Here is a 57671-nt window from a genome sequence, read left to right as displayed (position 1 = left end):
CTGCTGCTGTCGGAGCAACACCATCCTGCTTGTAAGCATATGTATAACCCGGAGTTCCTCCTGTAGCCGTTACGGTAACTTTAGAGGTAGCAACATTACAGTTCGCATTTACCGTTGAAGCTGTAGCTCCTAATAAACTTGGCTCGGTTATAGTCACAGAAGTAGGGAATGTACATCCTGTAGTCTCATCTGTGAAAACAACATCATAAGTACCTACACCAAGATTTGGCAAAGTAAACGAAGCTCCACTCTGAGCCGTAACTGCAGCATTTGTGTTGACTTTATAACTGTAACTAGAACTAAACTGGCTTACATCATATCGGATAGAACCTGTAGAACCTCCATTACAATAGACATCGTTTAGCTTAGTGGCAATCGCTGCAATCTTAGTAGCAACAGGAACCGTATGTGAGCCTGTAGCATAACAACCGCTAGCATCGGTCACTTTGAAGCTATAAGTAACCCCTCCGGCCAATCCGGTGAAAACTCCTGTAGTATTTGATGTCGCTGCTGCTGCTGGTGACGTAATGGCATAAGTAATCGTACCAACTCCTGTACCTGATGCCAAAGCAACTGTAACGGTACTGGTAGTACGAGAAGCCGGGCTGCAATAAATATCGGTATGGGTAATACCTGAAATTACAGGTGCATTCAATCTGTTGATAGTAACTGAACCGGTGAAAGTACAGCCATTATTGTCTTTTACGATATAATCTATAGTCTGGTCTGAACCGTTATCATTAACTGTGAAAGTTCTTGTACCTGTAAAAGCACTTCCCTCAAAACTATACGTATAGGGAGCAGTACCTGTCGTTGGTACATTGATCGTAACAACTGCAGACTGCTTAACGTTTGTAGCATTACAGCTAAAGGCTGTCGCTGTAGCTGTAGTAGTAAGGGCTGTTGGCTGGGTAATGGTAACAGTAACTGAACCTGGACATCCTTTACTGTCTTTAACATAAAAAGTATAAGTGCCTGCTGCCAATCCTGTAAAGGTAGACGTTGCAGTAAATCCGCTGGTAGCATTGTTACTGTAAGTATAACCACCTGAACCGCCAGCACCTGTCAAGGTAACCGAACCATTGGCTGCACCTCCGTTACAGCTAACATTTACCTGCGTAGCTGTTACGGTAGGGTTTGAAATCGCATTGACTGTAGCTGTAGTGGTGACTGTACAGCCTGGTGTATTGGAATCTGTAACTCTAAAAATATAAGTCCCTGCACTAGCTGCTGTATAAACATTACTAGCCATTGGTGCGTATGTAGAACCGCCGTTGTCAGAAACCTCATAAGTATAAGTCGATTTACCTCCTGATACTGTAACGGTAATCTGAGCCTCTGGAGTCGTTGGTGAACAACTAAGCTCTCTGGTTACTGCTGATGTAGCAGTCAACTGTGGATAAACCGTAATTGGTGTGGCAGAAGCTGTACAGCCATTGCCATCTTTTACCCAAACAGTATAAGTACCTGCCGAAACTGTAAAAGTATTTCCTGACTGGAATGTTCCAGTAGATCCGCCAATTCCATATGTCAAACTTCCTGTTCCTCCTGTACCGGTAGCCGCAATCGTAAAACTACTGCCTGATCCTGTACATTGGTTACTCACCGATGCCGTAACTGATGGGGTATTGTCTGTTGTAATGGTAACATCCACTTTAACGGTACATCCGTTTAGGTCTTTCACCCAAACATCCCATTGCGTATTTGTAGTAGGATTCAAATCTGCACTGTTGCTGGCAACGTAATCTGCTGCTGTCGGAGCAACACCATCCTGCTTGTAAGCATATGTATAACCCGGAGTTCCTCCTGTAGCCGTTACGGTAACTTTAGAGGTAGCAACATTACAGTTCGCATTTACCGTTGAAGCTGTAGCTCCTAATAAACTTGGCTCGGTTATAGTCACAGAAGTAGGGAATGTACATCCTGTAGTCTCATCTGTGAAAACAACATCATAAGTACCTACACCAAGATTTGGCAAAGTAAACGAAGCTCCACTCTGAGCCGTAACTGCAGCATTTGTGTTGACTTTATAACTGTAACTAGAACTAAACTGGCTTACATCATATCGGATAGAACCTGTAGAACCTCCATTACAATAGACATCGTTTAGCTTAGTGGCAATCGCTGCAATCTTAGTAGCAACAGGAACCGTATGTGAGCCTGTAGCATAACAACCGCTAGCATCGGTCACTTTGAAGCTATAAGTAACCCCTCCGGCCAATCCGGTGAAAACTCCTGTAGTATTTGATGTCGCTGCTGCTGCTGGTGACGTAATGGCATAAGTAATCGTACCAACTCCTGTACCTGATGCCAAAGCAACTGTAACGGTACTGGTAGTACGAGAAGCCGGGCTGCAATAAATATCGGTATGGGTAATACCTGAAATTACAGGTGCATTCAATCTGTTGATAGTAACTGAACCGGTGAAAGTACAGCCATTATTGTCTTTTACGATATAATCTATAGTCTGGTCTGAACCGTTATCATTAACTGTGAAAGTTCTTGTACCTGTAAAAGCACTTCCCTCAAAACTATACGTATAGGGAGCAGTACCTGTCGTTGGTACATTGATCGTAACAACTGCAGACTGCTTAACGTTTGTAGCATTACAGCTAAAGGCTGTCGCTGTAGCTGTAGTAGTAAGGGCTGTTGGCTGGGTAATGGTAACAGTAACTGAACCTGGACATCCTTTACTGTCTTTAACATAAAAAGTATAAGTGCCTGCTGCCAATCCTGTAAAGGTAGACGTTGCAGTAAATCCGCTGGTAGCATTGTTACTGTAAGTATAACCACCTGAACCGCCAGCACCTGTCAAGGTAACCGAACCATTGGCTGCACCTCCGTTACAGCTAACATTTACCTGCGTAGCTGTTACGGTAGGGTTTGAAATCGCATTGACTGTAGCTGTAGTGGTGACTGTACAGCCTGGTGTATTGGAATCTGTAACTCTAAAAATATAAGTCCCTGCACTAGCTGCTGTATAAACATTACTAGCCATTGGTGCGTATGTAGAACCGCCGTTGTCAGAAACCTCATAAGTATAAGTCGATTTACCTCCTGATACTGTAACGGTAATCTGAGCCTCTGGAGTCGTTGGTGAACAACTAAGCTCTCTGGTTACTGCTGATGTAGCAGTCAACTGTGGATAAACCGTAATTGGTGTGGCAGAAGCTGTACAGCCATTGCCATCTTTTACCCAAACAGTATAAGTACCTGCCGAAACTGTAAAAGTATTTCCTGACTGGAATGTTCCAGTAGATCCGCCAATTCCATATGTCAAACTTCCTGTTCCTCCTGTACCGGTAGCCGCAATCGTAAAACTACTGCCTGATCCTGTACATTGGTTACTCACCGATGCCGTAACTGATGGGGTATTGTCTGTTGTAATGGTAACATCCACTTTAACGGTACATCCGTTTAGGTCTTTCACCCAAACATCCCATTGCGTATTTGTAGTAGGATTCAAATCTGCACTGTTGCTGGCAACGTAATCTGCTGCTGTCGGAGCAACACCATCCTGCTTGTAAGCATATGTATAACCCGGAGTTCCTCCTGTAGCCGTTACGGTAACTTTAGAGGTAGCAACATTACAGTTCGCATTTACCGTTGAAGCTGTAGCTCCTAATAAACTTGGCTCGGTTATAGTCACAGAAGTAGGGAATGTACATCCTGTAGTCTCATCTGTGAAAACAACATCATAAGTACCTACACCAAGATTTGGCAAAGTAAACGAAGCTCCACTCTGAGCCGTAACTGCAGCATTTGTGTTGACTTTATAACTGTAACTAGAACTAAACTGGCTTACATCATATCGGATAGAACCTGTAGAACCTCCATTACAATAGACATCGTTTAGCTTAGTGGCAATCGCTGCAATCTTAGTAGCAACAGGAACCGTATGTGAGCCTGTAGCATAACAACCGCTAGCATCGGTCACTTTGAAGCTATAAGTAACCCCTCCGGCCAATCCGGTGAAAACTCCTGTAGTATTTGATGTCGCTGCTGCTGCTGGTGACGTAATGGCATAAGTAATCGTACCAACTCCTGTACCTGATGCCAAAGCAACTGTAACGGTACTGGTAGTACGAGAAGCCGGGCTGCAATAAATATCGGTATGGGTAATACCTGAAATTACAGGTGCATTCAATCTGTTGATAGTAACTGAACCGGTGAAAGTACAGCCATTATTGTCTTTTACGATATAATCTATAGTCTGGTCTGAACCGTTATCATTAACTGTGAAAGTTCTTGTACCTGTAAAAGCACTTCCCTCAAAACTATACGTATAGGGAGCAGTACCTGTCGTTGGTACATTGATCGTAACAACTGCAGACTGCTTAACGTTTGTAGCATTACAGCTAAAGGCTGTCGCTGTAGCTGTAGTAGTAAGGGCTGTTGGCTGGGTAATGGTAACAGTAACTGAACCTGGACATCCTTTACTGTCTTTAACATAAAAAGTATAAGTGCCTGCTGCCAATCCTGTAAAGGTAGACGTTGCAGTAAATCCGCTGGTAGCATTGTTACTGTAAGTATAACCACCTGAACCGCCAGCACCTGTCAAGGTAACCGAACCATTGGCTGCACCTCCGTTACAGCTAACATTTACCTGCGTAGCTGTTACGGTAGGGTTTGAAATCGCATTGACTGTAGCTGTAGTGGTGACTGTACAGCCTGGTGTATTGGAATCTGTAACTCTAAAAATATAAGTCCCTGCACTAGCTGCTGTATAAACATTACTAGCCATTGGTGCGTATGTAGAACCGCCGTTGTCAGAAACCTCATAAGTATAAGTCGATTTACCTCCTGATACTGTAACGGTAATCTGAGCCTCTGGAGTCGTTGGTGAACAACTAAGCTCTCTGGTTACTGCTGATGTAGCAGTCAACTGTGGATAAACCGTAATTGGTGTGGCAGAAGCTGTACAGCCATTGCCATCTTTTACCCAAACAGTATAAGTACCTGCCGAAACTGTAAAAGTATTTCCTGACTGGAATGTTCCAGTAGATCCGCCAATTCCATATGTCAAACTTCCTGTTCCTCCTGTACCGGTAGCCGCAATCGTAAAACTACTGCCTGATCCTGTACATTGGTTACTCACCGATGCCGTAACTGATGGGGTATTGTCTGTTGTAATGGTAACATCCACTTTAACGGTACATCCGTTTAGGTCTTTCACCCAAACATCCCATTGCGTATTTGTAGTAGGATTCAAATCTGCACTGTTGCTGGCAACGTAATCTGCTGCTGTCGGAGCAACACCATCCTGCTTGTAAGCATATGTATAACCCGGAGTTCCTCCTGTAGCCGTTACGGTAACTTTAGAGGTAGCAACATTACAGTTCGCATTTACCGTTGAAGCTGTAGCTCCTAATAAACTTGGCTCGGTTATAGTCACAGAAGTAGGGAATGTACATCCTGTAGTCTCATCTGTGAAAACAACATCATAAGTACCTACACCAAGATTTGGCAAAGTAAACGAAGCTCCACTCTGAGCCGTAACTGCAGCATTTGTGTTGACTTTATAACTGTAACTAGAACTAAACTGGCTTACATCATATCGGATAGAACCTGTAGAACCTCCATTACAATAGACATCGTTTAGCTTAGTAGCAATCGCTGCAATCTTAGTAGCAACAGGAACCGTATGTGAGCCTGTAGCATAACAACCGCTAGCATCGGTCACTTTGAAGCTATAAGTAACCCCTCCGGCCAATCCGGTGAAAACTCCTGTAGTATTTGATGTCGCTGCTGCTGCTGGTGAGGTAATGGCATAAGTAATCGTACCAACTCCTGTACCTGATGCCAAAGCAACTGTAACGGTACTGGTCGTACGAGAAGCCGGGCTGCAATAAATATCGGTATGGGTAATACCTGAAATTACAGGTGCATTCAATCTGTTGATAGTAACTGAACCGGTGAAAGTACAGCCATTATTGTCTTTTACGATATAATCTATAGTCTGGTCTGAACCGTTATCATTAACTGTGAAAGTTCTTGTACCTGTAAAAGCACTTCCCTCAAAACTATACGTATAGGGAGCAGTACCTGTCGTTGGTACATTGATCGTAACAACTGCAGACTGCTTAACGTTTGTAGTATTACAGCTAAAGGCTGTCGCTGTAGCTGTAGTAGTAAGGGCTGTTGGCTGGGTAATGGTAACAGTAACTGAACCTGGACATCCTTTACTGTCTTTAACATAAAAAGTATAAGTGCCTGCTGCCAATCCTGTAAAGGTAGACGTTGCAGTAAATCCGCTGGTAGCATTGTTACTGTAAGTATAACCGCCTGAACCGCCAGCACCTGTCAAGGTAACCGAACCATTGGCTGCACCTCCGTTACAGCTAACATTTACCTGCGTAGCTGTTACGGTAGGGTTTGAAATCGCATTGACTGTAGCTGTAGTGGTGACTGTACAGCCTGGTGTATTGGAATCTGTAACTCTAAAAATATAAGTCCCTGCACTAGCTGCTGTATAAACATTACTAGCCATTGGTGCGTATGTAGAACCGCCGTTGTCAGAAACCTCATAAGTATAAGTCGATTTACCTCCTGATACTGTAACGGTAATCTGAGCCTCTGGAGTCGTTGGTGAACAGCTAAGCTCTCTGGTTACTGCTGATGTAGCAGTCAACTGTGGATAAACCGTAATTGGTGTGGCAGAAGCTGTACAGCCATTGCCATCTTTTACCCAAACAGTATAAGTACCTGCCGAAACTGTAAAAGTATTTCCTGACTGGAATGTTCCAGTAGATCCGCCAATTCCATATGTCAAACTTCCTGTTCCTCCTGTACCGGTAGCCGCAATCGTAAAACTACTGCCTGATCCTGTACATTGGTTACTCACCGATGCCGTAACTGATGGGGTATTGTCTGTGGCTATGTCAACTCTTCTTTTTGCAATACATCCATTGGCATCTTTCACATAAATATCCCAAGCCATATTTGCTCCTGAATTTGTATCAATCGTGAAAACTGAACCTGAAGTATACGTTGAAGTAGGTACTGTAGAAGGGCTTATCGCATAAGCATATGTATATGAAGGTGTACCACCTGTAGCTGTAACCGTAATCTGTGAATTGTCATTGTTGCAGTTTACATTCGTTCCTACTGCACTGGTAATAGATAATGCCGATGATGGCTGTGTAAGTGTAACGCTATAAGTAGCCGGACAACTCGTTTTTCTATCATTTATTGTAATAGTATAAACACCAGCAGGTTGTGGAGCAGTTACATTAATAGTGGTTATAGTCTCACTTATGTTATTAGCACTTTGAATAACTGTATTAGCAGCGTTTCTAATTACATAATCATATCCTCTATCTTTAACTCCACTTACAGTGAACTGAATAGTACCTGTTTCACCAAAACATTTAATTGGTGTTAACACAGAACCACCTGCAACAATATCCGGAGAACTTTTTATATGATAATTCAAATCGAAACTACATCCGTTTTTATCTGTAGCCCTAAAAATATAATCCCCTGGTTTAAGATTTTTAAATTCACCATCTGATACAATAGCAGAACTATATCCTGCAGGACCAGAAATAATTTGATATTTAATAGGTGTTATCCCGCCTTTTGCCTGAAATTTAACGTGAGCTTCGTAGGCCGGACACTCTAAACCTGTATCAAACATTACATCGATACCAGTAATAGATGACTTAGGATTAATTACTACTGGTATTGGTCCATATTGACACCCTTTACTGTCCTTAATATATGCGTTTACAGTCCCGGCAGAACTAGTAGAATACGTATTGCTTGAAGTAAAATTGGTAGTTCCATTGAAACTATACTGGTATGACCCTGAACCACCTGAAGCCATAACTGTTACGACGGCTGGTACAGTACCTGTGCTGCTACAACCTAAATCTGTAGTACTAATTGTTCCTCCAACAGCTGTTGGGTTTATAATGGTAACATTACTTACAGCAGATTCACAACCTTTACTGTCGATTACTTTAATATTATAAGTACCTGCTGCTAAACCAGTAAACTGGTTTGTTGACTGAGTCGTGTAGGTAGTCGCAGAACTTAATTTAATCGCATAAGTATAAACAGTGGTAGCACCATTCGAAGCCGTAACCGTAATAGTACCATCATTAGCATTATTACAGGTAATGTCGGTTTTATTAAATGTTAAAGTTGGTGTTGTTTTTGGAGAAACTATTATAGTATTACTTGTTGCAGTACAACCTTTGCTGTCTGTAACTGTAAATACATAATTACCTGCCTGACTAGCTGCGTAAGGGAAGGAATTAACTACTGTATATGCACCTCCGTTATAAGATACGCTATAAGTATAATTTGGACCATACCCACCCGATACAGCAGTTGTAATAGAGCCATCTGCCAAACACGTTAAATCCTGAGCCAAAGTTGCATTTAATTGCAATTGTGTTTCAATAATAATATTTGGAATTGTTGCTGTACAATTATTGCTGTCAGTTACTACAATAGTATGGGTTCCAGGTGCAACATTACTAAAAGTATTAGTTGTAATTGGAGTATTATTATCTAATTTATAAGTATAAGGACCTACTCCTCCACTAGCAGTAACAACCAAAGTTGCAGGATTAGACGGCGTGTAACACCAGTCTGTTGCTCCAGCCAGAATTGCAGTTGGAGAGGTTGGGTTTGTAATTGTTATTGGTGCAGATGCAGGTGACAAACAATCATTTGCATCTTTTACCTGAATCGTATAAGTTCCCTGAGCTACATTAGAGAACGTTTTATTCGTCTGAAATGGCGCAACAATACCTGAAGAATTACTCAATTGATATTGATAACTTCCTGTACCTCCTGTAACTGTAGTAACCGTAATAGTTCCTGCTGCTGTACAAGTTGGATTTGTTTTATCTACCTGAACAATCAATATTGCCTGTGGAGCTTTAATTTCTGAATCAAATGAAAATGAGCAAGCCTGTGGAGTAGTATTGTTTTTTACAATTACTTTATAAACTCCTACTCCTAATCCAGAAATTGTTACAGGTGAAGTCTTAGAATTAATAAACGATGCTCCATTATCTATTGAATAATAAAATCCTGCAGCCGTATCAAAATTGGTTGCAGTAATGGTAATACTGCCATCATTTGAACTACTACATTTTGCATCCTGAATACCTGGTGTAGGTGCATTAAATGCTCCGTTTGTATTAATAACAACCGGAATTTCTATTTCGTTTCCACAAGCTTTTGGAATCTGACGCACCCAGATATCATCAATTAGTACATCATTCCCATTAAATTCATTACTATATGAACGTATAACAAAACTTAAATTATTGTATGCACCTGGATTTAATGATAACTCTTTAAATTCCCATTTTTCTGATTTTGGTACTCTCCATGGATTTGCAGTATCAGTAGTTGCAACAATCGTTTCTGTTCCACCAACATTATTCAAGTTACTAATTAATTGTATAGTTAGTTTTGGATCATCATGTCCTGTATAAGCTGCCCTCATTAAATTTTCAGCCCATAATGAAATAATTACCGGTTGGTTGGGTATAACATCATAAATAGGTTTACTATATAAAATACCTCCGATACCTGCTGAACCTCCAACATTCACACATAAAAATCTACTTGTATTATCAGCTGGATTTGTATGATCTCTTGGATCACTTAACCAAGAACCACTAAAAGTAGTTCTAATTTTACTTGCTACTGCATATTCCCCATCATTAATCCATTCGTCCTTATTACATTTATAATTTGGATCTAGATGTGTCGTTGCTTCATCTTCAAAACAATAAGCAGGATTAATACCCGGAGTAGTTGTAAATCCTCCTCTTCCAAAGTTTTCCTGCAATAAATTACTATAAGTAGAAACAGTTTGTACATTATATTTTACAATAACAGTATGATTTCCAACAGGAACATTTGTAAATACATTGCTTGTTATTGGAGTATTTGGAACAGCAGTTGCTGAACCATTCTTTTTAATATAATATTCATAAGTATAGGTAGTTCCATTACTTGTCGTAGGAGTATTTACCACAACAGTAGCAGTAGCAGAACCATCACAATTGTATATAGGAGTAATATTATTGTCAATTGACGGATCCTGTGGTTTAGGATCTAAGATAACATTATAAGGTATTTTATAAATACAACCGTTATTATCTCTTACACGCAGATCATAAGGAACTGTTGAAGATACAACATACTTCTGAGGAGAAGTTTGCCATGTTGCACCACCATCAAAACTATATTGGTAAGGTGCTAAACCTCCCTCTACATTTGTAAATCTTATCAATCCAGTTGGCTGCCCTGCCTGTAAAGTTCCACAACCTGCCAATTCAGCAACACCTGCAGATGCAGTTACTGCCGAGGTTGGTCCTGATATAATAACTTGTTGAGCAGGATCGGTACAGAATTTGGTTTGTTGTCCATTCCATTCAGAGGTAAAAGTGATACCGTATCTTACTACCACATTATAAGTACCTGGTGCTAAATTTAAAAATGTAGGGCTTGACTGGAACGTACCACCATTATTGATACTATATTCTATTGAATATCCATTACCTCCGGAAGTTAAATTTACATCTATACGAGCTGGATCGTCATAACAATTACTATTTGTATGCGAAATAGTGTAAATTGGTTTAGTATTATCAGGAACATTTACAGTAATTGTTTTTGTACAAAGTTTTGAATCACGTACCAAAACAGTGTAATCTCCTGGTGTTGAAGCTAAAATTATAATAGCATTTGGATCGGTATTATCATTTAATGAAGATGCCTGAGGCTCTGTTGATCCGTTTACAAAAAAAGAAAATCCCCAATTACCATCCTGAGCAGAAACTTTAATTTTTCCCGGACCACAACTGGTCAAAGGTTCTATAATACGTCCTGTCACTCGTATGTCAGAAGCTGTTCCGTTAATGTATTTGCCAACACGCTGTCTACATTGGACATTATTACTGGCATCCCTTGTAGTTACTTCAACTTCATAATATTTACCTGGAGTCAAATTCGAAAACTCATGAACTCGGCTTGATAGCGGACCTACCTGTTGTACAAGTGTTCCTCCATCATATAATGCAAAGTAGTATCCTGAAAGACCATCACTGGCACTTACCTGAATACTTCCTTTTTCTCCATAACAAAGTGGCTGTACATTAGGATTATCAACTGTGGCATTTAAATCAATTCTACGTATTTCAATAGTATGTGTTTTATATTCACAGGTTCTCGCAACACCTTTAAGTCTATACTTAACAATATAAGTACCTGCATTCCAAATATCAAATACGTTGCTATCCTGATAACCAGTAATATTTGTTCCACTGGCGTTAGCTAAAACATATTCATATCCTGTTAACTTATCAACAGTTATATTACCTTTATTATTACAAATAATGTCTTTATGAGTTTCATTTATCGTTAATTCATTTTTGTAAACATTAAAATAATAACGGTTAAAACAAATTCCAGAGTTAATTGTAACTCGATACTGTCCTGCCGCATTCGCCAAAAAAGTAGGTCCATTAGGCCCTGCAGATACCCATTGATTTTCGCAAGCAGAACCTTCATTTGCACATAAATCTGATAAGGCAGCCGGAGGAAGACAAGTTGTCTTTTCCCAAACTATACTAGTCGCTCCTGTAATTTTTGTATCTAATAACCTTGAATCGTTTGCACCACAAAGAAAAATTTTAGGAAGTGGTTTTCCATTATCCGGACAAACAATAATACTTCCATTAGATTCTTTGTTGTCAGCATATTCAATTATCGGATTTGTTTTAAACTGATTAAAAGGTTCTACTGTTATAATTTCCTGCAAATCGACGCATGGAGGATTCGCTGTATTATAAACATAATAAGTTCCCGGTTGTGTTACTGTTAATGTCTGTGAAGTTCCAATAACCGGTGATCCTGTAGGACTGGTAGACCAAGAATAGGATTTATAACCGCCAGATGCGGAAATTGTCATATTTGCACCACACAATTCCTGCCTCCTGTTTTTACAGGCATCCACACCAACCAAGAAATTGGTAGACTGAGGTATAATAGTACAACCTGCAACTGAAGTATAACTTTGATCGTTAAATGTTCCAGTATTATCAGTTCCTAAATAATTTGAATAAGCCGTATTTTTTATCAAATTCGAACAAGCATTTGTTAGCTTAGAACAATCATCTACTACTTTAACTTTAAAACGAATTTGTGATTTTGGATCGTTTATTTTTAATAAATTATTAGGAACATTAAAAGTTAATACTCTAGTAGTAGCATTATATTGTACAAACTGATTACCGGCAGCAGTAGTTGGCATTGTCATCCCAGTTGGCAATGTAAGAATATCTGCTGGAAAATTAAATTCTGTATTAATTGGTAATTCGTCTGTTATTACATAGGATCTTGCATTATCATTTCCTTCATTCTCGAAACCTAATTCATATGTTAAGACATCACCTAAATGAACATCTGCGTTACTGGCGTCATTATTACTGGCATCTTTAACTGCTTTAGTCAAAATAACTTTAGGGGCAATAATGTCTACAGAAAATGCTGTAAAATAATAAATAAAAATATCACTACTCGTACCTAAAGTTATTGTCGCAGATGTATCGTTATTTTTAATAATATTAGATGAAGGGTCTATATCAATAACACCGGTGTCAAAACCTAAAGTATTAGTACTATTTGGAACTCTATCTGTAAAAGATGTATTTAGAGAATTTATCGAACTGTTAAAAAAATTATTTTGACCATTTTGTAAAGGTCTTCTTGCTGGTGTGATCGTAGTTCCGTTTATCTGAAGATAATCTCCTGTGTAACCATAATCTCCTTCAAGAGCAGCAAATGCGAATCTTGCCTTAACAGGACCAGTAGGTATAGTAGTAAAACCACTAATCACAGTATTGTTTGGTCCGCCTCCTTGTGCCCTTGCAGTAAATCCATTAAATGTAGAAATTGCTTTTGATGGTAAACTGGAATCTTCATAAACAATAAAAAGAGACCAACCCGCAGAATTACCTGTCCCACCATTGAACCCCTGACTTGCAACTACATTGGCAACGGTATATGTTCCATTAGGATTTGTAGGACTTAGCAAACTTGTTATTTCGGCAAAGCAAGCATATGCCTGAGTATTATCCGGGTTAATACCACCAGCACTAGTTGTGATATCGTGAATAATTGTACCTGTTATATCCTGATAAGAATTATTTGAAGTGTTAGGTACCTTGATTTTTACCTTATTAATATTCGATCTGTCTGCAGGTGATTTTAAAGTACCTGACCAATATAAAGCTGCATATGCAATTCTATAACATGGATCTGCAGGAGCCTGATTATTTGGTACAGTAAGATTAGCACTACTAGAACTAAAAATTCCAGAAGTAGCACCATTGTCGATATTAATATAGCGCATATCAAAATCACCATTGAAACCCGTCCCATTATAAGCAGTGTTAGGGCTTGTAACATTACCATTGTTGCTTACAGAACGTCTGTTAAGTATATTATTCCCAATTACAAGGAAATCTCCTTTCAACTGTTGATTAAACTGCCTAACAAAAGGTTTTAAATTCTGGGAAGAACCAATATTGCTTAGTAAAATGAACAAAAACAATAATGCAATTTTTAGAATCGTAGGTTTTTTCATGGTATTTACTTTTTTTGGGGCTTCATTTTATTCTTAAGGGGCGTTAAAAACAAAATTTTGGCACTTTAAAAATATTTATTTTGTTAGTATTTCTCTCAATATTATAAGTAATACTAGTTTTTATTGCTATTCTATTAATTTTCAACTTTTACAATAACCATTTTGCTATTATAAGGTTTGTTTCCTTTTGCTTCCAATGCCTTAGTTGCTCCGGATAAATCTTCGTATTTTTCGTAATAAATATAATATTTACTTGTCGTCACATTATAAAAGAAATTAATATCAGAGCGTCCTGCAGCTACGGCTTTGGTCAAAAATTCATCTCTCTTTTCAACGCTGTTATGAACGGCAATAATTAGATAATATCCACTTTCAGAATTTTTAATATTCTTAATAATCTGCATGTTTGACTGATCTTCGCCAAAATCAAAATCGCTTTCTGTCAATGGCGTACTGCTTATTTTTGTTGTCTCTTTTATACGTTTAAGAGCAGCCAGATCCTGAGCATATCTTCCTTCATCATTTTCATAAGCTGCACGTTTAATTCTACGTTTTTTCTCTATTTCTGTCTCCGTTTTAATACGCTCTAAATTTGCAATCAAGGCTGTATTATCTTGTTCTGCTTTTATTTGAGCCGCCTTTAATTCATTAATCTTTTCTAAATACGCTCTGTTTAAAGCATCATTTTTATTAGGAACTTTTTTGAGCCTTTCGTTATATAAATTTGTCAAATTAGCTATCGCATCTTTTTGAGCTCTGTTTGCATCAGCTATCTGACTTCTTAAAGATTCTATCTGAGCATTTTCAGCGCTAACGCTCTTAAATGGTTTAGGTTCTTTATAAATTCCTTTTTCACTCAAGTCATTTTCTTCCTTCATATCATTCAGATCTTTTTGCTTGTTAGCAACAGTAACGTTAAACTGAGCAATTAAATCTGATTGAGCTTTACCTGAACTTTCAACTAATTGAGTTAAATTATCAAGCTCTTTTGCAGTTTCGTCTTTTTGAGCTGCGGCTGCTAATGCTTCTGCGTCAGCTTTAGCTTTAGCCTCGGCCGCTAGTTTTGCCTGTAACGCTTCTGCGTCAGCTTTAGCTTTAGCTTCGGCCGCTAGTTTTGCCTGAAGGGCTTCTGCATCGGCTTTCGCTTTAGCTTCGGCCGCTAGTTTTGCCTGTAGCGCTTCTGCGTCAGCTTTAGCTTTGGCTTCGGCCGCTAATTTTGCCTGTAACGCTTCTGCGTCAGCTTTAGCTTTGGCTTCGGCCGCTAATTTTGCCTGTAACGCTTCTGCGTCAGCTTTTGCTTTAGCTTCGGCCGCTAGTTTTGCCTGTAACGCTTCTGCGTCAGCTTTAGCTTTGGCTTCGGCCGCTAATTTTGCCTGTAACGCTTCTGCGTCAGCTTTAGCTTTAGCTTCGGCCGCTAGTTTTGCCTGTAACGCTTCTGCGTCAGCTTTTGCTTTAGCTTCGGCGGCTAGTTTTGCCTGTAACGCTTCGGCATCAGCTTTAGCTTTGGCTTCGGCGGCTAGTTTTGCCTGTAACGCTTCGGCATCAGCTTTAGCTTTGGCTTCGGCGGCTAGTTTTGCCTGTAACGCTTCGGCTTCTGCTTTTGCTTTAGCTTCGGCGGCTAGTTTTGCCTGTAACGCCTCTGCGTCGGCTTTCGCTTTGGCTTCGGCGGCTAGTTTTGCCTGTAACGCTTCTGCGTCAGCTTTTGCTTTAGCTTCGGCCGCTAATTTTGCCTGTAACGCTTCTGCGTCGGCTTTTGCTTTAGCTTCAGCGGCTAGTTTTGCCTGTAACGCTTCGGCTTCTGCTTTTGCTTTAGCTTCGGCCGCTAATTTTGCCTGTAACGCCTCTGCGTCAGCTTTTGCTTTAGCTTCGGCCGCTAGTTTTGCCTGTAACGCTTCTGCGTCGGCTTTTGCTTTGGCTTCGGCGGCTAGTTTTGCCTGTAACGCTTCTGCGTCAGCTTTTGCTTTAGCTTCGGCGGCTAGTTTTGCCTGTAACGCCTCTGCGTCAGCTTTTGCTTTGGCTTCGGCGGCTAGTTTTGCCTGTAACGCCTCTGCGTCGGCTTTCGCTTTGGCTTCGGCGGCTAGTTTTGCCTGTAACGCTTCTGCGTCAGCTTTTGCTTTAGCTTCGGCCGCTAATTTTGCCTGTAACGCTTCTGCGTCGGCTTTTGCTTTGGCTTCCTCTGCTAATTTTAACTTTTTAGCTTCGGCTTCTGCTTTGGCTTTATTAGTCGCTTCAGCATCAGCTTTAACTTTAGCATCTGCAAGCAATTTTGCCTGTAAAGCTTCCATATCAGCTTTCGCTTTGGCTTCAGCTGCCAATTTTGCCTGCAATGCTTCTGCATCCGCTTTCGCTTTGGCCTCTGCAGCTAATTTTATTTTAAGGGCTTCTGCATCTGCTTTTGCTTTTGCATCTGCTTCTAATTTTATTTTAAGGGCTTCTGCGTCTGCCTTAGCTTTAGCTTCAGCAGCAATTCTTGCCTGTCTTGCCTCTGCATCTGCTTTTACTTTTGCCTCTGCAGCTAATCTCTCTTTTTCTGCTGCTAATTCTGCTGCTTTGGCTTTTGCATCTGCAGCAGCTTTAGCTCTTATCGCAGCATCTTTTGCTGCTTTCGTTTTAGCTTCTGCAGCGGCTTTTGCTTTAGCTTCTGCTGCTAATCTGGCCTGTAAAGCATCTGAATCTGCTTTGGCTTTTGCATCTGCAGCTATAATAGATTGTAAATCTGCAGCCTCAGCTTTGGCTTTGGCCTCAGCCTTACGTTTCGCCTCTTCAGCATCAGCTTTTGCTTTGGCATCAGCTAGTAATTTTGCTTTTGTTGCTTCGGCATCAGCTTTCGCTTTTGTTTCAGCAGCTAATTTTATTTTTAATGCTTCGGCATCAGCTTTGGCTTTTGCATCTGCAGCTAATTTGGCTTTTGTTGCTTCAGCATCTGCATTTACTTTTGCATCTGCAGCTAATTTTATTTTTAATGCTTCAGCATCAGCTTTGGCTTTTGCATCTGCAGCTAATTTGGCTTTTGCAGCCTCTGCGTCTGCTTTAACTTTCTCAGCTGCTGCCAATCTTGCCTGTAATGCTTGGGCATCAGCTTTAGCTTTTGCATCTGCAGCTAATTTGGCTTTTGTTGCGCCGTCAACTCTCGTTACTGGTGCAGTTGATTTTTTAGCTATAATTGCCTTTGGCTTAGAAGTGTCAATTAGAGAGCCTTCTTCATCATCTCCATAATAGTAATTCGTATTTCTAAATTTATATGCAATTACGAATTCATGAGAGGATCCTAAATTGGTGAAATTCCCTAAGCCTCTTTCATAATTATATTCTATAGCAATATTAGGTGTTATGTTAAATCCTAAACCTGCTGAAACTCCATTTAAAGTATTATAACCGGCTTGTGCCCAAATTCCTTGCGGAATAGTAAGCATTGCAAGCCCTGAAATTATAGTATTATCCTTTTTTATTTCTGTTTTTACAATACCGGAAAATCTACTTTGATCGAAAAAGCCATAGCTATCAATATAGCCTGTATACATAGCGTGTAACTGAATCGCTTTTTCGGGATCTTCCTTTATCATTCCTGAAGCAAAATTATAGAGAATCAAATTGTTCATTGATAATCCAAAATCAAGAAAGGCCGTTCCGTAATTGATCCCCGGATTTACAGCGATCAATGTATTTGAAGGAAAATCACCTTCTATGCTACCATCAGAAATTATTTTTCCCTTGTTTAAGCCACTTTGATAAGCACCAACATTTAATCCAAAAGTTAAATTGCTGTCTTCCTGTAAAACAATATTGTGCGCAAAATTTACAACTCCTCCAAAAACAGTCATCAAGCCATAATTTTGCTGAAACAAACCTATAGCATAACCATCGTTTTCTTTTAAACGACCTGAATAGTTAAAAAGGTACGTGTTGGGAGCGTCATCAAATTGTATGTATTGTCTTTTGTTATAAAAACTTATCATTGGGTTTTGCTCACGTACAAAACTAAATGTTGGGTTGATTAAATATCGATTAAACTTTAATGAATTTCGGATAGGTAATGAAAACGAAACAACTCCATTCTCATTTGTATCCTGAGAATAGAGTAATTGTAATGAGCCGTAAAATAAAGTTAAGAATAGTAAAAATTTCTTCATATTATTTCAGCACTGTTATTGATCCTTTTTTTTCACCAGCATCGCCTTTAATAACATAGTAATATACCGGATCTACATTTTTTATATCTAATCCTGATTGAGGCCAGTCACCCTGGTAATTGACGACATCTAAAACCTTTTCACCATTAGAACTGATAATGATCACTTTTGTATTTTCATTTTTATAAATATCAGGAATATTCCAATATCGATTTGAAGTAGTACTACTCAGCTTAATGATATTTGGAATTACTGTAGCATCGCCTTGCGGACCTTTAACTATAAAAGTAAATTCTTTTGTAGAAATACATCCACCTGACTGAGAAACCTTTACCTTATACGTTCCTGCAAAAGAAACTACATAAGTATCTGTTGTTGCCCCTGCAATAAGATTATCATATCTATACCATTCATATGTTGGACTTGAAGCATCATCTGTTACAGTTACACTTCTGGTTTCACCTTCTTCAAGCTTAAATCCTTCATTTACATCAACATCTATACTAGCATCGAAACTATTTTTCAACAGATTTATTCTTCCTGAACCTGAACAACCTCCAAAATTAATATCTACTGTATAAACTCCGGATTCATTGGTGCTATATGTTCTGGTTGTTGCTCCTGCAATTACGGCACCATCTTTTTTCCATGTATAACTATTTCCTCCAGCAGTAGCAGTCAGAATAGTGTTACTACCGTTTGCACAAAAAGGATTGCCTAAACTGGAAGTAATGGTTGTATTAGAACCTGATCCCGATGCACTGGTTACTGTAACGCGATTAGAACTAAAATTGACATCTGAACATACTCCATAATCTAATTCTGCATAATAGCTACCCGTAGCATTAACCGTCAAAAGTTTGTCACTTTGTCCTGCAATAACTACATCGTCTTTATACCATTTGTATTTAATGTTAGGATAATTTGCCGGAGATGAACTAATCGTGTTTGGTGTAGGATTATCGACGGAAAGAGTCAGGCTTCCTCCTGAACAAAATGTTGCAGAAGTTCCCTGATTATTAATTGTAAATGCTTTTACATAATCTTTGTAATATACAGCAAAAGAAGTTACGTTAGCAAAATTCCTAATCCTTTGACTGTTTACCCCTTTGTTACTTCTAACTCTTAAGCTGTAATTATTAGATCCTTTAATTCCAACTGGAATAGCAAACTTTATTGTCTGCTGGTTTGTAGATGGATTACTTACATCTAATTTTGTTGCTAGGATTGGAGCTGAAGTTACAAATACTCCTTTATCATCTGTTAGTTCCACATCAAAAACGACATCTGAAGGGAAATCGCTATATGTAAAAGTAACATTATACTCATTAAAGGGTTTGCCGTTTACAGCATCTCCTGCACAAATATTCACAAAATCAAACTTACTTGCTGAGATTGTTGCTTGTGCATTAGAATGGTAAACGGTAAACAAAAGTACTCCTAAAAAAAGTAATGATTTTATCAGAGAAAGAGTAGTTTTTTTGATCATATAGTACGAATTCTTGCTAAGTCTATATCTTCAAAAAACAAAATATCTATAAAGGTTTCAGAAAAATCATATTTATAATTTTCAATAATATCTTTTGCTAGTACAGAATACGCAGCGATACCTTTTGATTGATCCTTATGGTTGACATCTGTATTTCCTTCATTAATTCTTGCAGCTTCTACAGCAAAGCTATCCTTGGGGATGGATAGCTCTACTATAAACTGTTTAGAATGCTCTAAATTAATTACAGGTGTAATTATTGCGGTTGTTTGGTTTGAATTTTTTAACGAGTTAGACTGTCCAATAGCAACATTTGAATTTGTAGTTTTTTCAATTTTACTTTGGGAATATAAGCTTACTGTTAAAGGGGAAACCAAAAAAATTGTATATATAAAATACTTTTTAATACTTGGGGCCATATTTTTTTGATCTTTATTTGGGTCCTGTGTAAGACGTATACATAAATTGTCTGGGGACTTTATTAATAAAATTTACGCTTTGAAATAAAAATCTAAACTATTTTTATCTATTTACCGCTTGAGGCAGTAATTTTTCCTAATTGAAGTCTAAAATCTGGTTTTTTTGGATTAAAAATATCTATAAAAGTTTCTTTGTTATCGCTTTGAGAGTACACGTTAAAGAATACACTATTACCATACCAGCTCTCTAAATCTTCATTATTAGAATTGAATTCTGTAAAGATATTTCCTTTACATTGGTTAAAAAACATTTCCTCAAATTTGATTTTCTTAAGATTTGCATCATTAATTTCTGTTTTACTATCTAATAAAACTGCAGGATTAAAACCAGAAATTACACTTCTTTTCATTTGTAATGAAGCGTTTTCAGCAACATAGATAGCTTCTTTTACTAAACCTGACTGGATATCAGCATTAATATTTTCACTATCATTAAGCATCGTAATGTTTGAGGCTATTACTAATGTTTGTTTTTTTGTAAAATCTGTTTCACTTTTTTTCTCATAAGAAGCAACCTCCATACAACGAGATCCATCCTTATTACTAGATAAATAAGACGATCTTACAGCTAAAGAATTATGTAGACGACATTGTGCTCCCTGAGTAAATTTGTAGTCATCATTAATGGTTTTATATGAAACTAATTTAGTTGCATTAATATCTCCTCCAAAAATACCAAATGAATCACCACCAGAGTAGCTTACCATTATATTCTCAAGAATTGTCTTATTCCCTACTCCTGCTAATGTTAAACCGTTAAAAGTGCCAGCACCTTTTACTTTTTTTCCAGCGAATTCTATTCTTACAAATCGTAGTATTCCTGAATTACCGGCAGCATTATCTCCACCATAAGTAGTAAGTGTAGGATCAAGATCTAAATTATAAGAACTAACATTTCCAAATTTATTAATTGGCGCATCGCCAAGAATTACAAGTCCTCCCCAGTCACCAGCTTTTTTCTGAGTTCTGTTAGAAGTAAATACGATTGGATCTGTTTCTAATCCGTCTGCAATGATTGATGCACCTTTTGTAACTACCAAAGTACCTTTTGTTTCAAAATCACCAATAATTAATGTTCCTGGTTCAATTGTTAAAACTGCATTGTTAGTTAAATAAACATTTCCCTGTAAAACATAAACATTCTTTTTAAGAAGTTTTGTATTTGTTGAAATATTTCCAGCTAAAATTTGGTTGGCTTCACTGTATTCAACTTTATTAGGCTTAAATTCAGTCCAGTTATTCAACCAGTTTGTGTAGCCCATAATTCCTTTTTCTTGTTGAGCACTCATACTTGCAACCGTGAAAAGAACGCAGATAATTTGAGTAAATTTTTTCATGATAAGGGGGTATTAGGGTTAATAATAAATTTGGGATGGGTAATTATAAAAACTCATTCCGAAATTCCAAAAAATTTAGAATACATCGAAAATGAGTTGTTTTAAGACCCTTTTTAAAATGTCCCTATGAAATCAATTCATAATATTTTTAGACATTTTAAAAAAGGTTTTAAAATATTTCAAAAATTACATTTCATTCAAATCGTTGAATTCATGTAAAGATTTCAATGTTCCTTCGTAAAATAAAATTGCTGCTATTAAGTTTGCCTTGTCAGAGTAAGGCATCATTTTTCTTTGAAAATCTACAGTTGTATCTAAGAATGTAGTAGTTCCTAAAGCTTGATTTTCCAAAGATTTTTTATGTTCATTATCGTCTGGAATACCTAAATCTGCCATAGTAACACCTGGTTTTGTAACCAAAGCGATATAAGGAAGTGTTTTTACCAATACCTTGATACGCTCAATGTATAACTCCAATAATTCTCCTTTTTGCATACCACTTAATTCTTTTTGGTCGTGATATTTACGAATAAGAGCTGTTGTACTAATAATACTTTTTGGAGCATTTTTAGCTTGGGCAGATACAGCCCCTGTAGTCAATAAAAAAAATACACTTAAAAAAATAATTTTCCCTTTCATAGATTCTTATTAAAAGTTTGTTGTTGATGAAAACAAAAATATGTAAATTAAGTTAATTTGCAACTTTAATATTTTTTTTTTTAAAAAAAAGACTTAAAAAAAACTTAAATTTATCATTAAAGGCCTCTAAAATAAGGACTTCCCATATGGTAAGATTAATTTTGTCTAATTGCTATTTATGTAAGATTTTTATCTGTTTATAAATTAAAAACCCTTTTTTTGTGTCCTTATATTAGATAAAAAAAAGTAGATTTCATCCTTGATTTGGAAAAACTATTAACAAAAATATCTTAATATCTGTTTCAAATAATATCAATGTTAACAAAACTTAACAGAATAAAAATTAACAATTTGGTTAAAAACAAATTATTTAGTAAAAATTAAAGATGTTAATTTAAAGTTTACTTTATAATATTTTTGACTCTATCAATTTCTTATATCTTTGCTCTATGCAATTTTCACAAATTTTAGGTCAGGATTACATCAAAAGTCACTTAATTAAAAGTGCTTCTTCCGGAAGAATTCCACATGCACAATTATTTATAGGGCCGGAAGGATGTGGTACATTATTAACTGCTATTGCCTATGCGCAGTACATTTTATGCAATAATTCAGGTAATGAAAATTCAAACGGAAATGATTCGTGTAATCTAAAATTTGAAAATATTTCGCATCCTGATCTTCACTTTATATATCCTACAGTAACTACAGAGGATGTTAAAACAAAGCCTAAAAGCTTAGATTTCATTCAGGACTGGCGAACATTCATTCAGGAAATGCCATACGGCGGCTTATTTGACTGGTATAAACTTTTAGGTGTACAAAACAAACAGGGCGAAATTCGTGTAGAAGATGCACAGGAAGTTTTAAAATCACTTTCGCTAAAATCATATGAAGGCGGTTATAAAATTATGATTATCTGGATGGCTGATAAAATGAATATTGCTGCCTCTAATAAATTATTAAAACTATTAGAAGAGCCATCTGATAAGACCATTTTTATTCTGATTTCGGAAAATGAAGAAGACATTATTCAAACTATACGCTCACGTTGCCAGGTAATTCATTTTAATGGTTTACCTGAAAAAGTTATTTCAGAAGCATTAGTTTATCAGGAAAATATAGATCCGAACTTAGCAAAAAAAATTGCCCATCAGGCACAGGGAAATTTTAATAAGGCACTTTCCTTATTAAAAAACGATGATTCTGAATATCCTTTCGAACAATGGTTCGTTAATTGGGTTCGTGCCGCATTTAGAGCTAAAGGAAATGCAGCCGCAATTCAGGATTTGATTTCCTGGAGTGAAGAAATTGCCGGTCTGGGGCGTGAAAGTCAGAAAAAATTCATTCAGTTTTGCATTGAAATGTTCAGACAGGCACTTTTGCTAAATTATGAAGCACCTGACTTGGTTTACATCGAACCAAAAGTTGATAAATTTAAGCTGGAAAATTTTGCCCCTTTCGTAAATGGAAACAATATTCATCTTATTTTTAAAGAACTCTCAGATGCTCTGTATCATATTGAAAGAAACGGAAATGCAAAAATAATCCTGACTGATTTATCTATAAAACTTACTCGTTTAATTCATAAAAAATAATTTGTAATGACTAATGTTGCTTCAGTTTTACTATTGGTTTTTTTGGCTCTGACTTTTTTACAATCCGGCTATGAGAAAATTTTTTACTGGAAAGAAAATATTACCTGGCTTAAAGAACATTTTGCCAAAACAATTCTAAAAAATCAGGTTCCGCTTGCGCTTCTGCATCTTTTAATTTTAGAATTAATTTCGGGAATTTTATGCGTCGTTGGTGCTATACAATTATTGGCAAAAAGCGGTCGCGAATTTGGTTTTTACGGCGCTGTTTTTTCTTGCATCTGTTTATTAATGATGCTTTTCGGCCAACGATTGGCTAAGGATTATGATGGGGCAAGAACTATCGTAATTTATTTTATTCCTGCCGTTATGGCGGTTTACTGGCTGAATTGATCAGCAATTTTTTACAATCATACTATAAAAAAATGAATCCAAAACACCCTTCAGAATCTCTAACTACATTAACCGATTTAGTTTTACCAAGCGAAACGAATCCTCTTAATAATCTCTTTGGCGGTGAATTGCTGGCCCGTATGGATCGAGCTGCCAGCATTGCTGCCCGAAGACATTCTCGCCGGATTGTCGTTACCGCTTCTGTAAACCACGTTGCTTTTAACAGAGCAATTCCTCTTGGAGCTGTGGTGACAATTGAAGCAAAAGTTTCCAGGTCTTTTAAAAGTTCTATGGAAGTTTTTATTGATGTATGGGTAGAAGACCGTGAATCCGGAAGCAGAGCCAAAGCAAACGAAGCCATTTACACTTTTGTAGCAGTAGATGATAGCGGAAGACCTGTTGAAGTACCGCCCACTGAACCGGAAACGGAACTCGAAATCCAACGTTTTGATGCTGCCTTACGCCGTAAACAATTAAGTTTATTATTAGCAGGGAAAATAAAGCCTGAAGATGCAACAGAATTGAAGGCTTTGTTTTTATAACATAAATTGTCTCAATTTGTAACAATTTGAGGCAATGAACTTCCAAAAAAAAGAAGTATTTTTACAAAATTACATGCCCACATAAATCTAAATCAGGAAGTTATTAATTCTGATTTATTTTGAAAAAAAAGTTATAAATTTTAGATGAAAGAAAAAGAAAAAATGAGTTCAGAGAAAGATGCCAAATTAAAAGCGTTGCAGCTTACATTAGATAAATTAGATAAAACTTACGGAAAAGGAACCGTAATGAAAATGGGTGACAAAGCCATTGTAGAAGTTGAAACAATTTCTTCTGGTTCTCTTGGTGTTGATTTAGCACTTGGAGTAAACGGATATCCAAAAGGAAGAATTATCGAAATATACGGTCCGGAATCATCTGGTAAAACGACTTTGACACTGCATGCCATCGCCGAAGCTCAAAAGGCAGGTGGAATTGCTGCGTTTATTGATGCTGAACATGCTTTCGATAGAAACTATGCTGAAAAATTAGGCGTAGATATCGAAAACCTGATTATCTCTCAGCCAGATAACGGGGAGCAGGCTTTAGAAATCGCCGAAAATCTTATTCGTTCTGGCGCAATTGATATTGTGGTTATTGACTCTGTTGCTGCATTGACTCCAAAAAGTGAAATTGAAGGTGAAATGGGAGATTCTAAAATGGGACTTCACGCTCGTTTGATGTCTCAAGCATTACGAAAACTTACTGGAACTATAAGTAAAACAAACTGTACGGTTTTCTTCATCAACCAGCTTCGTGAAAAAATTGGTGTAATGTTTGGAAATCCTGAAACTACAACTGGAGGTAACGCATTAAAATTCTATGCCTCTGTACGTTTAGATATTCGTCGTTCTGCTCAAATCAAAGACGGTGAAAACGTTATTGGAAACAGAACTAAAGTGAAGATCGTTAAAAACAAAGTAGCACCACCTTTTAAAACTGCCGAATTTGACATAATGTACGGAGAAGGAGTTTCTAAAACAGGTGAAATCCTTGACTTAGCTGTTGAATTTGATATTATTAAAAAGGCGGGATCATGGTTTAGCTACGGAGATACTAAATTAGGACAAGGACGTGATGCCGTTAAGACTTTAATTAAGGATAATCCCGAATTAGCAGACGAATTAGAAATAAAAATTAAAGAGCATATCAAAGAATTGGCTAATGCCTAAGCTTTATAAATACTTAATTTACATAAAATTACAAACCCGAAAATTTAATTTTTCGGGTTTTTTTATTTAAAAAATAAAATAACAACGCAACCATTTGTAAATAATATCATCTTTATACATGACGTAAAACTTTGAAAGTTTGTCATAATGCTTTCAATACTTTTTAGAACAAGTTTGGTTGGTTATTTTTAATAAAAATCCGTTAGTTTTTTGTTTTGGTTACTAGCGGGTTTTTATTATTTAATATTTTCTATTTTTTTTTGCGCAACTAATTTGATTATCAATCATCTATATTAATAAACTAATGGAGTTTTAATGAAACTTTTTTATGAACGTTAATATTTCTAAATAATGAAAGAAAAAAAAGAAATTCAGTTGGATAAAAACCGTAAAAAGAAGAAGTCAAAAATTAAAAAAATATTACGATTCATCTCAGATAAAATAATTCACAGATAAATTTTGAATATAAAAGGGGTTTTAATTCAAAATTAAAGCCCGGCGAGCTGAAAAGTTTACCGGGCTTAATAATTATTTTTCTTTCTTCTTAAATTCGAGTAAACCTTTGTAAATCAATTGTCTTGTTTGATCACGAAGGTCTTTTCTATTATCACCTGTTACTCCTTTTGTTTTAATAAAAGGAAAAATTTTTGCTCTCATTCTGCCCGGGCTTCCACTTAAAAAAGTATAAGAAAAACGCTCTTTATTATCAGCAAAAACGATTGGAACAATTGGAATTTGATGCTCTATAGCCAATCTAAAAGCACCATCCTTAAATTCATCTAACAAAATTGATTCATCATCAGGAACACCTCCCTCAGGAAAAATACAAATACTAAGTCCCTGATTTAATCGGCTTTGAGCTCTTTTGAATACTTCATTTTTACTCTTTGAAGAATTTCTATCCACTAAAATACAGGTTCTTTTGTAAAAAAATCCAAATAACGGAATCTTTACCAATTCTTTCTTTCCCACAAAAACAAAAGGATTTCTTATAATTGCCAGCATCAGCATGATATCTGTCATTGAAGTATGGTTCGCTACAATCATGTAACTTTTTCCTTTTTCCAATTTTTGCAGACGCTCAACTTTATAATAAAAACCCATTCCGAAAAGGATGAATTTCGCCCAAATCCGAGCCATTTTAAAAAAATAGGGATATCCACTTTCGGTTATAATTGAAGCCACTAAAAATGGCAGCATGATCAATATTGGAATGGCCATTAAAATGTAAAACCAAATGCGCCAAAAAATCCAAAAAATAATTTTAATTCCTTTCATAGCTTCAAATGTAAGAAAACAGATGTGAATTTAGATTTTCGATGGACATATTTTTTGCCATTTTAAGAAAACAAAACTTGAAAACACTAAGAGCATTGCAAAAAACTTTGCGAACTTTGCAATAGACAAAAATAACTTTTCGGATATTGTAAAAACTTTGCAATATTTGCGTTTAAGAAAAAAATTAGAATGGCAAAAATACTAACCGGTGTTCAGAGTACCGGAACACCACACTTAGGCAATTTATTAGGAGCAATTATTCCCGCAATCGAATTATCAAATAATCCGGTAAACGAATCGTATTTGTTTATAGCTGATTTGCATTCGATTACTCAAATAAAAGACGGAAAAACATTAAGAGAAAACACCTATAGTACTGCAGCAGCATGGCTTGCATGTGGTTTAAACCCCGATAAAGTTACATTCTACAGACAATCTGATGTGGCACAGACAGCTGAATTAACGTGGTATTTAAGTTGTTTTTTTCCATACCAGCGTTTGACACTTGCACATTCTTTCAAAGATAAAGCTGATCGTTTAGATGATGTTAATGCCGGACTTTTTACCTACCCGATGTTAATGGCTGCCGATATTTTACTGTATGATGCCGAATTTGTACCAGTTGGAAAAGATCAATTACAACATCTTGAAATCACACGTGATGTGGCTTCTCGCTTTAATCATCAAATGGGTGAAACCTTTGTACTTCCGGAAGCCAAAATTCAGGAAAATATCATGCTGATTCCGGGAACAAACGGAGGAAAAATGAGTAAATCTGCGAACAATATCATCAATATTTTCTTAGATGATAAGACATTACGTAAACAGGTAATGAGCATCGAAACTGACAGTACACCACTTGAAGATCCTAAAAATCCGGATACCTGCAATGCTTTTGCTATTTATTCTTTACTGGCAAATGAAACTCAGATAGCCGAAATGAGAGCTAATTATCTGGGAGGAAATTATGGTTACGGTCATGCTAAACAAGCCTTATTTGAATTGATTACTGAAAAATTCAAAACAGAAAGAGAAAAATACAATTACTACATAAACAACCTTGAAGAAGTAGATACTTTATTGAAAAAAGGAGCTTCAAAAGCTGCGGTTGTGGCCGATGGCGTTTTAGCCAGGGTTCGGGAAGTGCTTGGATTTGGAAAGTAAATATTATAAACCCGACATTTTAAAAAAATTTGTCGGGTTTTTTAATTCTAAATAGCCTCAAACAGTTTACCTGGCAAAGGTCTGATTACTCCTTTTAGTTCCATATTTAAAAGAATCCCAGATATTTTATAAATAGGAAATTCGCATTCGAGTGCAATTATATCGAGCAGTTCTTTTCCGTTTTTAATCAGGTAATCATAGATTTTTTGTTCCTCAGACTCCAATTCAATAAATAGTTGTTTTTGAACGGGTTTTACATCGCTTTTGATATCCCAATTGAGCATATAAACCAAATCTGCAGCACTAGTCAGTACATTTGCTTTTTGAGTTTTAATCAGTTGATTGCATCCCTGGCTATACTTGTCTGTGACACGTCCGGGAACGGCAAAAACATCACGGTTATAATCGTTTGCAATATTGGCTGTAATGAGAGAACCTCCCCTATCAGCAGATTCTATTACAATTGTAGCTTCGGTCATGCCAGCAACGATTCGGTTACGCCTAACAAAGTTCTCTTTATCAGGATTGGTTGAGCTCCAAAACTCAGTTATAAAGCCACCATTCTCCTCCATTTTCGACATGTATTTTTTATGTGCTTTTGGATAAATCTGATTTAATCCATGAGCTAAAACACCAATTGTCTGCAGTTTATTTTCTATCGCCAGCTGATGCGACACAATATCAACTCCATATGCAAAACCACTAACAATTATGGGATCCAAAGGAGCCAGATCTTCAATTAAGGTTCTGCAAAATTCAATTCCGTATGATGTAATTTGCCTTGTACCGACAATACTTATTATTCTTTTATTCTTTAAATTAATATTTCCAGCAGAAAAAATTAAAACCGGGCAATCAATACAATGTTTTAGACGATCGGGATAATTTTCATCTTTAAAAAAAGAGACTTGAATATTGTTATTAGTAATAAAATCAAGTTCCTTATTTGCTTTTTCAAAAACCGTTTTATCCTTTAAATTCTTCAATAATACTGCACCAATTCCATCTATGGCTGCAATTTGATTATTTTTTGCTCTGAAAATTTCTTCGGCACTTCCAAAATTTGCCAATAACTTTTTAGCCATAATATCTCCAACGCCCTCTACACGAAGTAAGGCTAATACATAAAATAAATCTTGTTCTGACATGGCTTATATAACTTTTTAAAGGATGAAATTTTTAAAAACAAGATTTGTTTTCATATTAGCAAATATAATAATTAGAAGTAAATTCTTTCAAAAAATAAACTTTTGAAAGCCAAAAAAATTTAATGACAAAATGAAAAATAATTTAACTTACTGAAAAATAAATATCTATACAAATATGCAGATTGTTAATAAAAATTGTGAATAAATTTTTGATAACTATATTGGATGCATAACTTTGTTACTATGAAAATCGAAACTTACATCTCGCAGTTATTATATCGTTATCAGTGTGTAACGGTTCCAGGATTTGGTGCTTTCTTAACTGAAATGCAGCCGGCACAGCTTAATGAAAGCACAAATTCGTTTTTTCCACCTAAAAAAATGGTCTCCTTTAACAGTCAAATCAAAAACAATGATGGTTTGCTGGCAAATCATATAGCCGATACAGAAAAAACATCTTATGGTTTTGCTGTTAGTGCCATTGCCTTTGAAATTTTAAACTGGAAAAAGGTATTAGAAGAGGATGGAATTTTATATTTGAAAAATATTGGTGAAATTCGTTTGAATAGTGATAACAATTTAGTATTCAGTCCAAACCAGCAAAATAATTATTTGACAACTTCATTTGGATTAAGTCCTTTTGTGTCACCTTTGGTAAAAAGAGAAAATTTTGAAAAAGAAATTCAAAGAATAGAGGAGAATGAACCTGCTCATGATGATGAAAAAAAATCTTCAAATTCATATTTAAAATATGCTGCAATCTTTGTCCTAGGACTTGGCATTACAGGAAGCATTGGATATCCACTATACCAACAAGAAATTGCAACGCAAACGCTTGTTGTTGAAAGTACTGTTCAGAAAAAGGTACAGAATAAAATTCAGGAAGCTACCTTCATGATTCAAAATCCTTTACCGGCTGTAACGCTGTCTGTAGATACTTCAAAAACAGAAACTGTTGAAAAGACAATGCCATATCATATTATTGCGGGTGCTTTTAGAAGTGAGCAAAATGCTAAAAAAGCATATAATCAACTAATAAAAAATGGCTATGATGCCAGGATGCTTGGTGAAAACAAACACGGATTATTTCCTGTTTTGTATGGAAGTTACGCCACTATGGCTGAAGCTGAAAAAGCCCAAAAAGAAATACAAAAGGCTGAAAATCCGGATGCTTGGATTTTAATTGAAAATTTATAGAGCTAGACAGAATTTACATTTGTTTTTTTATTTACTTTAAAAGTAAAAAAGATTACGAAATTTCCAATTCAAGTTTTTGTAATCTTATGCCTCTTTTTAACGTCAACAGGCTTTTATACACAGGAAACAACTGTTCAATCGTAAAAAGCAATTCAGGAGACTAAAAAGATAAAGAATATCAAAATAAAGCAGATAAAGAGCAGAAAAAAATTGACAAGCATCAGCGAGAGGTTAAAAGCGCAGAAAAAACTATTCAGAAAACACAAAAAAATAGAAAAACAAAAAGCTGCATATCAAAAAACCGAAAGTCAAATTGGAAGCAGCAAAATTTCTGAAGAAGAAATTCAGAAGCTAAAAATAAAATCCTCCAAACAAAAGCTTGAAATAGATAAACTGGAAATCAAAATATTACAACAGAAAAAAGAATTTAGACCAAATTAGAGTTTCTTTTTAACACAAAAAAATCCTATTTCTGAACGAATAGGATTTTTTGTTTAACGTGGAACAATTTCGGCGTCCTGAGAAAGAATTATTTTTTTGTTTTGGTAAATAGTCAAACCTGCCGGAGCAGTACCATTTTCTCGTAGAGGCGATATATGACATTCGTAAATATATTCTCCTTTTTTAAATTCAAATCGATGATTTCCACCATTTCCATCCAAAATCAGTTTTCCTTTAGAAATCACCAGATCAGGTTCTTGAGTCATTTTCTTTTTCAAAGACCAGGAAGCATAACGATAGTTATTATTTCCTAAATCATCTATTCTGATCCTGAATTTACTGGTTTCTAATATACATTCAGGCGCTTTAAACTTCGCTATTGAAGCATGTAATTTTGTTTTCTCTTTATCGATTATATTATTTTTAAGATCCTTTTCGAATTTGGATCGATAATTTATCGAAATCAGGCGACCGTCAGTATCAAACCATATTGTACCCTGATTGAGCATAATACCTCTCCAGCCCATTTCTGACCAGTCTTTTGCAGGATTTGATTTTATGATTTCATTCTTAAGGGCAACATCAAAAATCTCATTGTATCGCTTTATAAATTCAGTTTTGTTTTTGATTGCAGGTATTGGATATTCTCTTTTGAAAGGATACGAAATCATATTTGCGACAGCCTCTTTTTTATCCTCTTTTACATTTTCGATGAACGCCTTTATGAACTTCTGATAATCAGGTTTTAAATCCTGGCTCAAAACTAAATTTGAGAATATACTAAGGAAAAATACAATTACAATTTTAAATTTCATTTTTTATAAATTAATCTATGTTTTACGTGAAACATTTAACTTAGAGATACTTAATTTATACTTGCTTTGAACATTTTTAACTCATCCCAAGTGAATTTATCTCCGTGTTTCTCTTTTAATGCATTAAGAGATTCCTCCTGATAAAATTCGAAAGCATCACGCAAAGCTACTATCTTATCATAGGGTAAAACATCCGAGATTTCGATTTTTTTTGCCTGAATCAATTTAACTAAATGCATTTCAATAGTCTGTATCGTAAGTTTTCGAAGTCGGGCAATATCAGCAATTGAATTTTTCTCAATCCACAAATCATATGTTTCTTCTACAGTGGTTTTCTTAATTGTTTTTGGTTCGTTCTTATCTACTCTTTTCGAGGTATAGCGTACAATTGGCTCATCTAACTTGAAAATATCGGTATTACTCATTTTAAACTCGTCACGTATTTTCGAAATCTTATCTGATTTGTAATTTTTAATCGCTGAGGACGTTAATTTTTCCTTACAAATGGTTTCACCCGTAACAACTATTTCGATCAATAATTTGGCCTTCATTAAGCGTAAAACAGCCTTTGTTTGCAGATCGTCCAATAAAGCTAATTCTTCATAAAATTCTTTTACTTTTTTGAATTTCTGAATTTCGGCCATTTTTTGCAGAAGATCTGTAACCAGTTTATCCATAGGTTTAAAAAAATACTCATAGGCAGCCACTACCCTTTCCTGAACGAAAAATAAATCAACGGTTTCTTTACTAAAAATTTTATTGAGCTGATGCACGAATTTTAACGAAGGATCTATGAGCATTTCAATTGTTTCAAGACGCTTATGTGCCCAAACAGAATGTTTTGATTTTTCGGAATTAGTTGCATTCTCATTGTAACTAAATCTGTGATTACGCCATTCCTGAGCTAAATCAGACCAGTTAAAACTGTTAATCAAATAGTTATGAATAAAATTCTTGGTTTCGAAATGCAAATGTTTTTCCAGAATGTCTTCAGTTGCTTTATTCAAAGCATAATCCATTACATCCTGATCGTTTGAAATGCCATTCATTTGAAGCGGAGAAAGCAAAATAAGCCCTTTTAAGGAAGTTAAACGAGAAAGTGCTACATAGGCCTGCCCAGGCAGAAAAACTTGCGATACATCAAGCGCAGCTTTCTCAAAAGTTAGACCCTGACTTTTATGTACGGTAATTGCCCAAGCTAGTTTTATTGGATAATGGGCGAAAGTACCCAAAACCTCTTCTTCTATTTCTTTTGTAAGCTCATTTATTTTGTACCGGATATTTTTCCATTCGTATTTTTCGACCTCAATTGTTTTATTCTCTTCCGGAAAATGCACAAAGATTTCTTCTGGCGAGAGTGATTTTACAAAACCCATCTTTCCATTAAAATATCTTTTATCAAAAGATAAATCATTTTTAACAAACATTACCTGTGCCCCTACCTTTAGTTTCAGATTTTCTTCAACAGGAAAGATTTTTTCGGGAAAATCGCCAACAATAAAAGGCTGATAAGTAAACTCATTCCCTGCCAAATCACCAATTGCCTGTTCGTTGATCGAATCAGCCTTTGCATTGTGAGTTGTGAGCGTAATATAACCGGGATTATTTTTCAAATCAAAATCTGGTTTGACATACTCATTTAAAATCTGAATATCCTCAGTCGTAATCTGATTGTTTCGAAGATTATTTAAAACGGAAATAAAAGAATCATCAGTCTGTCTATAAATCTTAGATAATTCTATATAAAGCGGTGGATTTTGCTGAATTACATGCGAATGAAAAAAGAATTTTCCTTTGTAATAATTGCGTAAAGTTCGCCATTCTTCATCCCGAATTACAGGAGGCAACTGCAATAAATCACCAATGAAAAGTACCTGAACACCTCCAAAAGCCTGCGTGTTTTTCCGTACTGTCTGCATCATAAAATCTATAGCGTCCAGCAAATCGGCCCGTAACATACTTACTTCATCAATAATCAGCAATTCCATATTACGGATTACATTACGCTTCACATTATTCATTTTGAAATGTCTGCGTAACGTTTCCTTATTTTCAAATTTAACCGTTTCTGTAAACTGGGAATTGTCTTCATATGACGGAATAAAAGCTGAAAATGGCAGTTGAAACATCGAGTGAATCGTTACTCCGCCCGCATTTAAGGCAGCGATTCCTGTAGGTGCAACCACGACTGTGTTTTTATGTGTAGTTGCGATAATTTCGCGTAAAAGCGTAGTTTTTCCTGTTCCGGCTTTGCCCGTGAGGAAAATGGATTTCTGCGTTTGATTGATAAATTGTAAAGTGTAAGCAGCTGCTTCTGAGACGTTTTGCATTTGGCGTATATTGAACACTAAAAGTATCGCATTTTTATAAAATAAAAAAACCTAAATCTGTTACTAGATTTAGGTTTTAGAATAGTTAGTTATTTTGGTTGTTATTTCTTAGCCTCTTCTTTCGTTGCAGCTTTGTCACCTGATTTTGGCTCAGATTTATATTTATCATTCAAAGCTTTAATAATTTCTTTTGTAATGTCGTATTTATCTTCAGCATATAAAATAGTGGCTGCATCACCTGTTCCGTAGATATATGAATATCCGTTTTTCTTACCGTAATCTTTAATGAATTTTTTCACACCACTTACAAGAGAATCCATTTCAACTCCGCTCTCTTGCTGTAATTGCTGAGCTAATTGCTGCTGAGCATAACCTAATTGTTGTTCTCTTTTTTGTAATTCAGCACCTCTTTGTTGTGCCCAGGCCTGACCGTTAGCCTGTGCCTGACTTTGAAAATTAGCAGCATCTTGTTTGAAACGGTTTATCTCAGCTTGCAGTTGTCTTCCTTTTTCTTCTGATTGTGCTTTGTATTTTGCTTCAAGGTCTTTTGCTTCAGTGTACTCTTTCATCAAAACCGAAGTATCTACGTAAGCTGTTTTTACTTCCTTAACTTCAGCCGTTTTCTCACATGAAACAACTAAAACCGAAAGTGCGATAATTACTAATGCTTTTTTCATTTTCTGAATTTCTATTTTTTTATGTATGAAAGACAAAAATATAAAAAAATAAATAGCATCGACATAAAGTTTAAAAAATGCTGTTTTTTTATAATGCTTTCTGTTATGAATTAAAATACTACTTTAAAATTTAAAAATTTGTTTTTTACAAATCCTAAAATAGTATGCTTAACAAAATAGTATTCGAAATTTTGATTCATTGAATTAAAAACTTGAAAATGAAAAAAAATTAGAGAGAAATCCCAAAAATAGCAGTATTTTTAAGGTATTAGTTTTCTTTATGAACAAAAAAAAAGCGATAAAATATCACTATAAAAAATGACTTTCATAGCTTTTATTAGCGCTGTTTTCTTAGAAAAAACAATACAAACCCTCAATAACCCAAAGAAAAGGTCGTAAATGCGTTTATTTTACGTTTTAGTTGTTTTTTAAGACATAAATATGCGATGAATACTCTTTTGTACGTGATGCTTTTAAATTTGATTGCAAACCGATAAAAAAAGCTTTTATAAAATTCATTTTTCCCGTTTTGTATTTTTCAGAAAGAAGACTCACATAAAAAGAATCAAATTTCATCGGAAGAATATTTTCTAATCTCATGTCCACTTTTTGAAAAATAGTTTTTATGGTTTTTTTTGAAAAATGCCAAAAATGAATTGGTACATCAAAAGCTGCCCAAAATTCTCCGTAATGTTTTGCGTCGTACGATTTGAAATTTGGAACCGCAACAATTAATGTTCCAGTTGGTTTTAAAAGACGCTTCAATTCCTGGATTTGTAATTCTAAATTTGGGACGTGTTCCAAAACATGCCACATCGTAATTACATCAAAATAATTATTTTCAAATTCACTTGTTTCTTCAACAAATGAAATTCCTTTTTGCTTTGCAATATTTTTTGCACGATCGCTTGGTTCGATTCCAAATGTTTCCCAACCGTCATTTTTTGCCGTCAACAAAAAATCGCCAGTTCCGGCTCCAATGTCTAAAATTTTTCCTTTTTGAGTTTGTTCGGAATTTATGAGATTCAGTTTATTTTTTAAAGCGATACTTTTTACAAAATGATATGCTTTTTCAAAAACAGAACGTTTGTTATCTGTATGCGAAATATAATCATCGCTTTCGTAATATCTTCCCAAATTTTCTAAATCAGGCTGCGGAAATGTAATCAGCATATCCAGATTTTCATCATAATACAAATCGAAAATTTCTTTTGAAACAGAATGGTCTTTTACAGTAAGAAAATGTTTTTTGTTTAAAACGTCCATTTTTTAATTCTATTTATTTTTTTGGTTTATTGTATAACAAATCCTAAAAACGAAAATTTTCATTTTTAGGATTTCCTTTTTTATAATTCTTTTTTCTTCCAATTTATTTTGACAGCTGAAATTATTTCTTTTTTCAATTCTGATATCTGAAAAATTTCAATATTCTTTTTGATATAAAAAACAAAGGTGATTTATAATTTTCAGCATTTTGCTTTTTATCATTTGTATGATCGATACACCATCCGTTTAAATCAGTAAAATTGTTTTTATTTTCATTCAGCAAAAAAAGTTCAATTACCTTTTCCTTGAAATTGATTTTCGATCATAAATCCGAAAATGTTTTTTTTCTTTCTAAAAAAAGTAAATATCCAGCCTTTTATTTCATTTTTTTGATCAGCCAAAAAATGCTTCTAATCAGATAAACTTTCTAAATACATTTCAAAATGCTAAAAAGTTTTTGAACGAAATTGCAACAGGTATTCAGTATTGCGAAGCTAACAGATAATCGTCTTTTCACTTTCAGACAAAATACTTTTCTGTACAACATTCATAATTTCAGAAATGGTTTCACGTGGAACATTTTAATTTGTTTCAGGTTTCAAGTTTCAGGTTTCAAGTTCCACGTGAAACTTAAACTTGAAACCTGAAACCTGAAACAAAAATTATCTTCCCATATAAATCAAAAGTACGGAAATATCACTTGGTGAAACACCACTGATTCTTGATGCTTGCGAAATAGTAACCGGACGAATTTTGCTTAACTTTTGTTTCGCCTCAATCGACATTGATTTAATTTTATTGTAATCAAAATTCTCCGGAATTTTTACTTCTTCTAAACGATTTAGTTTATCAGCATTATTTCTTTCTTTTTCGATGTATCCAGAATATTTAACCTGAATTACCGCTTGCTCTACAATTTCTTCATCTAGATCATTTTCTTTGATGAATGCATCCACTTTTTCAAACTTCAACATATCTTCTAATTCAATCTGTGGACGAGAAAAAACTTTAAACATTTTATCTCCCTGCGAAATTGGTGCAGATTCTTTCTCAACCAAAATTGGATTTGTTTCAGATACGGTAACACTTGTTTCTTTAAAGAAGGCAACCATCTTTTCAGATTCATTCAATTTACGTTCCATTCTTCGCATTCTCTCTTCAGAAGCTAAACCAATTTCGTATGACATAGGAGTCAATCTAAAATCGGCATTATCTTGTCGCAACAATGTTCTGTATTCTGCTCTCGATGTAAACATACGATATGGTTCTTCTGTTCCTTTTGTAATTAAGTCGTCAATCAAAACTCCAATATATGCTTCATCACGTTTCAAAATTAACGGTGCTTTTTCATGTACTTTTAAATGCGCATTTATTCCGGCCATCAACCCTTGAGAAGCAGCTTCTTCATATCCTGTCGTTCCGTTAATCTGTCCAGCAAAATACAAACCTTCGACTAACTTTGTTTCCAAAGTATGTTTCAATTGTGTCGGTGGAAAATAATCATATTCGATTGCATAACCCGGACGAAGGAATTTCACATTTTCAAAACCGGCAACGGAACGTAAAGCTTTAAACTGAATATCCTCCGGAAGCGAAGTTGAAAATCCGTTTACATATACCTCACATGTTTTCCATCCTTCTGGTTCAACAAAAAGCTGGTGACGTTCTTTATCTGCAAAACGATTAATCTTATCTTCAATCGAAGGACAATATCTCGGACCTAAACTTTTTATTCTTCCGTTGAACATTGGCGAACGATCAAAACCTTCTCTTAAAATATCATGAACATCCAGCGACGTATAAGTCATATGACAAGAACGTTGTTGCGTTAAAGGTTTTGTCAAATCAGAATATGAAAATTTATCTGGTTTTGTATCTCCTTTTTCTTCATTCATTTTCGAATAATCCAAAGAACGACCATCTACTCTTGGAGGCGTTCCCGTTTTCATTCTTCCGGATTCAAATCCGGCTTTAACTAAATCTTCTGTAATTCCGGTTGCGGCACTTTCGCCTGCTCTTCCTCCTCCAAATTGTTTTTCTCCAATATGAATCAATCCGTTCAAAAAAGTTCCGTTTGTCAACACAACCGATTTGGATCGGATTTCAACTCCAAGCGAAGTTCTGATTCCTTTTATCTTTTCGTTCTCAATTATCAAACCTTTTACCATTTCCTGGTAAAAATCTAAATTTGGAGTTCCCTCCAACATCATTCTCCATTCTTCTGCAAAACGCATTCGATCACTTTGAACTCTTGGCGACCACATTGCTGGTCCTTTTGATTTGTTCAACATCTTAAACTGAATTGCAGTTCGATCAGAAACAATTCCGGAATATCCACCAAGCGCATCGATCTCACGAACAATTTGTCCTTTTGCAATTCCTCCCATTGCAGGGTTGCAAGACATCTGGGCAATGTTCTGCAAACTCATTGTAACCAACAAAGTTTTGGACCCTAAATTTGCGGCAGCGGCAGCGGCTTCAGATCCTGCATGACCAGCACCAACTACAATAACATCGTACTCTTCTAAAAACATTTTATTTTATTATTCTCTGCAAACCGTTTAAGGCAGTTCTCAGAATTAACTTTATTTTCTATTTGTTCCACGTGGAACGGTTATTCTTTTTATTTCAGATTTCAAATTCCCGGACGTTTTCGAAAACACTTTCAATCCCCTATATAACATCTTCTTCAAAATCAAATCAAAAGAAAAGTGTAAAAAATAATCAATTTTGGTTCCACGTGGAACCAAAATAAAAACTTTCATATATAGATCCTCTGTTTTAAAAATTCTCGTTAAACCAAAATTTTAAAATCCCGAAACGATTAAATTCCAAAAAGCTCAAATATCAAAACCTAAAAAATATTTCACATGGAACCAAATATCAAAATTCCTTTTTTAGCTTTGCGTTACACAAGTATATCGATATATAAACTGTTTCACGTGGAACGAATTGGTATAAAAATTTAAACTCTGAATCGCTTTATATATGTTCCACGTGGAACTAAATATTTACACTTTAAAAAATTCTCAAAACGTTTCACGTGGAACATATAAAATATTTATAAAATATATGTTTCATATGAAATATACTTGATTCAATTTAGATGTTTAATTACTGTTTCACGTGAAACATTGCAATCTTTTCATCTTCCTTTGAACGCATCAATTCTGCATCAGCATCACTTTTATCCTTATATCCACAGTAATGTAATATGCCGTGAGCAAGAACACGTTTCAATTCTTCTTCAAAAGATACATTGAAATCTTTTGCATTATCTTCTACCCTTTCTACAGAAACAAAAATATCTCCGCTAATTTCGTTACCAACTGTATAATCAAAACTGATAATATCTGTTAGCGTATCATGATCTAAATATTCTACATTTATTTTATGTAGATATTCATCATCACAAAAAATATAATTTATTTCTCCCTCATTCTTATTCTCAGAAACTATAACAGCACTCAGCCAAACCGCAAAAGTTTGTTCGTCGTCTAAAGAAAATTCTGTTTCGTAATTAAAGTTTATCATTTTGTATTAAAATATTCTTGAACCTTTTGATTAAAATTCGAGCGTAAAGGTAATGATTGTCTATTTAAAATTTCTACGCTATTTAAATAATCCAATAATGAGCTTGGTAAAGCATTAGTTGTATTTGTAAATTCAGCCTTATTTGTTTCAGATTGACGTTTCGTATCTTGACCCTGTTGCTGAACTGCATTATTTAATTTTAATAATTCTTGTTGAATATTTAAGATTCTCTGAAGGTTCTCATTCTTAAATCCTTTATTCAAAAGCTGCTTTTCAGATTGTTTCATTTGATCTATAACAGATCTTCCCTGAGAATCTAATCCTTTTTTGGCTAACTCTTTTTGCAAAGCTTCACGAAGTTTTACCTGCTCTTTATAAATCTCCATTATTTTTTCAGCATCACCTTCACCATCATCACCCTCTTTTCCGTTCTTTTCTCCTTTTCCATTTTTACCGTCTTTTCCAGAAGAGCCATTACTACCACTATTCCCCTGACCTTCCTTTCCATCTTTGCCCTGACCACTTTTTCCTTGTCCGAGTTTTTGACCTTGACCTTGTCCGGGTTTGTCACCAGGTTTGTCACCAGGTTTCATTCCCTCTTTCATTTTATCAGCAAGACCTTTTTGTTTTTGAATAATATCTGGTAATTGCATTCCTTGTCCGTCTCCTGGTTTTGGTTTTCCCATTCCCGGTTTGGACATTTGCATCTGCATATTATTTAAAAGATCACTTAAAAAGTCGGCTAATTTATTTGCAGATGAAACAGCGTATTGCTGATGCGAAACTCCTTTTGGAACCTGAACATCTGTTAGAGATTCGATAGCTTTATCTACATTGTATTGTACATTTCCAATTTCTTTAGTTACATCTTCAGCAACTTTTGGGTTTCGTAAAGACAAAGCAAACAAACTGTCATCTACATGTTTGAACTGTTGTTTTAGGTTTTGCTGTACTTTTATATTCTTCGTATATATAGAAGAACCTAGTTTCATAGACTTAAATTGTTTCATTACATTTTCCTGAGATAATGAATAAGCCAACAAATTATCCAGAATCTGACGAAGCATTGCTACATCTTCTTCGAGTTGTTCCTTTTCTCCACCTTCCATACTGGAATCCATTTGTTGTGCCATGCTCTTCATTTTCTTTGCTGCACTTTTTTGTTTTGGCTTTGCCGAAGAAGTATTCTTTTTATTCAATTCATCAGATGCTTTCTGCAAATCATCTTTTACATCTTTCTCTTTTGATGCATCTGCAGGAATATCAAGTGGAGACTTTAATGTTTTATTCTCTTCTTTCAGTTCTTTTAAATCTTCCTGAATTTTATCAAAAGCTTTATTGATTTCTTCCTGCTTCTCAACTGTATTCTCTTTATCTTTATTGGAAAGCTGTTCTTGTTTTTCTGCAAGCTTATCTAACTTTTCTGCAACCTGACCTGCTTTCTTTTCTACATAAAATCTTTTGGTTAATTCAACTAATTGTTCTAAATTTCTAGATTGATTTTTACTGATTTGTTTGAACTTTTCCATTTTATCAAACAGTTCTTCACTGTTTAATTTATCGTTTAGGTTCTTGAGTTCATCCAATAATTTCTGATTTTTCTCTAAATCTTTGTCGGCATTCTCTAAACGCTTTTGTAAATCCTCTGCAGTTTTATCCTTTTTATCGTCTTTGAATTTGTCTAAATTTTTATTCATTTTCTCCGCAAATTGTTTCATCATTTCGTCTTGTTGTTTTTGACGTTTGATAAAATCATTGATTTTCTGCTGGTCTTTAAACTCTAAATTATCTTTTTCTTTTCCTGTGTTTTGGATCTTATCCATCTCAGAAAATTGCTTGGTTTGATTCTTTAAAGATTTAGATAAACCATTTATGTTTTGATTTTGCTGTTCCAATTCCAAATCGTGAATTTCATCTGTAGTTGAAACTCTGTCTGAAAAAACAGAAGACTTAGTACGCTTAAAACCATGTGGTACATCGTTATCAAAAACTTCAAAATAGTATTCATAAGATACTCCTTCTTCTACAGATAAATTACTTGGAAAAGAAAAAACGAACTGATCAAACACAGCTTGCTTTACCGGAATAGTTCCACGCTTTGCTGTTTGTGGTTTGTTACGCTCGTAGTAAACAATCTGCAATTTTGATAAACCGTAGTCATCTCCTAATCTTCCTAAAACATAATTCTTATCTAATTTTAAACTATCAGGTGCTGGTGAAACATTGATTGTTGGATGCTGATCTTTAATAACAGACAACTGATAATCTAATTTTTCATAGTTTTTAACCTTATTATTCGAAGTAAGGATTTGATATTCTGTATTTTGATTGATATTTTTAGCCAATTTAAACTCGTTTTCGGTCTTATTAAACTTCAAAATTGAGTTATTATCTTTCCAAACTACCTCTTGAGTTGACTGCGTTTTCATTTTCCAGGTTACAATTGTTCCTTCTGGTACGATTGCATTTCCGGTTCCCTGAATGGTTTCGGATTTCTTTTTTAGGTAAGAAGGAAAATTCAAAACCATTTCGAAGTTGGCAATCGATGGAACTGTAATAACTTTTAATTCATATTCATTTGATGAAACTGAATTTCCTTCAAAAGAAAACTGAACGTCTGTTGTTGGTTTTTCGATCTTAAATTCGAACTTTCCAGTTTGAGAAGATTCCATAAAATAGCTTTCGTTTCCAATATGGATCATCACATTTTCCGGAACAACGTTTCCTTCAGTTTCTACTTTTACAATAAAATCTTTGTTTTGTTCAGTTTGAAGTTTATCATTAAGAACTACAAATTTGAAAGGCGCCGGAGGTAAAAACGAAGCATTAAAATGTACTACTCTATTAAAACTCTGAGAAATTATATTGCTGTTTCCAGAAACAAAAAAAACTGCAAACAACAAAACCGGAATCAAAGCCAATGGCAAATATTTTCTGTTTGAATTAAAATTAATAGCATTCCCAAACGGAATTGGCTGTAAAGAATTTGCTTTTTGTTCAATCGAAGCCAACATCAACTCTGAACTTTCTGCTGAATTCTCAGAAGCTGAAAGCTGTAAAAAGTTCGTTAGTTTATCACTTACTTCAGTAAAATGATTTCCAATAATAGCCGAAGCCTGATTATAATCGATTCCTTTTTGAAGTTTGAACAACTTAAAAATTGGAAATAAGATAAAACGAAACAACAGAAAAACTTCTACTGCAATAAATATCCAGAATAAAAGAGTTCTTCCTAATGGTTTGAGCCAAAGAAAATACTCAATAAAAAGTGTAAATAAGAAATACAAAAGTCCGAAACCAATAAAAAGAAGTCCTCCTTTTATCAATTCATTCATGTAATATTTCTTTATAAATCCTTCTAACTTCTGATATATGGCAGATGATGTTTTCAAAATAAAATCTCTTTTAATTATAACCTATAAAAGTAGTAATTTTAATTAGAAAATGATCAATGAGAAAATTAGTCAATTAAGCGACAAACAAGATAATTATCTAATTAAACTCATTCTCAAATTCTCTAATTAGAATCGTATCTTTACATCAAAATTTATACAAATGTCAAAGCAAGTTCGAGTGCGTTTTGCACCAAGTCCTACTGGACCATTACATATTGGCGGAGTTCGTACTGCCCTATTTAATTATTTATTTGCCAAGAAAAACAATGGTGTTTTTTATCTTAGAATTGAAGATACAGATCAGACTCGTTTTGTTCCAGGTGCGGAAGAATATATTATGGAAGCGCTGGAATGGCTAGGAATTGCTCCTGAAGAAACCGTTGGAAAAAATGAAAAATTTGGTCCGTATAGACAAAGTGATCGTAAAGATTTATACCAAAAATATGCAGATCAACTGATCAATTCGGATTGGGCGTATTATGCTTTTGATACTCCGGAAGCTTTGGATGCACATAGAAAACAACACGAAGCTGAAGGCAAAACATTTATTTACAATCATCACAACCGTGAAAAATTAGATACATCTTTAGTAATTTCTGCAGAAGAAACTGCTAAGAGAATTGCAAATGGAGAACATTACGTGATTCGTTTTAAAACTCCGGTTGATGAAACTTTACATTTAAAAGATATCATTCGTGGTGATGTTAAGTTTGAAACGAACTTGCTTGATGATAAAGTTTTGTTCAAAAGTGACGGAATGCCAACTTATCATTTAGCGAATATTGTGGATGATCATTTGATGGAAACTTCACATGTAATTCGTGGTGAAGAATGGCTGCCATCGATGCCTCTTCACGTTTTATTATACAGAGCTTTTGGCTGGGATGCTCCTGAATTTGCACATTTACCTTTGATTTTGAAACCTGTTGGAAACGGAAAATTATCAAAAAGGGATGGTGATAAATTAGGATTTCCAGTGTTTCCATTAGAATGGAAAACCGAAGAAGGTATTTCATCTGGTTACAGAGAAAAAGGATTTTTCCCGGAAGCAGTTGTAAACTTCCTAGCTTTATTAGGCTGGAATGACGGAACTGATAAAGAATTATTTTCTCTTGAAGAATTAGTTGAAGCTTTTGACTTAAACCGAGTTCATAAAGCCGGAGCAAAATTTGATCCAGAGAAAAACAAATGGTTCAATCATCAATATTTAATCAAACAAAATGATGCCGATTTAGCGAAAAGCTTCTCTCCGATTTTGGTTCAAAAAGGTGTTGATATTTCTAAATACGATGTTACAAGAATCGTTTCATTGATTAAAGAACGTGCTCATTTCGTTTCTGAATTTTGGGATTTAACTGATTTCTTTTTCCAGGCGCCAACATCTTATGATGAAAAAGCAAGCAAGAACTGGAAAGAAGAAACTCCAGCTTTAATGCAGGAATTGATTTCGACTTTAGAATATATTGACGGATTTAATTCTGCAAATATCGAAGCTATCGTAAAAGACTGGTTAACTAAAAACGGAATTGGAATGGGTAAAGTGATGCAGCCTTTCCGTTTGAGTTTGGTTGGAGCACTTAAAGGTCCTCACCTATTTGACATTGTAGAAATCATTGGAAAAGAAGAAACTATTTCGAGAATTCAAAAAGCAATTGCTACTTTATAAAAACAAAAAAGTCCCGATAATATCGGGACTTTTTAATAGTAATTTTAAAAATTATTTACAGTTTTTGATATTTTCAAAATCCTTCTCAATCATGATTGAAGATATGTTTTGCCCCATCACTGCAAAACCTCTAGGCATAAATAGATATAATATTTTACCTGTTTCACAGTCTACAACAACTTTATAAGACATAAGAAATGATTGGCCAATAGGTCCCATTTGACCTTTACCTATTTCATAGGGAACTGAAAACAATACAACTTTGTCTTTATCTTTTTCAACAAATGCCCTATTGATTTCATCATCAGAAACAATATTAAGTGCTCCATCATATTTTTTTATACAATCTTCCTTTTTAGTCTTCTCATATAAAATTGACTCTTTAACTAATAATGTTTTATTTTTTATCAAAGGACAATTGCCTTTTGCCATTTCTTTAACATAATTTTCAGAATTTACACTTTTATTTTGAGCAATTATGTAATTTATATTATCTTGTAATATATTCAAAGAATATTTATAATCTGCCTCCTCTAAAAATACATCTGTTTTTTTACTTGAAATTGGCAAATAAACTTGTGAATCTGGCTTTTGAGGATTTGATTCAATCTTAGTATATACAATTACGTTTAAATATAAATTGGATTTAAAATCAAAATCTATATCATTTAAACGTAAATTTCTTAAAACGGCATATGATTTATTATTAGCTTTTCTTAAAATTTCTACTTCTGATTTATTTTTAAATTCTATATTCTTATTTATTGTCCAGTATTTTTTTGCATAAAGAGTAATTTCTTCATTGTATAATCTAACCATCTTTTTATACGATTGAAGTTCTTCAGCTTTTTTTGGTTTACTCAATTTATTTAATATTTTTTCATCTTCTTCTAACAATTCAACAATTAAAGGTCTGGTTTTTAAATCAATAAAATCCTTTACATTCCCATGGAAATAAGAACTAATTTGAGCTTTTGAAACTAAAGAAATAAATAGGAATAAATAAAATAGAATTCTTTTCATAATTTTTGTTTTATATTAATTTGAGCCAAAAGTAAAATAAATTTTAACAAAAAAAATCGGGTAAACAAATAAAATTTAAATAAGAAGAAATTTCGTAATTTACAGCACCTAAAAACTTAAATCAATATTATCATGAGTATCCCATTCATTATCATTTTTGCAATTGCATTCTTTATTTTCTTATCGTCATTCTTTACAGTAAAACAACAATCTTCAGTAATTATAGAAAGATTTGGAAAATTTCAGAGTGTTAGAAATTCCGGTTTACAACTTAAAATTCCATTAGTGGACAGATTGGCCGGACGTGTAAATCTAAAAATTCAACAGTTAGATGTTATCATCGAAACAAAAACCAGAGACAACGTTTTTATCAAAATGAAAGTTTCTGTTCAGTTTAAAGTGATTCAGGATAAAGTATACGATGCCTTTTATAAACTAGAATATCCTCACGATCAGATTACGGCTTATGTATTTGATGTTGTTCGTGCCGAAGTTCCTAAATTAAAATTAGATGATGTTTTCGAAAGAAAAGACGATATAGCAATAGCTGTAAAAAGAGAATTAAACGAAGCTATGACTACATATGGTTACGATATTATCAATACTTTAGTAACTGATATTGACCCAGATATCCAGGTGAAAAATGCCATGAACAGAATCAACGCTGCCGACAGAGAAAAAACCGCAGCTGAATTTGAAGCTGAAAGTTCAAGAATCAGAATCGTTGCAAAAGCAAAAGCTGAAGCAGAAAGTAAACGTTTACAAGGTCAGGGGATTGCAGATCAGCGTCGTGAAATTGCAAGAGGTTTAGTAGAAAGTGTTGAAGTTTTGAACAATGTGGGAATCAATTCTCAGGAAGCTTCTGCCCTGATTGTAGTAACACAGCATTATGATACCCTTCAAGCAATTGGAGCTGATGCAAATTCAAATTTAATTTTGTTACCTAATTCTCCACAAGCCGGAAGTGATATGTTGAATAACATGGTTGCTTCATTTTCTGCATCAAATCAGGTTGGTGAAATGATGAAAAAACACAATAAAAAAGTGGAAAAACCAAAACCTATTCAGCCACAATCTGGATATGAAGATGACATTCAACCAGAAGTTCAATAATATTTTTAAAATGAAAAAGAGGCTCAACTGCCCTACCGTCTGGACACAAATATTTTTTTAATTATATTTGATAAAAAGTGCAGACTAGATATTTTGAAAATTTAAAAGACAAGCGATTGTTGAATAGAGGTAATTCTATTCTCAATCGCTTATTTGCTAATAGCATTTATTCGATAAGACAATTAGCAGAAAGTGACTCTGAAGCCAAAGCGATTTATCGATTTTTGCAAAATGATAATGTCAGTGAGGCTGATATTATAAAGAATATGTCTTTTAATTGTGTAAGCTGTGTGGAAGAGAAATCTGTTTTGTGCATTCAGGATAGCAGCGAAATAAACCTCTATAATCACAAGAATAGGATAAAAAAGGATGAATCAATTGGACTGACTAATGCTTCTGTTGGTGGACTTGGCTTCTTTATTCATCCAAGTTTTATTATAGATGCAGATACCTTAATGCCTTATGGTTTTTCTGATGTGAAAATATGGAATAGAGGTCATGAACTGCCCCCTAAAATGAAGACCAATACTCACAATCGTATACCTATTGAAGAAAAAGAATCTTATAGATGGATAGATTCTTCTCTTGAAACTAAGAAAAGACTAAGTAAAGCAAAAGAAATAATCATTATTCAGGACAGAGAGGGAGATATTTTCGAACAATTTTGTCTTGTTCCCGATAGTAAAACGCATTTATTGATTAGATCTCGATTTAATCGAATGTTGGATAATAAAATAAAACTTTTCGATCATCTTAGTTCTCAGCCACTTCAAGGAACTTACACAATTGAACTAGAAGGAAACAGAAGGAGAAATATCCAGAAAAGAACAGCTACTATAGAAGTACGTTTTTCAGAAATAACAATAGGCAAACATCAATATTCGGGTAAACATCTCCCAGACAAAATCAATCTTTACGCTATTGAGGCAAAAGAAGTAGGAGAAAATATTGAAAACCCAATACTTTGGAGATTATTAACTACTAAAAAAGTTGAAGATTTACCAACTGCATTACTTTGTATCGAATGGTATACCTATAGATGGACTATTGAAGAAGTATTTAGAATTTTAAAGAAAGAGGGCTTCAATATAGAAGCCAGCGAATTATCTCAAGGAAAAGCAGTTCGTAAACTATGTCTTTTGATGCTGGAGACTATTATAAAGCTCTTTATAATGCAAATAGCCTATGCCACGGAAGAAGAGACTGAACCAAGAAGCTGTTTTTCAGAGCAAGAAATGGAATGTTTAGAATTGCAAATTATACAATTAGAGGGTAAAACCGAAAAACTAAAAAACCCATATAAATCGTCAGATTTGAAACGATATATATGGGCTATTGCTAGATTAGGAGGATGGAAAGGCTATCTTTCTGAAAGAAAACCTGGCATCACAACCTTTTGGATTGGTCTGCAAAAATTCAATTCAGTCATGCAAGGCTGGACACTCTTTAGAGATGTGTCCAGACGGTAGCTCAACTGCCTCTTTTTTTATTTATAAACCAACCAATTACATAAGGTAAAATGGATTGCAAAATTTTCGGATACGAATTTTTAAAGTAATCTGTATAAGATGAAACGAATCCGTTTACAATATTTTGTGGTGTTATGCTTTCTTTAGTTCTCTGAAAACTCAGAACTAATTTCTGATAATTGATCTCTTTTTCCAGTTTCAGAATTTCTAAATCCCTGTCGATTTCAGCATAAGATGAGTATTTTTTTTCCTTCATAATCCTTAATCATTAAAAAATATTTCTGAAAATTTCTCTAAAATTGGACCTTCTACCATCTTATCTTTTATAAAGAAAAGCAAAATAGTAAACACTAAATAAATCCCTCCCACTGTTAAAAATCCAAGTGCATTACTTTCGAATAAGGATCCAAATGCATAAGCAGCAGCAAAAGATCCAAAAATCATTACCATACTAAAACATAATAAAATCAACGTAAACTTAAATATTAAAGTTGTTGATTTCATTGCTACTTTAAAACCCCATAATTTATAGTAAGCTAAATGACTATCTATATAGACTTTAGTTTGCTGCTGAATTTTTTCAGTGTTTTCTTTTAATTCTTCGAAAGCCATAATAGCATGTAAAAAATAAAAAAAGCACAAAACTTATCTTATAAGATAAGCAAGTAATGATGCCATTTATGATGATTATTTTTGAAGTTTAGCGTTTTGTGCTTTTAAATCAGCTAATTTAGATTCCAGAAAAGTGATTACATCTTCTGTTTTATGACTCACATTAGAAAGTAAATCATCAAATGTCCCATCAATATCTTGTGTAGCATTTTTAAATCTATCACGAATAACTTCAGAACTGGCTTCAAAAGAATCTTTCAAATTGTTTGTTACATCATCAAAACCTTCTTTGAGTTTAGCTCTTGTTTTAGAACCTTTATCCGGAGCCAATAAAATTCCGATTGCTGCGCCAACAGCAGCACCAGCTAAAATAGCTGCAATTGCTTTTGAATTACTTGACATAATATTAAAATTTAAAGTTGAATCATAAAGATACCATTTTTTAATTTTTAAATTATTTAAAATTTCATATTTGAACTATTTTAGAATAAAAATAACAGTTTTATAAATAAACACATAGTAAAACCCTATAAATTTGAAAACTTGAAATTAAATTTTAAATAAAGCTCATATATAAACAAATATTTAAAAAATGAGTTATCTATCGAATAACTTTTAAAATCGTCTTAAAATCAATTTATGAAAGTTAAAATTAATTTATAAAAACTATTAATTTAAAATTTAAAATAAATTATATAAATCATAATTAAAAACTAAAAAAAATAATATATACATAAGTAAAATTTATAAATATAAAATTGTGTCTAAAAAATGAAAAATAAACTTAATTTAAAGATAGGAACAAAAAATTTGAACTCAAAAAAGTTAAAAATCGAAATAAGAAGTTTTAACAAAAGAAAAATCTAAAAAGGTCTTCTTTATTAAACAGTTTTTTTTTCTCTCTTAAAATTAATTTATGAGAGTTATTTTTAATCTATAAAATAAATTAAAATTAAAAATGAAATAGATATTATAAATAATAAGAATAAATAATTTTAAAATTATTAATAATAATAAAATTTTATTAAAAATATTTTACGGAAAAAATAGAACTTTAAAAAAGGGTAAAATTAAAAATAAAGCCTTTAAATAAACATAAATTAAAAAAATGAATTGGTTATCCAACTAAATTTTATTTTCTATTAAAATCAATTTATGAAAGCTATTTTTAATTTATAAAAATTATAAATTTTTAAATTTCAATAGTAAATCTATATAATAAAAAAAAAGCGCTTATAAAAGCGCTTTTTATAAATTAATTTGATATTACTTCTTCACCATTTCAGATAAAATTTCAATTTCTCTCTCTGATGCATTTTTTGGTGGATTTGAATACAACTTCAAAATTTCATCATCATATTGATTTCTCAAAATTTCATTTTCAATATCTCTTAAATTTAAAAGTGCTTTTGATCTTACATAAGTTGATTCACTTTTTAAAGACATCATATATAACTTTTTAATATCATCTTCTTCAAAATCATTTGATTTCCAGTTTGAATATTTTAAAATAAACTGAGAAAACAACAGCGAAGCCTTATTATTGTTGATATTTTTCTTTAATGAATTCTGTATCAAAGAGAAACTAGAAATATTTTTGATGTTCTCCCCTATTGTACTTTCAATTGCAATTCTTTCATCTTTTGTTTCAACTTTAAAATATTTATTTATTTCTTTTAAAGAATTATTGATGCTGTTTTCTTCTTTTTTACCTTTTTCTTCCCAGGCATCTTTCAGTCCAACTGTTTTGTTAAATACTAATTTTGAAGGAGTTGAGTCTTTATCAACAGTAAAATATCCTAAACGTTGAAACTGAAATTTATCTTCATTTTGTGCTGTTGCTAAACTTGGTTCAACATATCCAGTTACAATTTCAAGTGAATTTGGATTCACAAAATCTAAGAAATTTTTCTCTTTATAACTGTCCGGAGCTTCATCCGTAAACAAACGATCGTACAAACGAACTTCAGCTTCCAAAGCATGCTTGATTGAAACCCAGTGCAAGGTTCCAGACACTTTTCTTTGACTTGCCTCTGTTCCGCTTCCGCTTAAAGAATCAGTATCATAAGTAACATGAATTTCAGTAATATTACCTTCAGCATTTTTTATAACTGATTCTCCTTTAATAATATAGGCATTTTTAAGACGCACTTCTTTTCCTAAAGTTAAACGGAAATATTTAGCTGGAGCATCTTCTAAAAAGTCTTCCCTTTCAATGTATAATTCACGTGAAAAAGGTACTTTTCTGAAACCTGCACTTTCATCTTCCTGATTGTTTTCTGCTTCTAACCACTCCTCTTTTCCTTCTGGATAATTGGTAACTACGAGTTTTACAGGATCTAAAACAGCCATTACACGTGGTGCAATTTTGTTCAAATCTTCACGAATACAGAATTCTAAAACCGATACATTAATCAAATTATCACGTTTAGCAATACCAATTGTGTTAGCAAAATTTCGTAAGGAAGCAGCTGTATAACCACGTCTTCTTAATCCGGAAATGGTTGACATTCTTGGATCATCCCAACCGTTAACATGCTTTTCCTTAACTAATTGCTGTAATTTTCTTTTACTAACAACCGTATGTGATAAGTTACGACGAGCAAATTCTCTTTGCTTAGGACGTATTCTGTTTTCGTCTATAATCTGATCTAAAAACCAATCGTATAATTCACGGTGAGGTAAGAATTCTAGTGTACAAAATGAATGTGAAATAGCTTCTAAATAATCACTTTGTCCGTGTGCCCAATCGTACATTGGATAAATTTTCCAGGTATCTCCGGTTCTATGATGATGTTTGTGTAAAATTCTGTACATGATTGGATCACGCATTAACATATTTGTTGATTTCATGTCAATTTTTGCACGAAGAATATGTGTACCCGCCTCAAATTCACCATTTTTCATTCTTTCGAATAACTCTAAATTTTCTTCAACTGAACGATTTCTGTACGGACTATCAGTTCCTACAGTTGTAGGAGTTCCTTTTTGAGCTGCCATTTCTTCAGAAGTCTGACTATCAACATACGCCTTATCTTTTTTGATTAACAAAACTGCCCAGTCATACAATTGTTGAAAATAATCTGAAGCATAACATTCTTCTGCCCAGGTATAACCTAACCATTCAACATCTTTTTTAATAGCATCAACAAATTCCTGTTCTTCTTTTTCCGGATTTGTATCGTCAAAACGCAAATTTACAGGTGATTGATAATCAATTCCTAAACCAAAATTTAATGCAATAGAACTGGCGTGTCCAATGTGTAAATAGCCATTTGGTTCTGGTGGAAAACGAAAACGAAGTTTAGTATTGGAAAGACCTGATTTAAGATCTTCTTCTATGATTTGTTCAATAAAATTGAGTGATTTCTCTTCTGATGCCATTATTTATAGTAATTTTAGCAAATATAAAAAAAAGGTTTCAGGTTTGAGGTTTAAAGTTATTTAAGTGGCGTAAAACCTGAAACGTTAAAGCTGAAAAACTATAAAAATGGGAATTATAAAACTAAAAAATATACGTACTTTTTCTTATCACGGATGTATGATAGAAGAAGGAAAAATTGGATCTGATTACACTGTTGATTTAAAAATTAAAACCAATTTACAGCAATCAGCTCAAACAGATCATCTTTTAGACACTGTTGATTACGTTCATTTAAACAAAATTGTGACTGAAGAAATGGCAATTCGTTCACATTTATTAGAACATGTAGCCAAAAGAATCAATAATCGTATATTGGCAGAGATTCAATCAGTAGAAAAAACGACAGTTTCAGTTTCTAAAATAAATCCTCCTATTGGTGGTGATGTTGAATCAGTTACCATAAAAATGACGGAAGTTAGAAAATAATTCTTTCACGCAAAAAACTAATTTTTTAAAATAGTTACTTTTAAAGTTTTGAATTTTAAAGATTTTAGTTACTTTTGCCATCCGTTCAAGTAATGGCGTCGTGGCCGAGCGGCTAGGCTGGGCTCTGCAAAAGCTCCTACTCCGGTTCGAATCCGGACGATGCCTCAAAACCTTCAAAGCAATTTGAAGGTTTTTTTTATGTCTTGTCATTTTCAGGAACGAAGCAATATCAATACTATTAGTTTACAAACGTTGACATACTTAGTAAGATTGCTTCGTTCCTGAAAATGACTAATAAACACAAAAAAACCTCTGAAATTCAGAGGCTTAATTTTATACGTTTTGAGTTATTAACAAACTACTTTTCTATCCTTTCAAAAGCATTTTTGACCATTTCTTTTTCTTTTGGAAACCAGCCCTGAATCATTAGAGCAATTCCAAAAACCATCAAAACAATACTAATTCCTTTTTTAATTTTTAGAATATTTGTTGGTGTCATTTTAGATTTTAATTGTTTGGCTAATACTATTTTAAGACAATCAACCAATAAATAAGTAACAATTACTGAAGTAAAAAAAGTCATCATTCTGGATGTCTGCATCTGTAATTTTGGTCCTACAGAAATAATAACGGCTAGCCAGAAACCAAGGACTCCAATGTTAATAACGTTGAGTAAAAAACCTTTTACAAATAAACTGCCGTAATTTCTTTTTAAAATATCCCGATCAATTTCTTCATCGTTGATTTTTTCTACTTTTTTTAATTTTACAAATGAAATAATACCGTAAGACAACATAATTATACCTCCAAAAATAAAAAGAGCAGGATCATCTTTTAAACTTGAAATTAGCCTGTAACTTCCTAAATAGGCAATTGCTATAAAAAAAATATCACCTAATACTACCCCAAGATCAAATACAATTGCTGATCTAAAACCTTTGGTAATACTGGTTTCTAATAAAACAAAAAATACCGGACCCACCATAAAGCTCAGAACAAGTCCCCATGGCAGCCCAGCCAGAATATCATTTATCATTCAATATTATTTTACTTCTTCTATTTTACCTCCAAAAACTGTTTTTTGGTTGATTTGTTTAGGTTTCCCATAAATGTAAATAGAGCCTCCTGCGCTTACTTTTGCATCAACAAGCATTGAAGCATTCACATCAGCTTTTCCTCCCGCAGAAACGCTTACTGTAGTTTGAGAGGTGGCTAATTTACTTGCTAATAAATAACCGCCTGCACCTAAACTTGCAACCTGGTTTGAAGCTTTTCCGGTTAAAGTAATTTCTCCTCCGGAAACTGAACTTACTTTAAGTTTTTCAACCTCCAAATCTACATTAATTTTTCCACCTTCCTGAGCACTTACCTTAAAACTTGTTGCTTTTATAGTTTCTGAACCACTAACAATTGCTCCTTCATTAACATCAATAAGCTCAATATGTTTGTAATACAAGGTAACTTCTAAATCCTCACCAGACAAAAGTTTTGGAAATGGCATTCTTATTTTTAGAATACCATTTTTATTAACAGCTTCTAATTCTGCTTCCCTTGCTCCTTTTACAACCAATTTATTTTCAGACGACTGAACTAATTTTACATTTAATTTATCGTAAACTTTAATGGTATCAAAATCGCCTAATGTTTTGGTCACCTGACCAAAAGACATTTGCAAAAATAAAATTAACATTCCTATAATTAACTTTTTCATTTCTTTAATTTTTAAATTTTAACAACTTATTCAGCTCTTCTTAAAAAATGAAAATCCAGTTGTTTTTTAACTAAATCTGCATTTTTTACTTTAACGTAAATTTCGTCCCCTAATTGCAATATACTGTCTGAAGTAGCTCCAACCAGTGCATATTGCTTCTCATCGAAAGTATAATAATCATCTTTGATTTCTCTAATTCTTACCATTCCTTCGCATTTATTAGAAACGATTTCAACATAAATTCCCCATTCGGTAACACCGGAAATAACGCCAAGAAACTCTTCATCCTGATGATCCTGCATGTATTTAACCTGCATGTATTTTATACTATCTCTTTCAGCATTAGTTGCTAAACTCTCCATGTTAGAACAATGCAGGCATTTGGTTTCGTATACTTTTTCGTCTACAGAAGTTCCTCCATCAAGATAATACTGTAATAAACGATGCACCATAACATCTGGGTAACGACGAATTGGCGATGTAAAATGGCTGTAGTAATCAAAAGCTAAACCGTAATGCCCTATATTATCAGTAGAATATTTCGCTTTACTCATACTTCTTATGGCAAGAGTATCAATCAAATTTTGCTCTTTTTTACCATTCACTTCTTCCATCAGTGCATTCAATGATTTTGAAATATCGCCTTTGTTTCTAAAGTCAATTTTGTAACCAAACTTTGAAATCACCTGTTGCATGGCAATCAGTTTATCTTCATTTGGTTCATCATGGATTCTGTATACAAACGTCTTCTTTTGTTTTCCAATGTATTCAGCCACTTTTCTGTTAGCCAGAAGCATAAATTCCTCAATCAGATGATTGGCATCTTTAGAAACTTTAAAATAAACACCTTCTGGTTCTCCTTCGGCATCTAAGTTGAATTTCACTTCGACTTTATCAAAAGAAATAGCACCTTGCTGCATTCTTTTCTTTCTTAAAATCTTCGCTAACTCATCTAATTTTAAAGTGGCCTCCACAATTTCATCTGAAACAACATAAGAGTTTCCCGTAATTGAAATATCGACAGGAATGGTTTTATCTTTTGTTTCTATGATATATTGTGCTTCTTCATATGCAAAACGCTGATCGGAGTAAATTACTGTTCTTCCAAACCACTGGTTAATAACCTGTGCTGCAGGAGAAACTTCAAATACAGCAGAGAATGTATATTTCTCTTCATTCGGACGAAGCGAACAAGCAAAATTCGACAATACTTCAGGAAGCATCGGCACTACCCTATCCACCAAATAAACTGAAGTCGCTCTTTGATATGCTTCATCATCCAGAATTGCTCCTTCTTCTAAATAATAAGAAACATCGGCAATATGTACTCCTATTTCGTAATTTCCGTTTTCTAATTTTTTGAAAGACAAGGCATCATCAAAATCTTTAGCATCTTTTGGATCAATCGTAAAGGTAAGTGTGTCACGCATGTCACGACGTTTTGCAATCTCAGATTCCTGAATGGATGTATCGAGTTTTTGTGCAAAGACTTCTACTTCTACCGGAAAATCAGATGGTAAACCGTATTCAGCTAAAATGGCATGAATTTCTGTATTATGTTCTCCGGGTTTACCTAAAACTTTAATTACAGATCCAAAAGGACTATCGGCTCTTTTTGGCCAGTCTTCGATATTCACTAAAACAACATCACCATTTTCTGCGTCTCCCATTTTGTCTTTCGGAATAAAAATATCCGTGTACATTTTAGGATTTGCAGTTGAAACAAAAGCAAAATTGGGTTGAATGTCAATTACTCCAACGAATTCTGTTTTGTTTCTTTCAACAACTTCAATCACTTCACCTTCAGGACGTTTTCCTTTTCTACGGTTGTAAACGTAAACTTTTACTTTATCTTTATCCAGTGCACGATTCAGATTATTGGTCGGAATAAAAACATCTTCTGCAAAATCTTCACAAATAAAATAAGCTGTTTTACGGCTTGTCATATCAATGGTTCCTTCGTAATAATCCTGACTTTCCGCTTTTACTAAATACTTACCAGGCTCAGATTCAATAATTTTCTTCGAACCAGCCATTATTTTTAAGTCTTTTATAATCTGGTTTCTGCTTTTTGTATCATCGAGTTCAAGTTTTGCTGCTATCTGTTTGTAATTAAATGCTTTATTAGGGCTTTTCGATAAAATCTTCAGTATTTTTCCTGAGAAATCTTTCTCATTTTTTATCGGTTTTCTAATTTTCTTACTCATATATCTTTTCTTATAAGGTTTAAAATTACAAATAAGATATCAGATAACAGATTTTAAGGTTTAGAATTATTAAAATTATAACTTTAAAAAGCAGATTTTTAGACATTTTAAATTTTGTATCTTTATAAAAAGACTTTTATGGAAAGCTTTAAAACAATTGCCATATTTAATTTTGAATACGAGACGGTAGTTCTCAAACATTTACTGGAGCAAGAAGATATCCCCTATTTTTTCGAGAACGAAATGACACTCTCTGTCGTTCCTTTTTACACTTCAGCTCTCGGAGGAATCAAACTTAAGGTTCATCCCAACGATTTTGGAGAAGTTCAGCAAATTCTGGATAATCTCAACAATCCGCTTAAAATCGTCTGAAACAAAAATTAAAAACAACGCAAAATTCATTTTCTAAAATTTTTTTTCATTTTAAACTTTTTTAGTTTTCAACATATATTAAATACAACAAAAAAGATTTTTAAAAAATTTAAAAAAATTGATGGTTATTATAGTGTGTTAATATGTGCAATAATTTTATTTTTAAAAGTATTGAAATGAAGTTTCTCTTAGTTATATAGAGTTATCAACATACTTATATTTTGTTAAATCATTAATTTATAAGACTTTTTGTATTTTAATTAACAATGGTTGATAATCAAAATTGAATGTATTTTGTAAATAACTTCATATGTTAATAGTTGTTGAAAATAGCAATTTTCATATTGATAACTTTTCCAAAAATTCATGAAACTTTTCTTGCATATTTAATTCCAGTTTTGGATTAAGTATTTTTTCTAAACATCCAAAAAAAACTTCTAATTTTCTTTCTATACTTATTAACAAATCCTGTTAATTTAAAGTTAACTGAATATCAAGTAATTACAAACTTATATTAACACTTTAAAATTTTAATAAATATTTTGTTTTTTATTTATTGATTTTGAGATAGTTATAGATTTATGAAAATTGTTGATAACCTATAAGGCTTTGAAATTAAGTAAGTTGTAATTAGACTCAAATTCACCATTTTCAAATAGTGATAGTAATTAAAGCTATAAATTTTTAAAACTGACGAATATTAGTGAATTCCTTTCTAAAATATGGATTTTCCTTTCGAAAAATATCTACTTCCATATTGTTTAATTAAATTTGCAGTACACAACTAAATAATATAAAAATGAAAATTTCGATAGGAAACGATCACGCAGGACCGCAGTATAAAAAAGCAATTGTTGCAATGCTTGAGTCAAAAGGGTATGAAGTAACGAATTATGGTACTGATAACCAAGATTCTGTAGATTATCCGGATTTTGGACACCCTGTTGCTAATGATGTATCTGAAGGAAAAGCTGATTTTGGAATCGTTATCTGCGGAAGCGGTAACGG

35 protein-coding genes and 1 tRNA gene (1 of these 36 running past the window's edge) are annotated in these 57671 nt (G+C 34.0%); 13 read left to right on the top strand and 23 right to left on the bottom strand.

Annotation, left to right across the window (positions count from 1 at the left end; translation table 11 throughout):
* From ACNC7R_RS00180 to ACNC7R_RS00155, 6 genes are all read right to left on the bottom strand, one after another.
* On the bottom strand, nucleotides 1-13621 hold the 5' end (the start) of the coding sequence (locus tag ACNC7R_RS00180) for a T9SS type B sorting domain-containing protein (RefSeq protein ID WP_417938977.1). The gene continues 18290 nt to the left of window position 1, outside the view; the window shows 13621 of its 31911 coding nt (coding positions 1-13621); it begins with the start codon at nucleotides 13619-13621; its stop codon lies beyond the left edge, outside the window.
* Between the two features lie 134 nt (nucleotides 13622-13755).
* Nucleotides 13756-17751 (bottom strand): type IX secretion system membrane protein PorP/SprF, encoded by a 3996-nt coding sequence (locus tag ACNC7R_RS00175; protein ID WP_417938976.1) that lies wholly within the window; start codon nucleotides 17749-17751, stop codon nucleotides 13756-13758.
* 1 nt (nucleotide 17752) lies between these two features.
* Entirely contained in the window at nucleotides 17753-19240 is a 1488-nt protein-coding gene (gene sprC / locus ACNC7R_RS00170) for a gliding motility protein SprC (RefSeq protein ID WP_417938975.1), read from the bottom strand.
* Entirely contained in the window at nucleotides 19237-19659 is a 423-nt protein-coding gene (locus ACNC7R_RS00165) for a hypothetical protein (protein ID WP_417938974.1), read from the bottom strand. Before ACNC7R_RS00165 ends, sprC begins: the two co-directional genes overlap by 4 nt.
* 107 nt (nucleotides 19660-19766) lie before the next feature.
* Complete coding sequence (locus ACNC7R_RS00160; protein WP_417938973.1) at nucleotides 19767-21056, bottom strand: hypothetical protein; 1290 nt, start codon at nucleotides 21054-21056, stop codon at nucleotides 19767-19769.
* Between the two features lie 186 nt (nucleotides 21057-21242).
* A complete protein-coding gene (locus ACNC7R_RS00155) occupies nucleotides 21243-21695 on the bottom strand; it encodes a hypothetical protein (protein WP_417938972.1) in 453 nt (150 codons plus the stop codon).
* A gap of 449 nt (nucleotides 21696-22144) precedes the next feature.
* On the opposite strand from ACNC7R_RS00155, the gene ACNC7R_RS00150 reads away from it, so the two are divergent.
* The 4 genes from ACNC7R_RS00150 to recA all read left to right on the top strand — a co-directional run bounded on the left by ACNC7R_RS00150 (nucleotide 22145) and on the right by recA (nucleotide 25395).
* On the top strand, nucleotides 22145-23293 hold the full coding sequence (locus tag ACNC7R_RS00150) for an ATP-binding protein (RefSeq protein ID WP_417938971.1): 1149 nt from the start codon (nucleotides 22145-22147) through the stop codon (nucleotides 23291-23293).
* A 6-nt stretch (nucleotides 23294-23299) separates the two neighbouring features.
* Nucleotides 23300-23683 carry a DoxX family protein gene (locus ACNC7R_RS00145; RefSeq protein WP_417938970.1) on the top strand — a complete coding sequence of 128 codons (384 nt, stop codon included), beginning with the start codon at nucleotides 23300-23302 and terminating at the stop codon, nucleotides 23681-23683.
* Between the two features lie 32 nt (nucleotides 23684-23715).
* The gene (locus tag ACNC7R_RS00140) at nucleotides 23716-24225 is read left to right on the top strand and encodes an acyl-CoA thioesterase (RefSeq protein ID WP_417938969.1); all 510 of its coding nucleotides are present in this window, start codon (nucleotides 23716-23718) and stop codon (nucleotides 24223-24225) included.
* A gap of 162 nt (nucleotides 24226-24387) precedes the next feature.
* Nucleotides 24388-25395, top strand: a complete 1008-nt coding sequence (gene recA / locus ACNC7R_RS00135; RefSeq protein ID WP_223682384.1) for a recombinase RecA — start codon at nucleotides 24388-24390, stop codon at nucleotides 25393-25395.
* Between the two features lie 528 nt (nucleotides 25396-25923).
* On the opposite strand, the gene ACNC7R_RS00130 is transcribed toward recA, so the two are convergent.
* A complete protein-coding gene (locus ACNC7R_RS00130; RefSeq protein ID WP_417938968.1) occupies nucleotides 25924-26673 on the bottom strand; it encodes a lysophospholipid acyltransferase family protein in 750 nt (249 codons plus the stop codon).
* A gap of 189 nt (nucleotides 26674-26862) precedes the next feature.
* On the opposite strand from ACNC7R_RS00130, the gene trpS reads away from it, so the two are divergent.
* Complete coding sequence (trpS, locus tag ACNC7R_RS00125; RefSeq protein WP_417938966.1) at nucleotides 26863-27837, top strand: tryptophan--tRNA ligase; 975 nt, start codon at nucleotides 26863-26865, stop codon at nucleotides 27835-27837.
* A 47-nt stretch (nucleotides 27838-27884) separates the two neighbouring features.
* Here the strand turns inward: trpS and dprA are convergent, their stop codons facing one another.
* On the bottom strand, nucleotides 27885-28985 hold the full coding sequence (dprA, locus tag ACNC7R_RS00120; RefSeq protein ID WP_417938965.1) for a DNA-processing protein DprA: 1101 nt from the start codon (nucleotides 28983-28985) through the stop codon (nucleotides 27885-27887).
* Between the two features lie 243 nt (nucleotides 28986-29228).
* On the opposite strand from dprA, the gene ACNC7R_RS00115 reads away from it, so the two are divergent.
* Complete coding sequence (locus tag ACNC7R_RS00115; RefSeq protein ID WP_417938964.1) at nucleotides 29229-30182, top strand: SPOR domain-containing protein; 954 nt, start codon at nucleotides 29229-29231, stop codon at nucleotides 30180-30182.
* Between the two features lie 494 nt (nucleotides 30183-30676).
* Here the strand turns inward: ACNC7R_RS00115 and ACNC7R_RS00110 are convergent, their stop codons facing one another.
* The 7 genes from ACNC7R_RS00110 to ACNC7R_RS00080 all read right to left on the bottom strand — a co-directional run bounded on the left by ACNC7R_RS00110 (nucleotide 30677) and on the right by ACNC7R_RS00080 (nucleotide 42637).
* Nucleotides 30677-31438: a hypothetical protein gene (locus tag ACNC7R_RS00110; protein WP_417938963.1), complete on the bottom strand. Its 762-nt coding sequence runs from the start codon at nucleotides 31436-31438 to the stop codon at nucleotides 30677-30679.
* Nucleotides 31439-31488: 50 nt separating this feature from the next.
* The gene (locus tag ACNC7R_RS00105) at nucleotides 31489-33768 is read right to left on the bottom strand and encodes a helix-turn-helix domain-containing protein (RefSeq protein ID WP_417938962.1); all 2280 of its coding nucleotides are present in this window, start codon (nucleotides 33766-33768) and stop codon (nucleotides 31489-31491) included.
* Nucleotides 33769-33869: 101 nt separating this feature from the next.
* Nucleotides 33870-34445 carry an OmpH family outer membrane protein gene (locus ACNC7R_RS00100; protein ID WP_417938961.1) on the bottom strand — a complete coding sequence of 192 codons (576 nt, stop codon included), beginning with the start codon at nucleotides 34443-34445 and terminating at the stop codon, nucleotides 33870-33872.
* 417 nt (nucleotides 34446-34862) lie between these two features.
* Nucleotides 34863-35711 (bottom strand): class I SAM-dependent methyltransferase, encoded by an 849-nt coding sequence (locus ACNC7R_RS00095; protein ID WP_417938960.1) that lies wholly within the window; start codon nucleotides 35709-35711, stop codon nucleotides 34863-34865.
* 662 nt (nucleotides 35712-36373) lie between these two features.
* Complete coding sequence (mnmG, locus tag ACNC7R_RS00090) at nucleotides 36374-38245, bottom strand: tRNA uridine-5-carboxymethylaminomethyl(34) synthesis enzyme MnmG (protein ID WP_417938959.1); 1872 nt, start codon at nucleotides 38243-38245, stop codon at nucleotides 36374-36376.
* A gap of 580 nt (nucleotides 38246-38825) precedes the next feature.
* Nucleotides 38826-39245: an rRNA maturation RNase YbeY gene (gene ybeY, locus ACNC7R_RS00085; protein ID WP_417938958.1), complete on the bottom strand. Its 420-nt coding sequence runs from the start codon at nucleotides 39243-39245 to the stop codon at nucleotides 38826-38828.
* Nucleotides 39242-42637 (bottom strand): hypothetical protein, encoded by a 3396-nt coding sequence (locus ACNC7R_RS00080; RefSeq protein ID WP_417938957.1) that lies wholly within the window; start codon nucleotides 42635-42637, stop codon nucleotides 39242-39244. The genes ybeY and ACNC7R_RS00080 overlap by 4 nt, the downstream gene beginning before the upstream one ends.
* A 163-nt stretch (nucleotides 42638-42800) precedes the next feature.
* Between ACNC7R_RS00080 and gltX the strand changes: the two genes are divergently transcribed.
* On the top strand, nucleotides 42801-44306 hold the full coding sequence (gene gltX, locus ACNC7R_RS00075; protein WP_417938956.1) for a glutamate--tRNA ligase: 1506 nt from the start codon (nucleotides 42801-42803) through the stop codon (nucleotides 44304-44306).
* 51 nt (nucleotides 44307-44357) lie between these two features.
* On the opposite strand, the gene ACNC7R_RS00070 is transcribed toward gltX, so the two are convergent.
* A complete protein-coding gene (locus tag ACNC7R_RS00070) occupies nucleotides 44358-45329 on the bottom strand; it encodes a hypothetical protein (protein ID WP_417938955.1) in 972 nt (323 codons plus the stop codon).
* A gap of 132 nt (nucleotides 45330-45461) precedes the next feature.
* Here ACNC7R_RS00070 and ACNC7R_RS00065 point away from each other — a divergent pair, with 132 nt between their 5' ends.
* Together ACNC7R_RS00065 and ACNC7R_RS00060 are read left to right on the top strand one after the other, a co-directional pair.
* Nucleotides 45462-46442 (top strand): SPFH domain-containing protein, encoded by a 981-nt coding sequence (locus tag ACNC7R_RS00065; RefSeq protein WP_417938954.1) that lies wholly within the window; start codon nucleotides 45462-45464, stop codon nucleotides 46440-46442.
* A 77-nt stretch (nucleotides 46443-46519) separates the two neighbouring features.
* Nucleotides 46520-47911 carry an IS4 family transposase gene (locus tag ACNC7R_RS00060; RefSeq protein WP_417938953.1) on the top strand — a complete coding sequence of 464 codons (1392 nt, stop codon included), beginning with the start codon at nucleotides 46520-46522 and terminating at the stop codon, nucleotides 47909-47911.
* Between the two features lies 1 nt (nucleotide 47912).
* On the opposite strand, the gene ACNC7R_RS00055 is transcribed toward ACNC7R_RS00060, so the two are convergent.
* From ACNC7R_RS00055 to ACNC7R_RS00040, 4 genes are all read right to left on the bottom strand, one after another.
* Nucleotides 47913-48167, bottom strand: coding sequence for a DUF6327 family protein (locus ACNC7R_RS00055; protein WP_417938952.1), 255 nt, complete (start codon nucleotides 48165-48167; stop codon nucleotides 47913-47915).
* Nucleotides 48168-48172: 5 nt separating this feature from the next.
* Nucleotides 48173-48523 carry a competence protein gene (locus tag ACNC7R_RS00050; RefSeq protein ID WP_417938951.1) on the bottom strand — a complete coding sequence of 117 codons (351 nt, stop codon included), beginning with the start codon at nucleotides 48521-48523 and terminating at the stop codon, nucleotides 48173-48175.
* 75 nt (nucleotides 48524-48598) lie between these two features.
* Nucleotides 48599-48925, bottom strand: coding sequence for a YtxH domain-containing protein (locus ACNC7R_RS00045; RefSeq protein ID WP_417938950.1), 327 nt, complete (start codon nucleotides 48923-48925; stop codon nucleotides 48599-48601).
* 864 nt (nucleotides 48926-49789) lie between these two features.
* Nucleotides 49790-51907: a glutamine--tRNA ligase/YqeY domain fusion protein gene (locus ACNC7R_RS00040; protein ID WP_417938949.1), complete on the bottom strand. Its 2118-nt coding sequence runs from the start codon at nucleotides 51905-51907 to the stop codon at nucleotides 49790-49792.
* Nucleotides 51908-52013: 106 nt separating this feature from the next.
* Here ACNC7R_RS00040 and folB point away from each other — a divergent pair, with 106 nt between their 5' ends.
* Both folB and ACNC7R_RS00030 read left to right on the top strand, forming a co-directional pair.
* The gene (gene folB, locus ACNC7R_RS00035) at nucleotides 52014-52373 is read left to right on the top strand and encodes a dihydroneopterin aldolase (protein ID WP_417938948.1); all 360 of its coding nucleotides are present in this window, start codon (nucleotides 52014-52016) and stop codon (nucleotides 52371-52373) included.
* Between the two features lie 94 nt (nucleotides 52374-52467).
* Nucleotides 52468-52538, top strand: a tRNA-Cys gene (locus tag ACNC7R_RS00030).
* A 193-nt stretch (nucleotides 52539-52731) separates the two neighbouring features.
* Here ACNC7R_RS00030 and ACNC7R_RS00025 read toward each other — a convergent pair.
* From ACNC7R_RS00025 to rnr, 3 genes are read right to left on the bottom strand one after another with little or no spacing between them, the layout of a single operon-like run.
* Nucleotides 52732-53409 (bottom strand): LysE family translocator, encoded by a 678-nt coding sequence (locus tag ACNC7R_RS00025; RefSeq protein WP_417938947.1) that lies wholly within the window; start codon nucleotides 53407-53409, stop codon nucleotides 52732-52734.
* Between the two features lie 6 nt (nucleotides 53410-53415).
* Complete coding sequence (locus ACNC7R_RS00020; protein ID WP_417938946.1) at nucleotides 53416-54084, bottom strand: head GIN domain-containing protein; 669 nt, start codon at nucleotides 54082-54084, stop codon at nucleotides 53416-53418.
* A 26-nt stretch (nucleotides 54085-54110) separates the two neighbouring features.
* Nucleotides 54111-56291, bottom strand: coding sequence for a ribonuclease R (gene rnr / locus ACNC7R_RS00015; protein ID WP_417938945.1), 2181 nt, complete (start codon nucleotides 56289-56291; stop codon nucleotides 54111-54113).
* A 138-nt stretch (nucleotides 56292-56429) separates the two neighbouring features.
* Here rnr and ACNC7R_RS00010 point away from each other — a divergent pair, with 138 nt between their 5' ends.
* Together ACNC7R_RS00010 and ACNC7R_RS00005 are read left to right on the top strand one after the other, a co-directional pair.
* On the top strand, nucleotides 56430-56663 hold the full coding sequence (locus ACNC7R_RS00010) for a DUF2007 domain-containing protein (protein WP_417938944.1): 234 nt from the start codon (nucleotides 56430-56432) through the stop codon (nucleotides 56661-56663).
* A 799-nt stretch (nucleotides 56664-57462) separates the two neighbouring features.
* On the top strand, nucleotides 57463-57671 hold a 209-nt coding region (locus ACNC7R_RS00005; RefSeq protein WP_417938943.1), incomplete at its 3' end, for an RpiB/LacA/LacB family sugar-phosphate isomerase.

This window comes from Flavobacterium adiutor, assembly GCF_048282555.1.
Classification (GTDB): domain Bacteria; phylum Bacteroidota; class Bacteroidia; order Flavobacteriales; family Flavobacteriaceae; genus Flavobacterium.
Note: the sequence above shows the minus strand (reverse complement) of the source record. Positions and strands in the feature narration are given on the sequence as shown.

Bases quoted from the DNA above. Each gene is read 5' to 3' on its own strand.
- ACNC7R_RS00150 (WP_417938971.1), top strand. From the start codon at position 22,145: ATGCAATTTTCACAAATTTTAGGTCAGGATTACATCAAAAGTCACTTA.
- ACNC7R_RS00010 (WP_417938944.1), top strand. From the start codon at position 56,430: ATGGAAAGCTTTAAAACAATTGCCATATTTAATTTTGAATACGAGACG.
- ACNC7R_RS00070 (WP_417938955.1), bottom strand. From the start codon at position 45,329: ATGAAAAGAATTCTATTTTATTTATTCCTATTTATTTCTTTAGTTTCA.
- rnr (WP_417938945.1), bottom strand. From the start codon at position 56,291: ATGAGTAAGAAAATTAGAAAACCGATAAAAAATGAGAAAGATTTCTCA.
- ACNC7R_RS00115 (WP_417938964.1), top strand. From the start codon at position 29,229: ATGAAAATCGAAACTTACATCTCGCAGTTATTATATCGTTATCAGTGT.
- mnmG (WP_417938959.1), bottom strand. From the start codon at position 38,245: ATGTTTTTAGAAGAGTACGATGTTATTGTAGTTGGTGCTGGTCATGCA.
- ACNC7R_RS00165 (WP_417938974.1), bottom strand. From the start codon at position 19,659: ATGGCCCCAAGTATTAAAAAGTATTTTATATATACAATTTTTTTGGTT.
- ACNC7R_RS00040 (WP_417938949.1), bottom strand. From the start codon at position 51,907: ATGGCATCAGAAGAGAAATCACTCAATTTTATTGAACAAATCATAGAA.
- ACNC7R_RS00020 (WP_417938946.1), bottom strand. From the start codon at position 54,084: ATGAAAAAGTTAATTATAGGAATGTTAATTTTATTTTTGCAAATGTCT.
- ACNC7R_RS00025 (WP_417938947.1), bottom strand. From the start codon at position 53,409: ATGATAAATGATATTCTGGCTGGGCTGCCATGGGGACTTGTTCTGAGC.
- ACNC7R_RS00160 (WP_417938973.1), bottom strand. From the start codon at position 21,056: ATGAAAAAATTTACTCAAATTATCTGCGTTCTTTTCACGGTTGCAAGT.
- ACNC7R_RS00055 (WP_417938952.1), bottom strand. From the start codon at position 48,167: ATGAAGGAAAAAAAATACTCATCTTATGCTGAAATCGACAGGGATTTA.
- sprC (WP_417938975.1), bottom strand. From the start codon at position 19,240: ATGATCAAAAAAACTACTCTTTCTCTGATAAAATCATTACTTTTTTTA.
- gltX (WP_417938956.1), top strand. From the start codon at position 42,801: ATGTCAAAGCAAGTTCGAGTGCGTTTTGCACCAAGTCCTACTGGACCA.
- ACNC7R_RS00110 (WP_417938963.1), bottom strand. From the start codon at position 31,438: ATGAAATTTAAAATTGTAATTGTATTTTTCCTTAGTATATTCTCAAAT.
- ACNC7R_RS00100 (WP_417938961.1), bottom strand. From the start codon at position 34,445: ATGAAAAAAGCATTAGTAATTATCGCACTTTCGGTTTTAGTTGTTTCA.
- ACNC7R_RS00130 (WP_417938968.1), bottom strand. From the start codon at position 26,673: ATGAAAGGAATTAAAATTATTTTTTGGATTTTTTGGCGCATTTGGTTT.
- ACNC7R_RS00105 (WP_417938962.1), bottom strand. From the start codon at position 33,768: ATGCAAAACGTCTCAGAAGCAGCTGCTTACACTTTACAATTTATCAAT.
- ACNC7R_RS00140 (WP_417938969.1), top strand. From the start codon at position 23,716: ATGAATCCAAAACACCCTTCAGAATCTCTAACTACATTAACCGATTTA.
- ACNC7R_RS00095 (WP_417938960.1), bottom strand. From the start codon at position 35,711: ATGGACGTTTTAAACAAAAAACATTTTCTTACTGTAAAAGACCATTCT.
- ACNC7R_RS00065 (WP_417938954.1), top strand. From the start codon at position 45,462: ATGAGTATCCCATTCATTATCATTTTTGCAATTGCATTCTTTATTTTC.
- folB (WP_417938948.1), top strand. From the start codon at position 52,014: ATGGGAATTATAAAACTAAAAAATATACGTACTTTTTCTTATCACGGA.
- ACNC7R_RS00050 (WP_417938951.1), bottom strand. From the start codon at position 48,523: ATGGCTTTCGAAGAATTAAAAGAAAACACTGAAAAAATTCAGCAGCAA.
- recA (WP_223682384.1), top strand. From the start codon at position 24,388: ATGAGTTCAGAGAAAGATGCCAAATTAAAAGCGTTGCAGCTTACATTA.
- trpS (WP_417938966.1), top strand. From the start codon at position 26,863: ATGGCAAAAATACTAACCGGTGTTCAGAGTACCGGAACACCACACTTA.
- ybeY (WP_417938958.1), bottom strand. From the start codon at position 39,245: ATGATAAACTTTAATTACGAAACAGAATTTTCTTTAGACGACGAACAA.
- ACNC7R_RS00175 (WP_417938976.1), bottom strand. From the start codon at position 17,751: ATGAAGAAATTTTTACTATTCTTAACTTTATTTTACGGCTCATTACAA.
- dprA (WP_417938965.1), bottom strand. From the start codon at position 28,985: ATGTCAGAACAAGATTTATTTTATGTATTAGCCTTACTTCGTGTAGAG.
- ACNC7R_RS00145 (WP_417938970.1), top strand. From the start codon at position 23,300: ATGACTAATGTTGCTTCAGTTTTACTATTGGTTTTTTTGGCTCTGACT.
- ACNC7R_RS00045 (WP_417938950.1), bottom strand. From the start codon at position 48,925: ATGTCAAGTAATTCAAAAGCAATTGCAGCTATTTTAGCTGGTGCTGCT.
- ACNC7R_RS00155 (WP_417938972.1), bottom strand. From the start codon at position 21,695: ATGAAAGGGAAAATTATTTTTTTAAGTGTATTTTTTTTATTGACTACA.